Origin of the sequence: Streptomyces sp. NEAU-YJ-81 (genome assembly GCF_017592595.1) — a bacterium.
Taxonomy (GTDB): Bacteria; Actinomycetota; Actinomycetes; order Streptomycetales; family Streptomycetaceae; genus Streptomyces; species Streptomyces hygroscopicus_B.
This window is the reverse complement of record NZ_JAGFNO010000034.1, coordinates 1-55,948: the sequence shown is the minus strand read 5'-3', so window position 1 is coordinate 55,948 and position 55,948 is coordinate 1. Positions and strand designations below refer to the sequence as shown.

Annotated in this window: 55 protein-coding genes and 2 riboswitches (1 of these 57 cut by a window edge); of the genes, 21 read left to right on the top strand and 34 right to left on the bottom strand. The window is 71.1% G+C overall.

The window, feature by feature from the left end:
- The 3 genes from thiE to J5X86_RS42405 form a co-directional block, all read right to left on the bottom strand.
- Positions 1–317, bottom strand: the start of a protein-coding gene (gene thiE, locus J5X86_RS42415; protein ID WP_208521956.1) for a thiamine phosphate synthase. 337 nt of this gene lie to the left of the window's left edge; 317 of the gene's 654 nt are visible here — the first part of the coding sequence; the start codon lies at positions 315–317; its stop codon lies off the left edge, out of view.
- A 202-nt stretch (positions 318–519) separates the two neighbouring features.
- On the bottom strand, positions 520–885 hold the full coding sequence (locus J5X86_RS42410; RefSeq protein ID WP_014060030.1) for an Rv2175c family DNA-binding protein: 366 nt from the start codon (positions 883–885) through the stop codon (positions 520–522).
- Between the two features lie 102 nt (positions 886–987).
- The gene (locus tag J5X86_RS42405; RefSeq protein ID WP_243982908.1) at positions 988–2,169 is read right to left on the bottom strand and encodes an NAD(P)/FAD-dependent oxidoreductase; all 1,182 of its coding nucleotides are present in this window, start codon (positions 2,167–2,169) and stop codon (positions 988–990) included.
- A gap of 205 nt (positions 2,170–2,374) precedes the next feature.
- Positions 2,375–2,488, top strand: a riboswitch (TPP riboswitch).
- Positions 2,489–2,545: 57 nt separating this feature from the next.
- Here J5X86_RS42405 and thiO point away from each other — a divergent pair.
- The 7 genes from thiO (at position 2,546) to J5X86_RS42370 (ending at position 9,121) form a co-directional block, all read left to right on the top strand.
- Positions 2,546–3,721: a glycine oxidase ThiO gene (thiO, locus tag J5X86_RS42400; protein WP_208521992.1), complete on the top strand. Its 1,176-nt coding sequence runs from the start codon at positions 2,546–2,548 to the stop codon at positions 3,719–3,721.
- Positions 3,718–3,918 (top strand): sulfur carrier protein ThiS, encoded by a 201-nt coding sequence (thiS, locus tag J5X86_RS42395; protein WP_014060033.1) that lies wholly within the window; start codon positions 3,718–3,720, stop codon positions 3,916–3,918. The genes thiO and thiS overlap by 4 nt, the downstream gene beginning before the upstream one ends.
- A 7-nt stretch (positions 3,919–3,925) precedes the next feature.
- A complete protein-coding gene (locus tag J5X86_RS42390; RefSeq protein WP_208521954.1) occupies positions 3,926–4,816 on the top strand; it encodes a thiazole synthase in 891 nt (296 codons plus the stop codon).
- 216 nt (positions 4,817–5,032) lie between these two features.
- On the top strand, positions 5,033–5,491 hold the full coding sequence (locus J5X86_RS52190; RefSeq protein ID WP_208521953.1) for an SRPBCC domain-containing protein: 459 nt from the start codon (positions 5,033–5,035) through the stop codon (positions 5,489–5,491).
- An 87-nt stretch (positions 5,492–5,578) separates the two neighbouring features.
- Positions 5,579–7,519: a Stk1 family PASTA domain-containing Ser/Thr kinase gene (gene pknB, locus J5X86_RS42380; protein WP_208521952.1), complete on the top strand. Its 1,941-nt coding sequence runs from the start codon at positions 5,579–5,581 to the stop codon at positions 7,517–7,519.
- Between the two features lie 132 nt (positions 7,520–7,651).
- Positions 7,652–8,530 carry a deoxyribonuclease IV gene (locus J5X86_RS42375; protein WP_208521951.1) on the top strand — a complete coding sequence of 293 codons (879 nt, stop codon included), beginning with the start codon at positions 7,652–7,654 and terminating at the stop codon, positions 8,528–8,530.
- A gap of 81 nt (positions 8,531–8,611) precedes the next feature.
- Positions 8,612–9,121, top strand: a complete 510-nt coding sequence (locus tag J5X86_RS42370; protein ID WP_208521950.1) for a DUF4396 domain-containing protein — start codon at positions 8,612–8,614, stop codon at positions 9,119–9,121.
- Between the two features lie 25 nt (positions 9,122–9,146).
- Here J5X86_RS42370 and J5X86_RS42365 read toward each other — a convergent pair whose 3' ends face one another.
- On the bottom strand, positions 9,147–9,770 hold the full coding sequence (locus tag J5X86_RS42365) for a sulfite oxidase-like oxidoreductase (protein ID WP_208521949.1): 624 nt from the start codon (positions 9,768–9,770) through the stop codon (positions 9,147–9,149).
- Positions 9,771–9,928: 158 nt separating this feature from the next.
- Here J5X86_RS42365 and bfr point away from each other — a divergent pair, with 158 nt between their 5' ends.
- On the top strand, positions 9,929–10,444 hold the full coding sequence (bfr, locus tag J5X86_RS42360) for a bacterioferritin (protein WP_208521948.1): 516 nt from the start codon (positions 9,929–9,931) through the stop codon (positions 10,442–10,444).
- Between the two features lie 43 nt (positions 10,445–10,487).
- On the opposite strand, the gene J5X86_RS42355 is transcribed toward bfr, so the two are convergent.
- Both J5X86_RS42355 and J5X86_RS42350 read right to left on the bottom strand, forming a co-directional pair.
- Positions 10,488–10,775 (bottom strand): bacterioferritin-associated ferredoxin, encoded by a 288-nt coding sequence (locus J5X86_RS42355; protein ID WP_208521947.1) that lies wholly within the window; start codon positions 10,773–10,775, stop codon positions 10,488–10,490.
- Between the two features lie 140 nt (positions 10,776–10,915).
- On the bottom strand, positions 10,916–12,265 hold the full coding sequence (locus J5X86_RS42350) for a class II 3-deoxy-7-phosphoheptulonate synthase (RefSeq protein ID WP_208521946.1): 1,350 nt from the start codon (positions 12,263–12,265) through the stop codon (positions 10,916–10,918).
- Positions 12,266–12,434: 169 nt separating this feature from the next.
- Between J5X86_RS42350 and J5X86_RS42345 the strand changes: the two genes are divergently transcribed.
- The 3 genes from J5X86_RS42345 (at position 12,435) to J5X86_RS42335 (ending at position 15,162) form a co-directional block, all read left to right on the top strand.
- Positions 12,435–13,022 (top strand): Uma2 family endonuclease, encoded by a 588-nt coding sequence (locus J5X86_RS42345; protein ID WP_208521945.1) that lies wholly within the window; start codon positions 12,435–12,437, stop codon positions 13,020–13,022.
- A 34-nt stretch (positions 13,023–13,056) separates the two neighbouring features.
- The gene (locus tag J5X86_RS53075; RefSeq protein ID WP_107119202.1) at positions 13,057–13,113 is read left to right on the top strand and encodes a trp operon leader peptide; all 57 of its coding nucleotides are present in this window, start codon (positions 13,057–13,059) and stop codon (positions 13,111–13,113) included.
- A gap of 93 nt (positions 13,114–13,206) precedes the next feature.
- Entirely contained in the window at positions 13,207–15,162 is a 1,956-nt protein-coding gene (locus J5X86_RS42335) for an anthranilate synthase family protein (RefSeq protein ID WP_208521944.1), read from the top strand.
- A 99-nt stretch (positions 15,163–15,261) separates the two neighbouring features.
- Here the strand turns inward: J5X86_RS42335 and J5X86_RS42330 are convergent, their stop codons facing one another.
- The 4 genes from J5X86_RS42330 to J5X86_RS42315 form a co-directional block, all read right to left on the bottom strand.
- A complete protein-coding gene (locus tag J5X86_RS42330) occupies positions 15,262–16,290 on the bottom strand; it encodes a 6-phosphofructokinase (protein WP_208521943.1) in 1,029 nt (342 codons plus the stop codon).
- Positions 16,291–16,469: 179 nt separating this feature from the next.
- Positions 16,470–17,150: a response regulator transcription factor gene (locus tag J5X86_RS42325; protein ID WP_208521942.1), complete on the bottom strand. Its 681-nt coding sequence runs from the start codon at positions 17,148–17,150 to the stop codon at positions 16,470–16,472.
- Complete coding sequence (gene macS, locus J5X86_RS42320; RefSeq protein ID WP_208521991.1) at positions 17,147–18,382, bottom strand: MacS family sensor histidine kinase; 1,236 nt, start codon at positions 18,380–18,382, stop codon at positions 17,147–17,149. The genes J5X86_RS42325 and macS overlap by 4 nt, the downstream gene beginning before the upstream one ends.
- A gap of 78 nt (positions 18,383–18,460) precedes the next feature.
- On the bottom strand, positions 18,461–19,186 hold the full coding sequence (locus J5X86_RS42315) for a 1-acyl-sn-glycerol-3-phosphate acyltransferase (RefSeq protein WP_208521990.1): 726 nt from the start codon (positions 19,184–19,186) through the stop codon (positions 18,461–18,463).
- Positions 19,187–19,312: 126 nt separating this feature from the next.
- Here J5X86_RS42315 and J5X86_RS42310 point away from each other — a divergent pair, with 126 nt between their 5' ends.
- Both J5X86_RS42310 and J5X86_RS42305 read left to right on the top strand, forming a co-directional pair.
- Complete coding sequence (locus J5X86_RS42310) at positions 19,313–20,134, top strand: carboxylesterase (RefSeq protein ID WP_208521941.1); 822 nt, start codon at positions 19,313–19,315, stop codon at positions 20,132–20,134.
- Complete coding sequence (locus J5X86_RS42305) at positions 20,127–20,765, top strand: hypothetical protein (protein ID WP_208521940.1); 639 nt, start codon at positions 20,127–20,129, stop codon at positions 20,763–20,765. The genes J5X86_RS42310 and J5X86_RS42305 overlap by 8 nt, the downstream gene beginning before the upstream one ends.
- Before the next feature lie 79 nt (positions 20,766–20,844).
- On the opposite strand, the gene J5X86_RS42300 is transcribed toward J5X86_RS42305, so the two are convergent.
- The 6 genes from J5X86_RS42300 to J5X86_RS42275 all read right to left on the bottom strand — a co-directional run bounded on the left by J5X86_RS42300 (position 20,845) and on the right by J5X86_RS42275 (position 26,015).
- The gene (locus J5X86_RS42300; protein WP_208521939.1) at positions 20,845–21,663 is read right to left on the bottom strand and encodes an endonuclease/exonuclease/phosphatase family protein; all 819 of its coding nucleotides are present in this window, start codon (positions 21,661–21,663) and stop codon (positions 20,845–20,847) included.
- 23 nt (positions 21,664–21,686) lie between these two features.
- Complete coding sequence (locus J5X86_RS42295) at positions 21,687–22,628, bottom strand: ROK family glucokinase (RefSeq protein WP_078640961.1); 942 nt, start codon at positions 22,626–22,628, stop codon at positions 21,687–21,689.
- A gap of 57 nt (positions 22,629–22,685) precedes the next feature.
- A complete protein-coding gene (locus J5X86_RS42290; protein WP_208521938.1) occupies positions 22,686–23,159 on the bottom strand; it encodes a DUF5304 domain-containing protein in 474 nt (157 codons plus the stop codon).
- 143 nt (positions 23,160–23,302) lie between these two features.
- Positions 23,303–24,619: an ArsA family ATPase gene (locus J5X86_RS42285; protein ID WP_208521937.1), complete on the bottom strand. Its 1,317-nt coding sequence runs from the start codon at positions 24,617–24,619 to the stop codon at positions 23,303–23,305.
- A gap of 127 nt (positions 24,620–24,746) precedes the next feature.
- On the bottom strand, positions 24,747–25,187 hold the full coding sequence (locus J5X86_RS42280) for an SRPBCC family protein (protein WP_014060055.1): 441 nt from the start codon (positions 25,185–25,187) through the stop codon (positions 24,747–24,749).
- A gap of 66 nt (positions 25,188–25,253) precedes the next feature.
- Positions 25,254–26,015, bottom strand: a complete 762-nt coding sequence (locus J5X86_RS42275; protein ID WP_208521936.1) for a metallophosphoesterase — start codon at positions 26,013–26,015, stop codon at positions 25,254–25,256.
- Positions 26,016–26,267: 252 nt separating this feature from the next.
- Here J5X86_RS42275 and J5X86_RS42270 point away from each other — a divergent pair, with 252 nt between their 5' ends.
- Complete coding sequence (locus J5X86_RS42270; protein ID WP_208521935.1) at positions 26,268–28,064, top strand: long-chain fatty acid--CoA ligase; 1,797 nt, start codon at positions 26,268–26,270, stop codon at positions 28,062–28,064.
- Between the two features lie 109 nt (positions 28,065–28,173).
- Here the strand turns inward: J5X86_RS42270 and J5X86_RS42265 are convergent, their stop codons facing one another.
- The 6 genes from J5X86_RS42265 to J5X86_RS42240 all read right to left on the bottom strand — a co-directional run bounded on the left by J5X86_RS42265 (position 28,174) and on the right by J5X86_RS42240 (position 35,028).
- Positions 28,174–29,316, bottom strand: coding sequence for a glycosyltransferase family 4 protein (locus J5X86_RS42265; RefSeq protein WP_208521934.1), 1,143 nt, complete (start codon positions 29,314–29,316; stop codon positions 28,174–28,176).
- A gap of 70 nt (positions 29,317–29,386) precedes the next feature.
- Positions 29,387–30,622 carry a hypothetical protein gene (locus J5X86_RS42260; protein ID WP_374229390.1) on the bottom strand — a complete coding sequence of 412 codons (1,236 nt, stop codon included), beginning with the start codon at positions 30,620–30,622 and terminating at the stop codon, positions 29,387–29,389.
- Between the two features lie 70 nt (positions 30,623–30,692).
- Positions 30,693–31,823 carry an NlpC/P60 family protein gene (locus J5X86_RS42255; protein WP_208521933.1) on the bottom strand — a complete coding sequence of 377 codons (1,131 nt, stop codon included), beginning with the start codon at positions 31,821–31,823 and terminating at the stop codon, positions 30,693–30,695.
- A 231-nt stretch (positions 31,824–32,054) separates the two neighbouring features.
- Positions 32,055–33,080 carry an NlpC/P60 family protein gene (locus tag J5X86_RS42250; RefSeq protein ID WP_078640969.1) on the bottom strand — a complete coding sequence of 342 codons (1,026 nt, stop codon included), beginning with the start codon at positions 33,078–33,080 and terminating at the stop codon, positions 32,055–32,057.
- Positions 33,081–33,403: 323 nt separating this feature from the next.
- A complete protein-coding gene (locus tag J5X86_RS42245) occupies positions 33,404–34,765 on the bottom strand; it encodes an NYN domain-containing protein (protein ID WP_208521932.1) in 1,362 nt (453 codons plus the stop codon).
- 17 nt (positions 34,766–34,782) lie between these two features.
- A complete protein-coding gene (locus J5X86_RS42240) occupies positions 34,783–35,028 on the bottom strand; it encodes a hypothetical protein (protein WP_208521931.1) in 246 nt (81 codons plus the stop codon).
- Positions 35,029–35,181: 153 nt separating this feature from the next.
- On the opposite strand from J5X86_RS42240, the gene J5X86_RS42235 reads away from it, so the two are divergent.
- Positions 35,182–35,916 (top strand): rhomboid family intramembrane serine protease, encoded by a 735-nt coding sequence (locus tag J5X86_RS42235; RefSeq protein WP_208521930.1) that lies wholly within the window; start codon positions 35,182–35,184, stop codon positions 35,914–35,916.
- Positions 35,913–36,194 carry an Lrp/AsnC family transcriptional regulator gene (locus J5X86_RS42230; protein WP_014060065.1) on the top strand — a complete coding sequence of 94 codons (282 nt, stop codon included), beginning with the start codon at positions 35,913–35,915 and terminating at the stop codon, positions 36,192–36,194. Before J5X86_RS42235 ends, J5X86_RS42230 begins: the two co-directional genes overlap by 4 nt.
- 117 nt (positions 36,195–36,311) lie before the next feature.
- Here the strand turns inward: J5X86_RS42230 and J5X86_RS42225 are convergent, their stop codons facing one another.
- The 6 genes from J5X86_RS42225 to J5X86_RS42200 form a co-directional block, all read right to left on the bottom strand.
- On the bottom strand, positions 36,312–37,718 hold the full coding sequence (locus J5X86_RS42225; RefSeq protein WP_208521929.1) for an aminotransferase class V-fold PLP-dependent enzyme: 1,407 nt from the start codon (positions 37,716–37,718) through the stop codon (positions 36,312–36,314).
- Between the two features lie 204 nt (positions 37,719–37,922).
- A riboswitch (SAM riboswitch) is annotated at positions 37,923–38,041 on the bottom strand.
- Between the two features lie 95 nt (positions 38,042–38,136).
- Entirely contained in the window at positions 38,137–39,210 is a 1,074-nt protein-coding gene (trpD, locus tag J5X86_RS42220; protein WP_208521928.1) for an anthranilate phosphoribosyltransferase, read from the bottom strand.
- A gap of 166 nt (positions 39,211–39,376) precedes the next feature.
- The gene (locus tag J5X86_RS42215) at positions 39,377–41,017 is read right to left on the bottom strand and encodes a cytochrome bc complex cytochrome b subunit (RefSeq protein WP_208521927.1); all 1,641 of its coding nucleotides are present in this window, start codon (positions 41,015–41,017) and stop codon (positions 39,377–39,379) included.
- Complete coding sequence (locus J5X86_RS42210; protein WP_078640976.1) at positions 41,014–42,069, bottom strand: ubiquinol-cytochrome c reductase iron-sulfur subunit; 1,056 nt, start codon at positions 42,067–42,069, stop codon at positions 41,014–41,016. Before J5X86_RS42210 ends, J5X86_RS42215 begins: the two co-directional genes overlap by 4 nt.
- The gene (locus J5X86_RS42205) at positions 42,066–42,875 is read right to left on the bottom strand and encodes a c-type cytochrome (protein ID WP_078640977.1); all 810 of its coding nucleotides are present in this window, start codon (positions 42,873–42,875) and stop codon (positions 42,066–42,068) included. The genes J5X86_RS42210 and J5X86_RS42205 overlap by 4 nt, the downstream gene beginning before the upstream one ends.
- Positions 42,876–42,944: 69 nt before the next feature.
- Entirely contained in the window at positions 42,945–43,565 is a 621-nt protein-coding gene (locus J5X86_RS42200; RefSeq protein WP_059143403.1) for a heme-copper oxidase subunit III, read from the bottom strand.
- A 211-nt stretch (positions 43,566–43,776) separates the two neighbouring features.
- Here J5X86_RS42200 and J5X86_RS42195 point away from each other — a divergent pair, with 211 nt between their 5' ends.
- Positions 43,777–44,178 carry a hypothetical protein gene (locus J5X86_RS42195; protein WP_208521926.1) on the top strand — a complete coding sequence of 134 codons (402 nt, stop codon included), beginning with the start codon at positions 43,777–43,779 and terminating at the stop codon, positions 44,176–44,178.
- A 21-nt stretch (positions 44,179–44,199) separates the two neighbouring features.
- On the opposite strand, the gene J5X86_RS42190 is transcribed toward J5X86_RS42195, so the two are convergent.
- The 4 genes from J5X86_RS42190 to coxB all read right to left on the bottom strand — a co-directional run bounded on the left by J5X86_RS42190 (position 44,200) and on the right by coxB (position 48,720).
- Positions 44,200–45,447 carry an Ig-like domain-containing protein gene (locus J5X86_RS42190; RefSeq protein WP_208521925.1) on the bottom strand — a complete coding sequence of 416 codons (1,248 nt, stop codon included), beginning with the start codon at positions 45,445–45,447 and terminating at the stop codon, positions 44,200–44,202.
- 179 nt (positions 45,448–45,626) lie between these two features.
- On the bottom strand, positions 45,627–46,025 hold the full coding sequence (locus tag J5X86_RS42185) for a cytochrome c oxidase subunit 4 (RefSeq protein WP_208521924.1): 399 nt from the start codon (positions 46,023–46,025) through the stop codon (positions 45,627–45,629).
- Positions 46,022–47,761, bottom strand: a complete 1,740-nt coding sequence (gene ctaD, locus J5X86_RS42180) for a cytochrome c oxidase subunit I (RefSeq protein ID WP_208521923.1) — start codon at positions 47,759–47,761, stop codon at positions 46,022–46,024. Before ctaD ends, J5X86_RS42185 begins: the two co-directional genes overlap by 4 nt.
- Positions 47,758–48,720 carry a cytochrome c oxidase subunit II gene (gene coxB, locus J5X86_RS42175; protein WP_078640981.1) on the bottom strand — a complete coding sequence of 321 codons (963 nt, stop codon included), beginning with the start codon at positions 48,718–48,720 and terminating at the stop codon, positions 47,758–47,760. The genes ctaD and coxB overlap by 4 nt, the downstream gene beginning before the upstream one ends.
- A gap of 703 nt (positions 48,721–49,423) precedes the next feature.
- Here coxB and J5X86_RS42170 point away from each other — a divergent pair.
- Complete coding sequence (locus J5X86_RS42170; protein ID WP_208521922.1) at positions 49,424–50,839, top strand: cysteine desulfurase/sulfurtransferase TusA family protein; 1,416 nt, start codon at positions 49,424–49,426, stop codon at positions 50,837–50,839.
- A 208-nt stretch (positions 50,840–51,047) separates the two neighbouring features.
- Here the strand turns inward: J5X86_RS42170 and J5X86_RS42165 are convergent, their stop codons facing one another.
- Entirely contained in the window at positions 51,048–52,022 is a 975-nt protein-coding gene (locus tag J5X86_RS42165; protein ID WP_208521921.1) for a carbohydrate kinase family protein, read from the bottom strand.
- 171 nt (positions 52,023–52,193) lie between these two features.
- Here J5X86_RS42165 and J5X86_RS42160 point away from each other — a divergent pair, with 171 nt between their 5' ends.
- Together J5X86_RS42160 and J5X86_RS42155 are read left to right on the top strand one after the other, a co-directional pair.
- Complete coding sequence (locus J5X86_RS42160; protein WP_208521920.1) at positions 52,194–52,418, top strand: hypothetical protein; 225 nt, start codon at positions 52,194–52,196, stop codon at positions 52,416–52,418.
- 91 nt (positions 52,419–52,509) lie between these two features.
- Positions 52,510–54,000 carry a hypothetical protein gene (locus J5X86_RS42155; protein ID WP_208521919.1) on the top strand — a complete coding sequence of 497 codons (1,491 nt, stop codon included), beginning with the start codon at positions 52,510–52,512 and terminating at the stop codon, positions 53,998–54,000.
- Positions 54,001–54,094: 94 nt separating this feature from the next.
- On the opposite strand, the gene J5X86_RS42150 is transcribed toward J5X86_RS42155, so the two are convergent.
- Positions 54,095–54,448, bottom strand: coding sequence for an iron-sulfur cluster assembly accessory protein (locus J5X86_RS42150; RefSeq protein ID WP_044576747.1), 354 nt, complete (start codon positions 54,446–54,448; stop codon positions 54,095–54,097).
- Positions 54,449–54,684: 236 nt separating this feature from the next.
- Here J5X86_RS42150 and nadA point away from each other — a divergent pair, with 236 nt between their 5' ends.
- On the top strand, positions 54,685–55,863 hold the full coding sequence (gene nadA, locus J5X86_RS42145) for a quinolinate synthase NadA (RefSeq protein WP_208521918.1): 1,179 nt from the start codon (positions 54,685–54,687) through the stop codon (positions 55,861–55,863).
- Positions 55,864–55,948: the final 85 nt, after the last annotated feature.

Sequence of the window (55,948 nt, the reverse complement as noted above, 5' to 3'; positions counted from 1 at the left end):
ATCGCGCGCGCCGCGGGCACCGGCAGATCGCCCTGGCCCAGATGGAGCACATCCGAGCCGATGGCATGCGCGACATCGGCGCGGTCGTTGACGGCGAGCAGCTTTCCATGGCGACGGCAGGCATCCGCGAGGACCTGGAGGTGCTCCAGCTCCTCGGCCGCCTCCATCTCCTTCTCCCGCAGCTGGACGATGTCCACGCCCGCCGCCAGGACGGCGTCCAGGAACTCCGGCAGGTCGCCCTGGCGCTTCCGTGCGTCGGTGCACAGATAGAGGCGGGCGTCGGCCAGCTGCTCATGCGCGGTGGCGGTGGTGGACATGGTTCGGTACCCCCGGAGGGTCGGCGGCGTACGGGCCGGGCGCGGAGCCCGGCCCGTACGCCGTGTGCGACAACACGCGACTACGTGCGATTACATGCGACAACGGCGACGAAAACGCGAGAGCGACCAGCCCTGTACACGCCCCGTACGGGCTCTGTACGAGCCCGTACGGAAGGCCGCCGAAAGCTGGACGGGAGCAACATCAGACGGCGAGCGCCTGCGCGCGCCGCTTCACTTCCGTACCGCGATTCTCGCCCAGGGCCCGTGCCGGGGTGCCAGGCAGGCTCGGGTCGGGGGTGAAGAGCCACTCCAGCATCTCTTCGTCGCTGAAGCCGTCGTCCTTCAACAGCGTCAAGGTCCCTACGAGGCCCTTGACGACCTTTCCGTCGGCGATGAACTCCTCGGGCACCTGAAGCACCCTGTTCTCGCCACGGCGCACCGCGATCAGCTGGCCCTCCTTGACCAGCTGCCGGACGCGCGTCACCTCGACACCGAGTCGCTCGGCGACGTCGGGGAGGGTGAGCCAGGCGGGGACGAGAGCATCGATCTTTGCGTCAATCTCGGTCACGGAACAAGCCTGCCATCTGGGACTGACAGTGGGTAGCCGGGCGCCCGCCGCGCGGGCCGCCCGGCCCGCCCCACACGCCCCGCCCGGCGGCCAACCGGCCGGTCAGCAGACGGCCGACTTCAGCGGCACCGACGGGTCCTCGGCCCGCGTCCGGTCCAGCCGGGCGCCGCGCTCGATCAGCTTGCGCCCCTGGGCCAGATCGCGCGGACGGCCGACGGCCAGCAGGGCGACCAGGGCGCCCTCGCGCAGCCAGCACACCGACCAGGCGGCACCGGCCGGATCGCCGCGCCAGACCAAGTCATCGGCCTCCGAATGGTGCCCGGCGTACTGCACGAAGCGCCCGAACTGCTCGGACCAGAAATACGGCACCGGGTCGTAGACCGCGCCGGGGAAGTGGGCGACCATCCGGCTCCCCACCACATTGGCGGCGACGGTGCGCGGCCCCTGCAGCGCGTTGTCCCAGTGGTGCACCAGCAGCCGCGTGCCGTAGCGGGCGGACGGGAAGGAGGCACAGTCGCCGACCGCGTAGACGTCCGGCGCCGAGGTGCGCAGCCGGTCGTCGGCGGCGACGGAGCGGTCCTCGGCCAGCTCCACGCCCGAGCCCGCCAGCCAGTCCGTGGCCGGCCGGGCCCCGATCCCGACGACCACCGCGCCCGCCCGCAGCCGGGTGCCGTCGCCGAGCACCAGCCCGCTCTCGTCCACGGAGGCCACCCGGGCGCCGGTCACCAGCCGGGCCCCGTAGTCCTCGTACCAGGCCGCCATGGGGGCCGCGACCTCGGCCGGGAGGGCGCCCGCCAGCGGCCGGTCCGCGGCCTCGACGACGGTCACGGCGCAGCCCGCCTCGCGCGCCGCCGTGGCGAACTCCGCGCCGATCCAGCCCGCCCCCACGACCGCGATCTCGCGCTGCCGGGCGAGCACCGGGCGCAGCCGCACCGCGTCGTCCAGGGTGCGCAGCAGATGGACGCCGGGCACGCCCTCGCTGCCCGGCAGCGGGACCGGCTCAGCGCCGGTGGCGATCACCAGGACGTCGTACGGGAGCTGTCCGGTCGCGGTCTCGACGAGCCGCTTGTCCGTACGGAGCCCGGTGACCTGGACGCCGAGCCGCAGCGTGATGCCGAGCCCGGCGAAGTCCACGTCGAGCGTCGACCCCTCGGCCTTGCCGAGCAGCACGGCCTTGGACAGCGGCGGCCGGTCGTAGGGCTGGTGGGTCTCCGCGCCCAGCAGGACGATCTCCCCCGTCCAGCCCTGTTCGCGTAGCGCGACGGCGGTCTGCACCCCCGCCATGCCCGCTCCGACGATCACCACCCGCTGTTCGCCGCCGCTCGAGGACGGCTTCGTCGTCGTCTCATCGCTCACACGATCACTGTATTGCGGCTGGTGGGGCGGACCGCAGAGGGCGAGGGGAGATCTCGGGCACAGAGGGGAGGGGGCGGGGGCTGGTGGGTGGTCGGGCTTTCGGGCGATTCGGGGCCGTACTAGGGTGGCGGGGCAGAGCACTCGCGGGAGCCCGGACGTACCGGGCTGAGAGGGAGGCTGGAACGGCCTCCGACCGTACGAACCTGATCCGGGTCATGCCGGCGAAGGGAGGGGCACCGTGTCCACGCACGCACCAGGTCACGACGACGGACCACACACCTCTGGGCTTGGCCGCCGACCATCCGTGGGCGGACCGTACGACGCCCTCGTCATCGGGGGCGGCATCATCGGCCTGGTCACGGCCTGGCGGGCGGCCCAGCGGGGGCTGCGCACCGCCCTCGCCGACCCGGCGCCCGGGGGCGGAGCCGCCTGGGTGGCGGCGGGGATGCTGGCCGCCGTCACCGAGCTTCATTACGGTGAGCAGACCCTGCTCGGGCTCAACTTGGCCTCGGCGCGCCGCTATCCGGACTTCGTGGCCGAGCTGGAGGAGGCGAGCGGCCAGGACGTGGGCCACCGCTCTTGCGGCACGCTCGCCGTGGCGTTCGACGCCGACGACCGCGCCCAGCTGCGCGATCTCCACACGTTCCAGCAGGGGCTCGGGCTGGAGACCGAATGGCTGACGGGGCGTGAATGCCGCCGTCTGGAACCGATGCTCGCGCCGGGCGTACACGGCGGGCTGCGCGTCTCCGGCGACAACCAGGTGGACCCGCGGCGGCTGACGGCGGCGCTGCTCACCGCGTGCGAGCGGGCCGGGGTCACCTTCCACCGCGCCCGCGCGGAGCGGCTGTTGCTGGACGGCGACCGCGCCACCGGGATCGAGCTGACCGGGGGTACGCGCCTGGCTGCCGAGCGGACCGTCCTGGCCGCCGGCAGCCTCAGCGGACGGCTCGCGGGCGTCCCCGACGACGTCCTGCCGCCCGTACGACCCGTCAAGGGGCAGGTGCTGCGGCTGTCGGTGCCCGAGCGGTACGCGCCGTTCCTCTCCCGGACCGTACGGGCCGTGGTGCGCGGCGGGCCGGTCTACCTGGTGCCGCGCGAGAACGGCGAGCTGGTCATCGGCGCGACCAGCGAGGAGCTGGGCTGGGACACCACGGTCACCGCGGGCGGGGTCTACGAACTCCTGCGGGACGCCCATGAGGTGGTGCCCGGCATCACCGAACTGCCGCTGGTGGAGACGTGTGCCGGGCTGCGCCCCGGCTCACCCGACAACGCCCCGATGCTCGGCCCGACCGCGCTGCCGGGGCTGCTGCTGGCCACCGGCCACCACCGCAACGGCGTCCTGCTCACCCCGATCACCGGCGATGTCATGGCCGAGGCGCTGACGAGCGGAGAACTCCCGCCGGAGGCCCGGCCGTTCACCCCGCGGCGCTTCGCGGCCCCCGCAGCCACACCCTCCCCAGCACAGGAGCAGCACCCATGACCGTCTCCGTCAACGGCGAGCCCCGCGAGGTCCCGGACGGGACCACCCTCGACCGGCTTGTCGCGACCCTCACCCAGGCGCCCTCGGGCGTCGCCGCCGCCGTCAACGAGACGGTCGTCCCACGCACCCAATGGCCCGCGACCCCGCTCGGCGACGGTGATCGCGTCGAGGTCCTCACCGCGGTCCAAGGAGGCTGATCCACCCATGGCTCCCACCACGGCCGCTACTGCAACCACGGCCGCTACTGCCGCCACACCCGTCACCACCCCCCCGAACGCCCCGGGCCGCGCGCCCCTCACCACCCCCGACCCGCTCACCATCGCCGGGACCGACTTCGGGTCCCGCCTGATCATGGGCACCGGCGGCGCTCCCAGCCTGGAGATCCTGGAACGCTCGCTGCTGGCCTCCGGCACCGAGCTGACGACCGTCGCGATGCGGCGGCTCGACCCCACGGTGCAAGGGTCGGTGCTCTCCGTTCTGAACCGGCACGGCATCCGCCCGCTCCCCAACACCGCCGGGTGTTTCACCGCCGGTGAGGCCGTGCTCACCGCCCGCCTCGCCCGGGAGGCCCTGGGCACGGACTGGGTCAAGCTGGAGGTGGTCGCCGACGAGCGCACCCTGCTCCCCGATCCGATCGAGCTGCTGGACGCCGCCGAGACGCTGGTCAACGACGGGTTCACGGTCCTCCCGTACACCAATGACGACCCGATCCTGGCCCGGAAGCTGGAGGACGTCGGCTGCGCCGCGATCATGCCGCTCGGCTCCCCGATCGGCTCCGGTCTCGGCATCCGCAATCCGCACAACTTCCAGCTGATCACCGAGCGCGCCACCGTGCCGGTGATCCTGGACGCGGGCGCGGGGACCGCATCGGACGCCGCGCTGGCCATGGAGCTCGGGTGCGCGGCGGTGATGCTCGCCTCGGCCGTCACCCGGGCCCAGGAGCCGGAGCTGATGGCGGGGGCGATGCGGCACGCGGTGGAGGCGGGCCGGCTGGCCCACCGGGCGGGCCGGATCCCGCGCCGCCACTTCGCCGAGGCGTCGAGCCCGACGGAGGGCCTGGCGGCCCTGGACCCCGAGCGCCCGGCGTTCGGCTAGCCCCTGTCCGGGCAGGGCGCTCGGCCAGCCGCCGTCCGGGCAGGGCGTTCGGCCGGTCCCCCGCCCGAACCCGGCGCTCGACCAGACCCCCGCCCAAGCCCGGCGTCCGGCCATGCCCCCGCCCAGCGACCCAGCGTCCGGCCCGCCGCTGTCCGGGCCCGGCGCGGCCCTCTACCGTGGATTGAGGGAGCAGCGCACAGCGCGGAGGTGGTCGCCGTGACCGTGACCGTGGACGACCGGATCGAGCGCGAGGTGTACGTACCGGCGCCGATCGACCGGGTGTGGCGGGTGCTGACGACGCCCGAGCACATCCGCGTCTGGTACGCCCCCGGCGGCTGCGAGATCGATCCGCACCCCGGCGGGAGGCTCCGGTTCCGGTGGGACGAACACGGAGAGTTCCACGGTCAGGTCGAGCAGGCGGTCCCCGACACGCTCTTCCGCTTCCGGCTGGCCCTGGAACCCGATCACGCGCCCTCGGACCCCGGGGAGGCGACCCTGGTGGAGTTCGCGCTCTCCCCCGAGGGGCGGGGCACCCGGCTGCGGCTGGCGGAGAGCGGTATCCGTGCCCTGGCCGTCCCCGACGACGCCAAGGCCAAGCACGCCGAGTACGCCACGCTGTCCTGGACCTCCGCGCTCGAGGAGCTGGCCGCGATCGCCGCCGCGTCGCACAACTGACCCGCCGGTGTCACCGTTCCGCTGCAGTACCCGCCCCACCTGGGGCGGGCGGTCATGGCTCATATCGATGCCTCGTAGACTTCCCCCGTGGATACGACCCTCCAGGACCCCCTCGTCGGGCAGGAGCTCGACGGCCGCTACCGCGTTGAGGCGCGGATCGCCGTTGGCGGGATGGCGACGGTCTACCGGGCCGTCGACACCCGGCTGGACCGTGTGCTCGCCCTGAAGGTGATGCACCAGAGCCTCGCCTCCGACGCCGCCTTCGTCGACCGCTTCATCCGTGAGGCGAAGTCCGTCGCGAGACTCGCGCACGCCAATGTGGTCGCCGTCTACGACCAGGGAGCGGACGGCGGCCATGTCTATCTGGCCATGGAATACGTCGCGGGCTGCACCCTGCGCGATGTGCTCCGCGGGCGCGGGGCGCTGCATCCGCGCGCCGCGCTGGACATCCTGGAGCCGGTGCTGGCCGCGCTCGGGGCGGCCCACCGCGCCGGTTTCGTCCACCGCGACATGAAGCCCGAGAACGTGCTGATCGGGGACGACGGCCGGGTCAAAGTCGCCGACTTCGGCCTGGTCCGGGCGGTGGACACCAACACCAGCGCCTCCACCGGCACCGTCCTCGGCACCGTGTCCTATCTCGCGCCCGAGCAGATCGAGCACGGCACGGCCGACCCCCGCGCGGATGTCTACGCCTGCGGTGTGGTGCTGTACGAGATGCTGACCGGCTCCAAGCCGCACGGCGGCAGTACCCCGGCGCAGGTCCTCTACCAGCATCTGAACGAGGACGTCCCGCCGCCGTCCGCCCTCGCGCCCGGGGTCGCCCCGGAGCTGGACGCGCTGGTCGCCTCGGCCACCGCGCGCGCGACCGAGGGGCGTCCCGTCGACGCCGTCGCGCTGCTGAGCGCGACCCGCGCGGTGCGGGCCGCGCTGACCGACGACCAGCTGGACGCGGTACCGCCGCAGGCCAGGGAGGACACCTCGGCCGGCGCCGAGAACCGTACGACGGTGATTCCGCGACCGGCGGCCGCCGTCGACGACGAGCAGGAGCTGCTCAACCACACCAGCCGTCTGGAGCTGCCGCCGGAACCGCCTCGGCAGCAGGGGCATGGCCGACGCGGCCGGGGCGGGATGTCGCGCCGCGGGATCATGACGATCGTCGCCGCGGTGGTGCTGGCGATCGCCCTCGCCGCCGGTGTCTGGTACATCAGCGCCGGCCAGTTCACCGAGGTCCCGCCGGTGCTGCGGAAGACCCAGGCGCAGGCGGAGAAGAAGCTGCACGGCGCCGGGCTCGATGTGAAGGTCGTCAACGAGTTCAGCGATGTCATCCCCAAGGGCAAGGTCATCGGCTCCAAGCCCGGCCCGGGCGAGCGCGTCCGCGACACCGGCACCGTGACCATCCGGGTCTCCCAGGGGCCGCCGCGGGCCGAGGTGCCCAATGTGGTGGGCATGCCGCTGGCCGAGGCCAAGCGGAAGATCGCGGACCAGGGGCTGACGATCGGCAAGGTCATCCGCCGCTTCAGCAGTGAGACGGCCCAGGACTCGGTCCTCTCCACCAGCCCGGTCTCCGGCTCCGTGCGCCGCCCCGAGACGCCGGTGTCGATCGTGGTCAGCAAGGGCCAGCCGGTCGACATCCCGGACGTGGTGGGCGATTCGGTCGACGAGGCCCGGTCCGAGCTGGAGGACGAGGGCTTCAAGGTGAAGATCGCCGAGCGGCAGGTGTTCTCGGAGGAGGACAAGGGCTCGGTCGCCGAGCAGTCCCCCTCGGGAGAGGGAGACGAAGAGGGCGCCAAGGGCGATACGGTCACGCTGACCGTCTCCAAGGGCGTGCAGATGATCGAGGTGCCGGACGTCACGGGCATGACGGCCGACGACGCCAAGGCGCAGCTCGAGGACGCCGGCTTCAAGGTGGACGTCGAGAAGGCGCTGCTGTTCCCCGGGGACAAGGTGCAGGACCAGTCGGTCGACGGCGGGGACGAGGCGCCCAAGGGGAGCACGATCACCATCAAGATCAAGGGCGGCGTGTTCTAGGGCAACCGAAGCTGACCCGCTCCAGCCAGAAGTCGAGCAGCTTCTCATCGCCCAGGATCTCGTAGAGGCGCCCTCCGACAGTGGGGACAGGCCCGATCACACGGGCCCTCCTCACCTGGGAACCTTGGGTATGTGAGTACGCATCGCAATCCCATCGGTGGCCATATTCGTGTGGCCGGTGGTCTCGCCACCGTCGGTCTGGCGCACGCCGCCGGCATCGGCGCCGAGACCGTCCAGGTCTTCGTCGCCAATCCGCGCGGCTGGGCCACCCCGGCCGGTACGCCCGCCCAGGACGAGGCGTTCCGCGCCGCCTGCGCCGAGCGGTCGATACCGGCGTATGTCCACGCCCCCTACTTGATCAACTTCGGTTCGCACACCGAGGCCACGGCCGACCGCTCCGTGGAGTCCCTGCGCCATTCGCTCCGGCGCGGCCGGGAGATCGGTGCGCTCGGCGTCGTCGTCCACACCGGCTCGGCGACCGGGGGACGCGCGCGGGCCACCGCGATCGCGCAGGTGCGGGAGCGGGTGCTGCCGCTGCTGGACGAGCTGACCCGGGACGACGACCCCTGGCTGCTGCTGGAGCCGACCGCCGGGCAGGGCACCTCGCTGTGCGCGCTGGTGGAGGACCTGGGCCCGTACGTCGAGGCGCTCGACCGGCATCCCCGGCTCGGTGTCTGCCTGGACACCTGCCATGTGTTCGCGGCGGGCCATGACCTCGCCGCCCCGGGCGGTATGAAGCAGACCCTGGACGAGCTGGTGGCCGTCGTCGGCGAGGGGCGGCTCAAGCTGATCCACGCCAATGACTCCAAGGACGTGGTCGGCGCCCACAAGGACCGGCACGCGAACATCGGCGCCGGGCATATCGGGGCGGAGCCGTTCCGCGAGCTGTTCAGCCACCCCGCGACGGACGGGGTGCCGCTGGTGGTCGAGACGCCGGGCGGACCGGACGGTACGGAGGGGCATGCGGCGGATGTGGCCCGGCTGAAGGAGCTGCGCGCCGGGGTGGCCTGAGAAAAGCCCGACGCATGGAGGAATACCCCTAGGGGGTATAGCGTTGAACGGGTCGACCGATCACCGATCACCGCTGGGGGTATGGACATGCGGCAGCATGAGCACACGCGGAGCGGACCTTACGAGCGCCATGGACACCATGAGCACCGTAAGGGCGCGACGAGCTGGCCGATGGCCGCCCAGGCCACCCTGCACTGCCTCACCGGCTGTGCCATCGGCGAGATCGCGGGCATGGCCATCGGCACGGCCCTGGCCTGGCACAACGTCCCGACCATGATCCTGGCGATCGCGCTCGCCTTTGTTTTCGGCTACTCCCTGACCATGCGGGGCGTGCTGCGGGCGGGGCTCGATGTGCGCAGCGCGCTGCGGGTGGCTCTGGCGGCCGACACCGTATCGATCACGATCATGGAACTGGCCGACAACGGAACGATCGCCCTCTTCCCCGGCGCGATGGACGCGACGCTGTCGGACGCGCTCTTCTGGCTCAGCCTGGCCCTGTCGTTCGTGGTGGCGTTCCTGCTCACCACGCCGGTCAACAAGTGGATGATCGCGCGGGGCAAGGGGCATGCGGTGGTCCACCAGTTCCACTGACCGCGAAACACGGCGACGCCGTCAACTAGAACTCCGGGCCGTCGCCCGGCGCCTCCTGGTAGGAGTAGCGCTGCTCCGCCCACGGGTCGCCGACGTTGTGGTAGCCGCGCTCCTCCCAGAAGCCGCGGCGGTCGGCGGTCATGTACTCCACGCCGCGCACCCATTTCGGGCCCTTCCAGGCATAGAGATGGGGCACCACCAGCCGCGCCGGAAAACCGTGCTCGGCGGTGAGCGGCTCCCCGTCCTTGTGCGTCGCGAAAATCGTGGTCTCCGCCATGAAGTCCGTCAGGCGCAGATTCGAGCTGAAGCCGTATTCCGCCCACACCATCACGTGGGTGACATCGGGCGCCGGCGGCGCGAGCCCCACGATCTCCAGCGCGGAAACCCCGCCCCATTCGGCGCCGAGCATGCTGAATTTGGTGACGCAGTGCAGATCGGCCACGACCGTCGAGTACGGCAGCGCCGAAAACTCTTCATGCGTCCAGCAGTGTTTATCGCCGTCCGCCGTGGCGCCGAAGACCCGGAACTCCCATCGCTCCGGCCTGAACTTCGGGACCGGCCCATAGTGCGTAACCGGCCAACCGCGCTGCAGTCGCTGCCCAGGGGGCAGCTTCGCGAGCTCCCCCTCGCGGCTTTCCGACTGACCCATGGGCTCCATGGTCTCAGACCGCCGGGGGTGGTCGTGACCAGGGCATCAGGGACGGGCACAACTCGTACTAAGCGTGCACTTACTGGACGCCCCAACAGGCGCGGTGACACGATGCGCGGAACCTGCCGTTCCCGATCGGATTGGAAGGAGCCCCTCCGATGCAGGGTGACCCCGAGGTCCTCGAGTTCCTCAACGAGCAGCTGACCGGCGAGCTGACCGCGATCAATCAGTACTTTCTGCACTCAAAGATGCAGGACCACTTTGGCTGGACTCGGCTTGCCAAATACACCCGGTCGGAGTCTTTCGATGAGATGAAGCATGCGGAGCTTCTCACCGACCGGATCCTTCTCCTGGACGGCCTGCCCAATTACCAGCGGCTCTTCCATGTCCGGGTGGGCCAGACGGCGACCGAGATGTTCCAGGCCGACCGGCAGGTGGAGGTCGAGGCGATCGATCGCCTCAAGCGGGGCATCGAGCTGATGCGGTCCAAGGGCGACATCACCTCGGCCAATCTCTTCGAGTACATCCTCGCCGACGAGGAACTCCACATCGACTATCTCGACACGCAGCTCGAGCTGATCGAAAAGCTCGGTGAGGCCCTCTACATCGCCCAGCAGATCGAGCAGCCCAGCGACGATCACGGCGGGGGCAACTACTGCGGGAAGGGCCACTGAGCCCGGAGCCACTGAGCCCGGAGCGACCGGGCCGGGCCGCCGGTCAGGCCGCCTCGGCCGCCGTCGGCGCCGGGACGGAAGCGGCAGCCGTCGCCGCGGCAGCCGTCGCCGCGGTCGTCGTCACCGTGGCCGTCGTCAGCACGACCGGGTCCAGCGCCTCGCGCCGGGGGCACGCGCCGCGGCCCAGCAACGCCTGGATCTTCCGCACGCACGATCCGCAGTCCGTGCCCGCCTTGCAGGCACCGGCGATCTGGCGCGGGGTGCACGCGCCTGTTTCCGCGTGCTGACGCACCTGCTGCTCGGTGATGCCGAAGCATGAGCAGACGTACACGGGCTCTCTCCAGCGATGGCGTTGATCAGTGAGGTAACCCTTACCTTACCTGCCGCACCGGAGCCCCACAACGGACAAGGGGCGCGGATCGTTGTGATCCGCGCCCCACCTGCGTCTTTATGATCTCTACCGGATGGCCCTCACTGGTCCCGGTACATCTCCGCCACCAGGAACGCCAGGTCCAGCGACTGGCTGCGGTTGAGCCGCGGGTCGCACGCCGTCTCGTAGCGCTGGTGCAGATCGTCGACGAAGATCTCGTCGCCGCCGCCCACGCACTCGGTGACATCGTCGCCGGTCAGCTCCACATGGATGCCGCCCGGATGGGTGCCGAGCTCCTTGTGGACCTCGAAGAAGCCCTTGACCTCGTCCAGCACATCGTCGAAGCGGCGGGTCTTGTGCCCGGAGGCCGCCTCGAAGGTGTTGCCGTGCATCGGGTCGCAGACCCAGACGACCTGCGCGCCGGAGGCGGTCACCTTCTCCACCAGATTGGGCAGCTTGTCGCGGACCTTGTCCGCGCCCATCCGGGTGATGAAGGTCAGCCGGCCCGGCTCGCGGTCCGGGTCGATCCGCTCGATCAGCGACAGCGCCTCTTCCGGCGTGGTCGTCGGACCCAGCTTCACGCCCACCGGGTTGCGGACCTTCGAGGCGAACTCGATATGCGCCCCGTCCAGCTGCCGGGTGCGCTCACCGATCCAGACCATGTGCCCGGACACGTCGTACAGCTCACCGGTGCGCGAGTCGGTGCGGGTCAGCGCCGTCTCGTAGTCCAGGATCAGTGCCTCGTGCGAGGAGAAGAACTCGACGGTCTTGAACTCCTCCGGGTCCACCCCGCAGGCGTTCATGAAGGCCAGGGCCCGGTCGATCTCGCGCGCCAGCGCCTCGTAGCGCTGGCCCGACGGCGACGACTTCACGAAGTCCTGATTCCAGGCGTGCACCTGGCGCAGGTCGGCGTAGCCGCCGGTGGTGAAGGCACGCACCAGGTTGAGCGTCGAGGCCGACGCCTGGTACATCCGCTTCAGCCGCTGCGGATCGGGGATCCGCGCCTCGGGGGTGAACTCGAATCCATTGACGGAGTCGCCACGGTATGTGGGCAGGGTCACCCCGTCGCGGGTCTCGGTCGGCTTCGAGCGCGGCTTGCTGTACTGCCCGGCGATCCGGCCCACCTTCACCACCGGGACGGACCCGGCGTAGGTCAGCACGGCGCCCATCTGCAGGAGCGTCTTCAGCTTGTTACGGATCTGGTCGGCGCCCACGCCGTCGAATGCCTCGGCGCAGTCCCCGCCCTGCAGCAGAAACGCCTCGCCCCGCGCCACGGCCCCCAGGCGGTGCCGCAGCGCGTCGCACTCGCCCGCGAAGACGAGCGGCGGATAGGACTCAAGCTCAGCGATCACATCGCGCAGAGCCGCTCGGTCCGGCCAGTCGGGCTGCTGCGCCGCGGGAAGAGACTGCCAGGTGTGGCCACCGGCGTGGGTTTCAGCGTTCACGGTCACCCGCACAAGGTTACGGGGTCTCCACGGCCGTCCAGCCCGTTGCCCACAGGGTGAGACACCTTCCACCACGCCATGGACGCGCCCCGCCACATCCGAAAACGTCGGCTCGGCCGCCGGGACCGGCCAACTCCGGCCCCGCGATAGCCCTCCCGCCGCGTACTCTTGGCCCATGAGTGGCGAGCCGCTGCCCGACTGGGTGATCCCGCCGCCTGGTGGCTTCACCGCCGAGGATCTTCTGCGGCTGCCCGGACTTCCTCCACACACCGAGCTCATCGACGGCAGCCTCGTCTTCGTGAGCCCGCAGCAAAAATGGCACAGCCGGGTGATCAATCTGCTGGTCAGGGAGCTGGACCAGCAGGCCCCGGACGGTTTGCGGGCCGATCGCGAGATGACCGTGCGCCTCGCCAAGCGCCAGGCTCCCGAGCCGGACGTCATCGTGGTGACCCGTGAGGCGTACGAGCGCGACGAGCCATCCACGTTCTACCTGCCGGAAGACGTCGTGCTGGCTGTCGAAGCCGTGTCGCCGGACTCGGAGGATCGGGACCGCGACACCAAGCCACGGAAGTACGCGAAGGCCGGCATCCGCCACTACTGGCGGGTAGAGAACGACGCGGGCCGCACCGTCGTCTACACCTACGAGCGCGACCCGGCCACGGAGTGCTTCTCGCTGACCGGAATCCACCACGACAAGCTCGCGATCACAGCGCCCTTCACGGTGGACATCGACCTCACCACCATCGGCAGGCGCGCCGGCTGACCCCATGTCCCGCCGCTGAGGTAAAGTCCACCGCATGTTCGCGCGACTGACCATGACCTGGTGGTGGACCGCTCATCCGGCGGCCCGCTGAATCGCGCACTCCCAAGATCTCGCGAAGGCCGCCCGAGGGGCGGCCTTCGGCGTTTCCGCGGGCCGTTCCTCATTCCGGAAGGAACCATCCGCCATGCACCACACCGCTGAGGCCGTCGTCGCCCGGCTGCTCGCCGACGACGCGCCGCCCTTCGCCCTGCTGCACCGACGCACCCCGGGCCGGGCACCCGACACCGTCGAGGTGCTGCTCGGCCCGGTCGGCGAGGTGGAGCGGCTGACCGACATCCCGCTGCCGACCGGAGCGCCGACGGATGGCGCGCCGGTGGCGGACGCCCTCGCGCTGGTGCCGTTCCGGCAGATCCGCGAGCGGGGGTTCGAGGTGCGCGACGACGGGACGCCGCTGGCCGTGCTGCGCCCGCGGGAGACTTACGAGCTGCCGCTCGCCGAGGCGCTGGAGGCGCTGCCCGCGCACCGGGTGCGGGTCGAGGGCGGGGCGTTCGACGTGGACGACGACGCGTACGCGTCCATCGTGAGCCGGGTCCTCGAGGACGAGATCGGCACCGGCGAGGGCGCCAACTTCGTCATCCGGCGGACGTTCCGGGGCGAGATCCCGGGCTTCGGCAGCAGCGACGCGCTCGCGCTCTTCCGGCGGCTGCTGGCCGGTGAGCGGGGCGCCTACTGGACGTATGTGGTGCGGCTGGCGGACGGGCGGACGCTGGTGGGCGCCAGCCCCGAGGTGCATGTGCGGATGTCCGGGGGAACCGTCGTGATGAACCCGATCAGTGGGACGTACCGCTATCCCGAGAGCGGGGCGAGCGCGGAGGGGCTGCTGGACTTCCTGCACGACCGTAAGGAGGTGGAGGAGCTGTCCATGGTCGTGGACGAGGAGCTGAAGATGATGTGCACCGTCGGCGACATGGGCGGGACGGTGATCGGGCCCCGGCTCAGGGAGATGGCGCATCTCGCGCACACCGAGTACGAGCTGCGCGGCCGCTCCTCGCTCGACGTCCGGGAGGTGCTCCGCGAGACGATGTTCGCCGCGACGGTCACCGGTTCGCCGGTGCAGAACGCCTGCCGGGTGATCGAGCGCTATGAGCCCCTCGGGCCGGACGGGGCCGGGCGCGGCTACTACGCCGGGGCGCTCGCGCTGATCGGACGGGACGGCGGCGGCGCCCAGACCCTGGACTCGCCGATCCTGATCCGCACCGCCGACATCGACCCCGGGGGATCGCTGAAGGTGGCGGTCGGCGCGACGCTCGTCCGCCACTCGGACCCGCGCGGCGAAGTGGCCGAGACGCACGCCAAGGCGGCGGGGGTGCTGACCGCGCTGGGCGTGCGGCCGGCGCCCGTACGGCCGGAGGGGCAGGGCCCGCGGCCGCGGCTCGCGGACGATCCGCGGGTGCGGGCGGCGCTGGACGCGCGGCGGGCGGACCTGGCGCCGTTCTGGCTGCGGATGCAGCAGACCCCGCCGCCGGCGGACGGGCCCCTGGCCGGGGGGCTGTCCGGGCATGCCCTGGTGATCGACGCCGAGGACACGTTCACCGCGATGCTCGCGCATCTGCTGCGCACCTCGGGGCTGACCGTGACCGTGCGGCGATACGACGAGCCGGGGGTGCGGGAGGCGGCGCTGGCGCATCAGGGGCCCGTGGTGCTCGGGCCGGGGCCGGGCGACCCCGGCGACGCGGCCGACCCCAAGATGCGGTTCCTGCGGGCGCTGACCGCCGAGCTGGTGGCCGGGCACCGGCACGGGCTGCTGGGGGTGTGCCTGGGGAACGAGCTGATCGCGGCCGAGCTGGGGCTGGAGATCGTGCGCAAGGACGTGCCGTTCCAGGGCGCGCAGGAGCGGATCGACTTCTTCGGGCGCGAGGAGACCGTCGGCTTCTACAACACCTTCACGGCGCGCTGCGACGAGGCGGCGGAGACGGAGCTGGCGCTGCACCGCGTGGAGCTGAGCCGGGATCCGGTGACCGGCGAGGTGCACGCGCTGCGCGGACCAGGCTTCGCCGGTGTGCAGTTCCACCCGGAGTCGGTGCTGTCGCGGGACGGGGCGGCGCTGGTGACGGAGCTGCTGGCGGCCGTGCTGGTCTGAAGGGCCCACCGGCCCAGCGGGCGGCATGACGATGGACGTGACGATGGGCCGGGCGCGAAAGACGCGCCCGGCCCATCGCCGTACTGCACCCAGACGGCCTCAGCCGAAGAAGACCTCGGCCTCGGCGTAGAGCGAGGGATCGACGGTCTTGAGCCGTGCGGTCGCCTCGGCAAGCGGAACCCGGACGATGTCGGTGCCGCGCAGCGCCACCATCTTCCCGAAGTCCTCGTCCCGTACCGCGTCGATGGCGTGCAGCCCGAAGCGGGTGGCCAGCCAGCGGTCGAAGGCGCTGGGCGTGCCTCCGCGCTGGACATGGCCGAGGACGGTGGTGCGGGCCTCCTTACCGGTGCGCTTCTCGATCTCCTTGGCCAGCCATTCGCCGACCCCGGAGAGCCGGACATGGCCGAAGGAGTCCGTCGAGTCGTCCTTGAGGACCGCGTCGCCGTCCTTGGGCATCGCGCCCTCGGCGATGACCACGATCGGGGCGTAGCGGATCTTGAAGCGGGATTCGACCCAGGCACAGACCTGGTCGACGTCGAAGCGCTGTTCGGGGAGGAGGATGACATTGGCGCCACCGGCGAGCCCCGAGTGCAGGGCGATCCATCCGGCGTGACGGCCCATCACCTCGACGACGAGCACGCGCATATGCGATTCGGCGGTGGTGTGGAGCCGGTCGATGGCCTCGGTGGCGATGTTGACGGCGGTGTCGAAGCCGAAGGTGTAGTCGGTGGCGGACAGGTCGTTGTCGATGGTCTTGGGGACGCCGACGCAGCGGATCCCGTAGTCGCCGGAGAGCCGGGCGGCGACGCCGAGGGTGTCCTCGCCACCGATCGCGATCAGCGCGTCGACCTCCTCCTTGACCAGGGTCTCCTTGACCCGGCGGATGCCGTCCTCGCTCTTGAGGGGGTTGGTGCGGGAGGAGCCGAGGATGGTGCCGCCGCGCGGCAGGATGCCGCGCACCGCGCGGATGTCGAGGGGAACGGTGTCGTTCTCGAGAGGGCCGCGCCAGCCGTCCCGGAAGCCGATGAAGTCATAGCCGTATTCCTGTACGCCCTTGCGCACGACAGCGCGGATGACCGCGTTGAGCCCGGGGCAGTCACCGCCGCCGGTCAGCACTCCGACCCGCATCGTTTCTTCCCTTCTCCCATGGAATCCCGTGATTGGGCCCGGTACGGAGAGCCACGCTAACGGTGATCCAGGTCACATGGGATGGGGCGTCAGTCGATTCCCGTGCGGATCAAGGGAGTTGGTTTTGAACTTCACCCGTACGAGGGGTGAGGCGGTGTCACGGCCTCAGCCGGACGGCCTCAGGCGTCGTCCAGACCGCGCTCGATGGCGTAGCGGACCAGCTCCACGCGGTTGTGCAACTGGAGTTTGCCGAGGGTGTTCTGGACGTGGTTCTGCACCGTGCGATGCGAGATGACCAGCCGCTCGGCGATCTGCTTGTACGACAGCCCCTTGGCCACCAGCCGCAGCACCTCCGTCTCACGCTCGGTGAGCTGCGGGACGGCCGGCCGGTCGGCGGCGGTGGAGGCGGGCTCGCCCGCGAGCCGCCGGTACTCGCCGAGCACCAGGCCCGCGAGGCCGGGGGTGAACACCGGGTCGCCGGCCGCCGTACGGCGCACCGCGTCCAGCAGCTCCTCGGTGCTGGCCGACTTCAGCAGATAGCCGGTGGCCCCGGACTTGACCGCCTCCAGGACGTCCCCGTGCTCACCGCTCGCGGAGAGCACCAGCACCCGCAGCTCGGGGCGGTCGGCGAGGACCTCCTTGCACACCTCGACCCCCGGCAGCCCGGGCAGGTTGAGGTCGAGCACCAGGACATCGGGCCCGGCGGCCTTGGCCCGGCGGACCGCCTGCGGTCCGTCCCCGGCCGTGGCCACCACGTCGAACCCGGCCTCGGCCAGGTCCCGGGCCACCGCGTCGCGCCACATCGGATGATCGTCGACCACCATCACCGTCATCGGGCGGCCGTCGTGCTGAGCGGTCATCGTGCCGCTTCCCCCTTTGCCTTCGCCTTCTTCACCGGCGTCTTCGGAACCGTCAACTCCACCTCGGTGCCCTGCCCCGGCGCCGAGATCCACGCGGCGGTGCCGCCGAGGTCGCGCAGCCGTCCCCGGATCGACAGCGCCACCCCCAGGCGGCCCTCCGCCTCCGCGTCCGCCAGCCGCCCCTCGGGGATGCCGGGGCCGTCGTCCCGTACGGTCACCATCACCGCCTCCGGCTCGTCCTCCAGCAGGATCCAGGCGTGGGCGTCCTCCCCGGCGTGGACCCGTACGTTGTCCAGGGCGGCGCCCACGGCGGCGGCCAACTCCCCGGCGACGCCCGCCGGGAGGAGCACCGGGGCGCCCGGTTCGGAGAAGGTGACCCGGGAGCCCGCGTGCGGCGCCAGCAGGGCGCGCAGATCGCAGGGTCCGCCGTCGGAGCGCTCGGGGTCGGGCGGACAGGGCTCGGCCGTCGATCCCACCACGTCCGTCAGGCCGCCCGGGTCAGGTGCGGCGTCCGCCCCGCGCGGCGGGGTCACCAGACCGGTGGAGACCAGGGTGCGCAGCGCGATCTCCTGCTCCCCCGCCATCCGGCCCAGTTCGGCCGCCTCGCCGCCGATCGCGGCGCCGCGCCGCTGCACCATGGCGAGCACCTGGAGGACGCTGTCGTGGATGTCGCGGGCCAGCCGCTCCCGCTCCCGGGTCGCCGCCTCGATGCGCAGCGCCCGCGCGAGGGTGCGCTCACTGGCGCGGGCCACCTCGACGACGTAGCCGATGGCCACGCTCGCCACCCACACCAGCATCAGCATATGGACGGTGTCCTGGGCGAATCCGCCGCGCTCGATCACATTGGCGGCGCAGACCACGGTGGAGGCCGAGGCGCCCCAGCGCCAGCCACCCTTGATCGCGAAGCCGAGGACCGCGCCCATCGTCCATATGGAGGGCAGGGTGGGCGTGCCCTCGACGATCCGGTCGTGGCTGTCCACGAGCGGAGTGAGCAGGATGCCGGTCACCGCGATACCGAGGTCGCCGACGAGGAACTGCCGGGTGCAGCGCTCGGCCGAGGAGACCATCCGGAAGGTGAGCGCCGTCCACAGCGTGAGCACCGCCAGATAGACGACGGCGCCGAGCGGGTGGTCGTAGTCGTCGAAGGAGTAGACGCACAGGCCGAGCGCGTAGAGCAGGGTGAGCACCCGGTAGGCGGTCAGCGCCTGCCACAGCGGCTGCTCGACGGACATCCGCACCACGCGCTCGCCCCCGGCGCGCTCACCTCTGGACCGCTCCGTCAACGTCCCCCACCCCCCGGTGCGGCGCGGCTAGGCGCCGGACTTGTGTTTGTCCTTCTCCTTCTCGGCCGCCTTACGGGTCGCCTCGGCATCCGCGATCTGCCGCTTGGCGGCGGTCGCGTAGACGTCCACGTACTCCTGGCCGGAGAGCTTCATGATCTCGTACATGACCTCGTCGGTCACCGAGCGCAGGATGAAGCGGTCGCCGTCCATGCCGTGGTAGCGGCTGAAGTCCAGCGGCTTGCCGATCCGGATACCGGGCCGCATCAGCTTGGGCATGACCTTGCCGGGGGGCTGGATCTTCTCGGTGTCGATCATCGCCACGGGGAGCACCGGCGCACCGGTCGCGAGCGCGACCCGGGCCAGGCCGCCCGGCTTGCCCCGGTAGAGCCGTCCGTCGGGCGAGCGGGTGCCCTCGGGGTAGATGCCGAAGAGCTCACCCCGCTTGATCACATCAATGCCCGCCTTGATGGCGGCCTCACCGGCGCCGCGCGACCCCGAGCGGTCCACCGGGAGTTGGCCGACGCCCTTGAAGAAGGCCGCCGTGAGCCGCCCCTTGACCCCGGGGGTGGTGAAGTACTCCTGCTTGGCGATGAAGGTGACCTTCCGGTCGAGCATCGCGGGCAGGAAGAAGGAATCGGAGAAGGAGAGGTGGTTGCTCGCGAGGATGGCCGGCCCCTCGGCGGGGACGTTCTCCAACCCCTCGACCCAGGGCCGGAAGGTGAGCTTCAACGCGCCACCCACCGACAGCTTCATAGCGCCGTAGAACAACCGGGACCTCCTGTATCCGACGAGGAGACTTTAACCTGCCTACCCCGTACGCGGCGCGCCGCGTACGCTGAGGACCTCGATACCCGCTTCCCCAGTGAACGGAGATCCGTGGTGCCGCTCCTGCCCGGAGCCGAGCCGTTCCGCCATGACGGCGGAGAGATCGGCGTCCTCGTCTGTCACGGCTTCACCGGTTCCCCGCAGTCCGTGCGGCCCTGGGCCGACCATCTCGCGGCCCGTGGTCTGACCGTCTCACTGCCGCTGCTTCCCGGCCATGGCACCCGCTGGCAGGACCTCGCGGTCACCGGCTGGCAGGACTGGTACGCGGAGGTGGACCGCGAGCTGCGGTCGCTGATCCGGCGCTGCGAGCGGGTGTTCGTCTGCGGTCTGTCGATGGGCGGGGCGCTCGCACTGCGGCTGGCCGCCCAGCACGGCGCGGCCATCAGCGGCCTCGCCCTGGTGAATCCGGCCAACCGCATCCACGATCCGCTGGCCGTGGCCCTTCCGGTGCTGCGTCATCTGGTGCCTTCGGTGAAGGGCATCGCGAGCGATATCGCCAAGCCGGGGGCGCAGGAGTCGGGGTACGACCGGATGCCGCTGCACGCCGTGCACTCGATGCGCCGCCTCTACCGGGTGGTCGACGCCGAACTGCCCCAGGTGACCCAGCCGCTGCTGGTGATGCACAGCCCCCAGGACCATGTGGTGCCGTCGGCCGACTCCGAGCGCATCCTGAGTCAGGTGTCCTCGCGGGACGTCACCGAGCGGCTGCTGGAGCGCAGCTTCCACGTGGCGACCCTGGACCATGACGCCGAGTTCATCTTCGAGGAGACGGACACGTTCATCACCCGGCTGACGGCGGGTATGGGTGAAGACACCGACACCCGGACCGACCTCGGGAAGGGAAGCGGGAAGGAGGGGGCGGCGGCCAGTGGCTGAGCGCGACTCGAACGAGAACGAGGCGGACGCGCGGCGCGATGACGACGCCGCCTTCGCCGCCATCGTCGCCGCGTACGGGGAGGAGCCGCACGACCCTCCGGGCGCCGAGCGATGGCCCGCCGCCGAGAACCTCGACGAGGAGCGGGAGCGGGACCAGGACCGCCCGTCCGCGGCGGACGGCGACACCGTTACCGACACCGACACCGACCCCGACGGACCGGGTGACGGCGAGGCCGTCGGCGGGGCGGCGACGGCCGGGCTGACCAAGACCGACAAGACCGGCAAGCCGGTGGGCGGCTTCATCGTCTACGCCCCGGGCGTGGGCCCCCGCGACTGGGAGCCCGAGGAGTCGTCCGAGGACGACTTCGACGAGACCGACGAGGGCCATTTCGTCCCGCCCGAGCCGCCCCCGCTCCCCGAGTCGGACACCACCTCCCGCTTCGCCTGGCTGGGCGTGCTGGGCGGGCCGCTGCTGCTGCTCGGTGTGGTGCTGTTCCAGGTCGAGATGGTCTGGTGGATCGCGACGCTGGGCGTCGGGGGTTTCCTGGGCGGCTTCGTCACGCTGGTGATGCGGATGAAGGACGACGACGAGGAAGAGGACGAGGACCCGGGGCGCGGCGCCGTCGTCTGACCCCGGGGCTGCCGTCGTCTGACCCCGGCGCTCCGGAGCCGGGCGTCCCGGCTCCGGCTCCGGCCGGGGGCGATCGGCCTCAGACCGGGGCGACGCGGGGCAGCCGGAGCGCGGCCAGGACCGGAAGGTGGTCCGTGGCCGCCAGAAGGTCCGTGTCGGTGATGCCGGGCAGCCCGGTCGGGACCCCACAGCCGATGATCTCGACGCCCTCGGAGGCGAAGACGGCGTCGATGCGCTGATGCGGGTCCTTGGGGTTCGAGGTGGCCTCGCTCCCCCAGGGCTCGGTGGCCCAGCCGTCCCGCAGCTTCCCCGCGATCCGGCGGAAGGCGAGGCCGTCCGGCCGGTCGTTGATGTCTCCGGCCGCGATGGCGTACGGGACGTCCAGCGCGGCCAGATGGTCCAGCAGCAGCCCGGCCTGCTCGTAGCGCTCGGCCTCCGCGAGGCTCAGATGGCAGCTGACCACACCGAGCCGGACGCCGTCGGCGCTCTCCGGGGCGCCGTCGCCGCTCTCCCGGGCGCCGGGGTCGCGGTGGCCGCCGCCGAAGCGCAGCACGGCGGTCGCGAAACCGCGCTGGTGCAGCCCGGGCACGCGGGGCAGCAGGGTGTCCTCGGCGTGCTCCACATGGGCGCGCAGCGAGGTGAGGATCATCGGGCCGGCGGCGGTGGCCCCGCCCGTGGTGTAGACGAGGCCGGTCTCCCGGGCCAGCCAGGCGGCGGCCTTGCGCCAGCGGAAGAAGCGCGGCGCCTCCTGGACGCAGACGACATCGGGGGTGCAGGCCCGGATCACCCGGGCCAGCGCCTCGCGGTCGTCACGCATCGAGCGGATGTTGTAGCTGAGCACCCGCACCACGGCCGCGTCCGGGCCGGTGGTGGATCCGGGCAGGTCCGCGAGCGGCACGATGACGGTTCCCCCCTCGCCTCTCAGCCCTGGCGGGCCAGGTCGGCGGCGCCGACGAGCCCGGCCTTGCCGCCGAGCTGGGCGGCGAGCACCTGGGCGTGCGGACGCCACTGATTGCCGACCAGCCAGCGCCGGAAGGACTTGCGGATCGGCTCCAGGACCAGATCGCCCTCGTCGGAGACCCCGCCGCCGACGATGAACGCCGAGGGGTCGAAGAGCGAGGCGAGGTCGGCCAGCCCGGCTCCGGCCCAGCGGGCCAGCTCACGGAAGGAGTCGATGGCCACCGGGTCGCCCTGGCGGGCGGCGTCGCTGATGTGCTTGCCCTCGATGCCCTCGGAGGTGCCGTCGCCGAGGCCGAGGAGGACCGTGGCGTTCTCCGGGGTGGCGGCGGCGCGCTGCCTGGCGTAGCGGACCAGCGCACGGCCGGAGGCGTACTGCTCCCAGCAGCCCTGGCTGCCACAGCCGCACAGCAGACCGTCGGGGACGACCCTTATGTGGCCGAACTCGGCCGCGACGCCGAAGCGGCCGCGGTGCAGCTTGCCGCCGATGATGATGCCGCCGCCGAGGCCGGTGCCGAGCGTGATGCATACGACGTCGTCATGGCCGACCCCGGCGCCGAAGCGGTATTCGCCCCAGGCGGCGGCGTTGGCGTCGTTCTCCACCACGACGGGCAGGCCGACGCGCTGCTCGACCTTGTCCTTGAGCGCCTCGTGCCGCCAGTTGATGTTGGGCGCGAAGAGCACGGTGGCGCGCTTGTCGTCCACATATCCGGCCGCGCCGATGCCGACGGCCTCGATCTCGTGTCCCTCGCTGACGATGCGCACCGCGTCCGCGATGGCGTCGACGACTCCCTCGGGAGTCTGCGGGGTCGAAACCTGGCTCGTCTCGAGAATCGAGCCCTCTTCGTCGACCACGCCGGCCGCGATCTTCGTACCGCCGATGTCGACGCCGATGGTGAGTCCCATGAGTCCCTCAGTTATTTGGTCGAACCCCGCCGACGCTAACGGTACCGGAGGTGGCGCTCAGTCGAGGTCGATGTGTTCACTACTCGAACTCGTCGATTCCTCGCCGCGATCCTTGGAGCTGCCCTCGGCGCCCTGGGTCCAGCGCCGCTCCTGGCCGGTCACGGCGGCGCGATAGGCGGCGAGCAGCTCGGAACCGGCGCTGGCGAGGTGTTCGAAAACATCGGGATTGCGCTCTATGACCGGTTCCGCCGCGGCCTTCGCCTGTTCGATCAATTGTTGTACGGCCCCCTGAACCGCCGTCCCGGCGATCGGCGCCTGGAGCCCGGCGACCTTGTCGGCGAGCGCGTCGGCCAGCTTGAGGAACTCCTCGGCGACACTCCCCGGCTCCTCGGCGGTCTGCCGGGTCCGCCGCCTGGCCCGCTCGGCGGCGAGGTCCTCGGCACACGCCTGCTCCCAGGCGTCGGGGTCCATCTCGGTGACCGGTACATCGGTGAGCGGGGGCTCTGCGGGGCGCTCGGTGGCATCGCTCATGGCGAACTCCTGCGGCGGGGATGCTGGCTGCCCGGCCTGTTCATCCGGGCTTGTGACCGACGTTACCCGAAGGAGGGGGACGGGGTCAGAGCCCGGGACCGGCCAGGACCGGAGCCGGGGACCGGCCGAGGCCGGAGCCGGATTCAGAGCCGCTTCGGCCACAGGTCGGGGTCGGGGGTGAAGCGGACCTGGAGCCATCCGTCGCGCAGCCCGGCGCCGGAGACGGTGCAGCGGCGCAGGGCGGACGGCAGCGGCAGCATCCGGTGGAACGGGCCGACGCTGACGATCAGTTCGTCGCCCCGGCGCACCAGTCCGAGCCCGTCGCGGTCGGCGCCGGGCAGCGGCAGCCGCCACAGCAGCACCCCGTCGTCGGCCAGCCGGTCCTCGACGGTCCAGGGGTCGGGGGCGGGCCGGTCGGGCCGCGCCCCGGGGGCCCCGACGGCCCCGGCGAGCGCGGCGAGCCCGGCCGGGGCGCGCTGGGCATCCACACCGTCCGCACCGTTCTCGCCGGGCCTCGGCTCCGCGCCCCGCGCGTCACCGACGCCGTGCGGATCGCGGCCCAGATGCGGCAGCTCGCGGACCGGGACGGCGGGCGCCCACTGCTCGTACAGCTCCTTGAGCGCGTCCTGCTGCTGGCCGGAGAGCGCGGCGAGCCAGGGGTCGGAGGTCCCGGTGGGCAGCAGCCGGTTCGCGATCACCGCCTCCACCCGGCAGCCGTGCAGCGCCAGACCGGCGCGGGCGGTGCGCAGCGCCCGGTCGGCGAGCGGCCCGGGCTCCACGACCAGCCGTACCGTCGTGGCCTCGGACTCGATCACCCCCTGGACGGCGGCCAGTTCCCGCTCCCAGCGCTCGGCCGTCTCGTACAGCTTCTGCGCGGGCATCGGCACCCCCGCGAGCTGGGCGAGCATCGGCCGCAGCGCACGAGCCGCCTGCCGCTCGGCGGGCAGCAGCCGCCGCAGATAGCGCCGTAGCTGCTCGGGCAGCGCGAGCAGCGCGACGGTGTCCGGCGCGGGCGGCATGTCGACGACGAGGACGTCCCAGCCGGTGCCGGGCGGGGCGGTCTGGGCGGCACGCAGGGCGCGCAGCAGCGCGAGGGACTCCACCCCGGGGAGGGGGGTCAGCTCCTCGCCGTCCAGCGGGGTCGCGCCGAGCAGGTCGAGCAGGCCGTGGCCGCGGTCCTGCAGGGCGGTGAGCTCACTACGGAACCACTCGTCCGTGATGATCCGCGCGGCCCACACCCCGGGGGCGAGCTCGACGGGTACGGACCACGGCAGCCGGTCCGCCGACCGCCCGGGGGCGGACCGCAGCGCGCGGATGCCGAGCAGCGCCTCGGGGGTGCCGTCCGGGTCGGCGGTGAGCAGCAGCGTCCGCTGCCCCTCACGGGCGGCGGCGAGGGCGGTCGCGGCGGCCACGGTGGTGCGGCCCGCGCCGCCGGTACCGGTGACGAGGACCGTACGCATGAAGGGAGCCTCCGGCAGGGTGGTGCGTCAGATGCGCGGCGCGGGTTGGATGATCCGCCCGGCCGGAGCGTACCCCGCGCCGCGGACCACCCCGGACACCGTCGGGGCCCGGGGTGGTCCGCCCGGGTCAGGCGCTCTCGACGCGCTTCTTCAGGCCCGCGAGCGCACGGTCGATGATGACCTTCTCGGCCTTGCGCTTGATCATGCCCAGCATGGGGATCTTGACGTCGACCGTGAGCTGGTAGGTCACCTCGGTGCTCTTGCCGCCGTCGCGCGCCGACAGCCGGTAGGAGCCGTCAAGGGTGCGCAGCATCTGGGACTTGACCAGGGACCAGTTGACCTGGTCGTCTCCGGTCCAGCTGTACTGGAGGGTGTAGTCGTCCTTGATCGCCCCGGCGTCGAGCAGCATCCGCACCTGCTCGGCGCGCCCCCGGTCGTCCTTGGTGAGGATGTCGGCCTCCTTCACCTCACCGGACCACTCCGGGTAACGGTCGAAGTCGGCGATCACCTCCATCACGTCGGCCGGGGCCGCCTCGATCGTGATGCTCGAGCTGGTGTGTTCCGCCATCGCCGTGGCTCCTCCGTACCGGTCCGCCGCATGAGCTCTCTGCCGCTGAAGGCTACCGCGCGCGCGTCACCACTCCAGGGCCCAGGGGGTGCCGGAAGAGGCGAAGTGTCCGACATTGACGCACTCGGTGGCGCCGATCCGCATACGGCGGACGAGCGGCTGATGGACATGGCCGAAGAGGGCGTACTTGGGACGGACGGTGTGGATCGCCTCTAGAAGGGCGGTGCTGCCGCGCTCGAAGCGGCGGGCGACGGTGTCGTAGCAGAGGTCGGGCACCTCCGGCGGGATGTGGGTACAGAGCACATCCACCTCGCCGAGCGCCGCGATCTTCGCCGCGTAGGTCTCGTCGTCAACCTCGTAGGGGGTGCGCATCGGGGTGCGCAGCCCGCCGCCCACGAAACCGAAGACCAGCCCGCCGATCTCGGCGCGCTCGCCGTCGAGGACGGTGGTACCGGACTGGGCGTACTCCGGCCACAGTGACGGCATGTCGACATTTCCGTAGGTGGCGTACGTCGGAGTGGGGAACGCGGCGAAGAGCGCGGCGTACTGGCGGCGGATCGCGGACTCTATCGCCGTGTGGCGGTCGATCCCCGCCCACAGCCGGTCGCCGAACACCCGGGCCTCCTCGAACCGGCGGGCGGTGCGCAGCTCGACGAGGCGGTCGGCGTTCTCGACCCCGAAGAGATCGGGGAAGATGCCACGGGTGTGATCGGCGTAGTCGAGGAAGAGCACGAGGTCGCCGAGGCAGATCAGGGCGTCCGCCCCGGCACCGGCCTTCTCGAGGTCCTCACTGTTGCCGTGCACGTCACTCACCACGTGGACTCGCATGCATGTCACCCTAAGACGAAAGGGCCCGTGCCCGTAAGGTGTTCTGCCTGCAGCGACCCGCGTCCACCTGCGGTTCCTTAGCGGCCGCGGCGTCCGTCGACTAGTCTGCGGGCAGCATGAAGGCGGTGTGTGACGCATCAAACATCTGGGCAGGAACCCCTATCCCGGAAGCGTACCGATGGGTAACGTCCGGGCCGTCCACCACCCCCCATGCCCTGTAGCGGCGCCGGCGCCCCACGAGGAGCAGCAGTCTTGCGCGAGTTCAGCCTTCCGGCCCTGTACGAGGTTCCGGCCGACGGCAATCTGACGGATCTCATCCGCCGCAATGCCGCACAGCATCCCGATGTCGCCGTGGTCGGCCGCAAGGTCGACGGCCAATGGGAGGACGTGACCGCGACCGCGTTCCTGGCCGAAGTGCGGGCCGCCGCCAAGGGCCTGATCGCGGCCGGGGTCGAGCCGGGCGACCGGGTCGGCCTGATGTCGCGGACCCGCTACGAATGGACACTGCTGGACTTCGCCATCTGGAGCGCCGGCGGGGTCACCGTGCCGGTGTACGAGACGAGTTCACCGGAGCAGATCCAGTGGATCCTCAGCGATTCGGGCGCGGTGGCCGCGCTGGTCGAGACCGGGGTCCACGAGGCCGCCGTCGAGGCCATCCGGGACAGCCTGCCCACCCTGAAGCATGTCTGGCGGATCGAAGGCGATGCCATCGAGACGCTGCGGAAGCTGGGCGCGGACGTGCCCGAGGAGAAGGTGGACGAGCGCTCCTCGATCGCCAACGCCGACTCCCCCGCCACCATCGTCTACACCTCCGGCACCACGGGCCGCCCCAAGGGCTGTGTGCTCTCGCACCGCAGCTTCTTCGCCGAATGCGGCAACGCGGTGGCACGGCTCAAGCCGATCTTCAACACCGGTGAGTCGTCGGTGCTGCTGTTCCTCCCCGAGGCCCATGTCTTCGGGCGGCTGGTGGAGATCGCGGCGGTGCTGGCGCCGATCAAGCTCGGCCATGTGCCGGATGTGAAGTCCCTGACCGACGAACTCGCCGCGTTCCGGCCCACCTTGGTGCTGGGCGTGCCGCGCGTCTTCGAGAAGGTCTACAACTCGGCGCGGGCGAAGGCCCAGTCCGAGGGCAAGGGCAAGATCTTCGACAAGGCGGCCGACACCGCCATCGAGTACAGCCAGGCGCTGGACGCCCCGGGCGGACCGTCCTTCGGGCTCCGGTTCAAGCACAAGGTCTTCGACCGGCTGGTCTACAGCAAGCTGCGCGCCGTGCTGGGCGGCCGGGCCACCCACGCCATCTCCGGCGGGGCGCCGCTGGGCGCGCGGCTGGGCCACTTCTACCGGGGCATCGGCTTCACGGTACTGGAGGGGTACGGCCTGACGGAGTCCTGCGCGGCGACCACCTTCAACCCCTGGGACCGGCAGAAGATCGGCTCGGTCGGGCAGCCGATGCCGGGCACGGTGGTGCGCATCGCCGACGACGGCGAGGTGCTGCTGCACGGCGAGCACCTCTTCACCGAGTACTGGAACAACGAGACGGCCACGGCCGACGCGTTGTCGGACGGCTGGTTCCACACCGGGGACGTGGGCACGCTCGACGAGGACGGCTACCTCACCATCACCGGCCGCAAGAAGGAGATCATCGTCACCGCGGGCGGCAAGAACGTCGCCCCGGCGGTGATCGAGGACCGGATCCGCGCCCATGCCCTGGTCGCCGAGTGCATGGTCGTCGGCGACGGCCGTCCCTTCGTGGGCGCGCTGATCACGGTGGACGAGGAGTTCCTGCCGCGCTGGGCGGCCGAGCACGGCAAGCCCGAGGGTGTGACGGTGGCCGAGCTGCGCGAGGACCCCGAGCTGCTGGCCGAGATCCAGCAGGCGGTGGAGGACGGCAACGCGGCGGTGTCCAAGGCGGAGTCGGTGCGCAAGTTCCGCGTCCTGGCGACGCAGTTCACCGAGGACTCCGGGCATGTGACGCCCTCGCTGAAGCTGAAGCGGAACGTGGTGGCGAAGGACTTCGCGTCCGAGATCGAGGCCATCTACCGCGGCTGACGACGGCGGGGCCCGGGCCGATGCCCCGGGCCCGGACCGTCACAACAGCGACCTCAGGGACCGCCACGGCCCGACGTCGGGGACCGTCACGGCCCGGCGTCGGGGACCGTCACAGCAGCGACTTCAGGCGGTCGGCCAGCAGATCCCAGCGCCAGCGCTCCTCCACCCAGGCGCGGCCCCGCTCGCCCATGCGGCGGCGCAGCTCGGCGTCCTCCAGCAGGGTCACGACGCGCTCAGCGCTCTGCTCGGCGGAGCCGCCCCGGACGACCCACCCGGTCTCCCCGTCCAGCACCGCGTCCGGCGCCCCGCCCGAGTCCCCGGCGACGACCGGCAGACCGGTCGCGGACGCCTCCAGATAGACGATGCCGAGGCCCTCGACGTCCAGCCCGCCGCGGCGGGTGCGGCAGGGCATGGCGAAGACGTCGCCCGCGCCGTAGTGGGCGGGCAGCTCCTCCCAGGGCACGGGGCCGGTGAACCGTACGGAGTCGGCCACGCCCTCGGTCTCCGCGAGCCGGCGCAGGTCCTTCGCGTACGGCCCGCCGCCGACGATCAGCAGCACCGCGTCCGGCACCCGCTTCAGGATCCGCGGCATGGCCCGGATCAGCGTGTCCTGCCCCTTGCGCGGCACCAGCCGGGAGACGCACACCACGACGGGCCGCTCGGCGAGGCCGAGGCGGGCCCGGATCTCGTCGCCGCCCGAGCCGGGGTGGAAGGTCTTCTCGTCCACACCGGGCGGCAGTTGCACCATCCGGGCGGCGTCCCGGGGGTCGAGCGCGGCGGCGATACGGGAGCGGGTGTACTCACCGAGATAGGTGATGGTGTCCGTGGACCCGCCGATCCGCCGCAGCAGCCGCCGTGCGGCGGGCAACTGCGCCCAGGCCGCCTCGTGGCCGTGGGTCGTGGCCACCAGCCGCCGCGCCCCCGCCGCGCGCAGCGCGGGGGCCATCAGCCCGAGCGGCGCGGCGGCGCCGAACCACACCGCGGTGCAGCCGTGCTCCCGCAGCAGCGCGGTCGCGCGGCGGGTGACCCTCGGGGTGGGCAGCAGCATGGTCGTCCGGTCCCGGACGACCTGGTACGGCTGCTCGGCGTCGAAGCGGGCGGTGGCCTCGGCGCCCTCCTGGCCGCGCTTCCACGTGGAGGCGTAGACGACGATCCGGTCCGGGTCGAGGCGCAGCGCGATGTTGTGCAGAAACGCCTGGATGCCGCCGGGGCGGGGCGGAAAGTCGTTGGTCACGAGCAGGGTCTTGTCCATCGTGGCCGACAGTACCGGGTGCCGCGGCGCGCCCGCTCCGGCCCACCGGCGCCGGGGGCCAGGGCGGCGCTCAGCCCAGCTCGGTCGCCACGTACTTCTGCCACAGCGCCGTGAACTCCGTCAGGCTCACCCCCAGCACCTTCCGCAGCGCCGACTCCACCGCGCCCGCGCGCTCGGGCGCCCGGCCCACCGCGCGGTAGAAGTCGACCAGCTTCCGCTCGCCCCACCGGTCCGCGATCAGGCGGCAGGCGAGCCAGCCCTGTTCATAGGCGCGGGAGAGGCGGTCGGGGTCGCTGCCGAAGCGGAAGTCGTCGTCGCGCGGCAGCGAGGTGGGCAGCCGCCCGGCGACGACGGCGTCGGTGAGTTCGGGGGCGACCTGGCGGGGGGTGCGGCCGGGAGTGCGGTAGCCCACCCAGTCGGCGAAGCCCTCGGAGAGCCACAGCGGGGTGGAGACGCTGGTGGCGGTGCGGGTGGCGACATGGGCCGTCTCATGGGTGATCACGACGCGCCGGCCGAAGTCGCCGAGGACCTGGTACGCCTCGGGGTTGACGATCACCCGGTCGGCGGGCGCCTCGTCACCGGCCCCGCCGACCTCGCCCGTGGTGACGGCGGCGATCCCGCGGTAGCCGTCCGCGGAGGCGCCGAGCAGGGCGGCCATCCGGTCCAGGGAGTCGGGGACCTCGACCACGACGCGTCCGGCCCACTCATGGGGCCAGACCCGGCCGAGGACGGGCACCGCCCGGTCCGCGATACCGGCGACCGCGCGCAGCACCCGCCGGTCCTGGCCGACGCCCAGGACGAGGCTGTGGGCGCCGCGGACGACGTCGACCGTGCCCTGGTCCCAGAGCTGTTCCGTACCGCGCTTGCCGTCCACCACGCCGTCGTCGGAGGCGACGTACCACCGCCCGTCGCGCCGGGCGAGGGTCAGGTACTGGGCGGAGACGACCGGCGCGGTGTCGTATCCCGCCAGCCGGTACCGGAGTTCGACCTGTGCGGCGAGGCTGTGCCCGCCGACCGGCGCGGGGGTGAAACCGCCGGTGCGCACCAGCCGGTAGGTCCAGGAGCGCAGCGGTACGGCGGACATCTGCCGGAACACCCGCCGCTGCTCGGCCACATAGCGGGCGGAGCCGCGGTCCACGGTGGCGAGGAAGGCGTCCGCGTCCCGCTCCCGGACCGCCGCGGCCCGCTGGTCCAGCAGGCGCTGCACGGCCCGGCCGTCGCGCCCCTCGGGGTCGTCGGGCGCGGGGGCGGGGGCGCAGCCGCCCAGCGCGGTCAGGGTGAACGTGCCCACCAGCGGCAGGCACAACAGCGCCCGCCATCCGCCCGATCTCCACCGACCCGCCACGTCTTAGATCGTACGAGCCCGAGCGCCGGCTTCAGACGCGAGTGATGGAAGAGATCGGCAACATGCCCACGGGGTCGTAGCGGACCCGCGCCCCGGGGTAGGGGGCGTGGATCACCTGTCCGTTGCCCGCGTACATGGCGACATGGCTGGCGTCGGAGCGGTAGACCACCAGATCGCCGGGGCGGGCCTGGGACAGCGGCACCGGCTGCCCGGCGTGCGCCTGGGCCTGTGAGGTGCGCGGAATGGCCACTCCGGCGTGGGCGTAGGCCCATTGGGTCAGCCCGGAGCAGTCGAAGGCGGTGGGACCGGCGTGGCCCCATGCGTACGGCAGCCCGAGGGCCGCCCGTGCCGCGCCGAACGCCGCGGCGGCCCGCCCCGAGAACGGCGCGGCATGCCGCCCGCCGATGCGGCCACCGGGGAGCTCACCGGGGCCGGTTCCGATACCGGAACCCGAGAGGGTGCCCGGCGGCAGCCCTGCGAGGGCGCCGGGCTCCCGTCCGCCCGCCCGCGAGGCGCGGTGCTGCCCATAGGTCTCCCGCTCCCTGGGCGGCAGCGCGTTCACCAGCCGCCGCGCGGTGGCCAACCGGTGCTGGACCGCCCGCTTGTGGCGGGCCACGGCCCGGCGGCTGTGCTCCAGCTTCACCAGCTTGGCCGCGGCCTCCGCGCGCTCCTGCCGCAGTGTGCGCTGGGCGCTCTGCACCACCCGTAGCTGTGCGGCCTGGCGGCTGGTGATCCGCTCCAGGGTGGCGGCTCTGTCGAGGTACTGGACCGGGTCGCCGGAGAGGAGCAGGGCGAGGCCCGGATCGATCCCGCCGGTGCGGTACTGCCCGCCCGCGAGGGCGCCGAGCGCCACCCGCATGCGGTTGACCCGCCCTTGGCCCCGGGCGACCCGGTCCTGGATCCGTTCGACCTCGCGGCGCAGGGCCTGGGTGCGCGTCGCCGCCGCGTTGTAGCGCTCGGTGGCCCGCTCCGCCTGGGCGTAGAGCGTGGCGATGCGGTCGCCGGCGGACCGGGCGGCCGGACGGCCCGCCGGGTCATGCGGTTCGGCACCGGCCGCCACGGCGGACAGCGCGGCGGCGGAGGCCACCGCGGCCGCCGAGGCGGCGGTCCAGACGGCGGCCCGGCCGGACCCGGGTTTCGCGACGCGACGACAGGACGCCATGGGTAGCCGCACTCCCTTCCGCAGTGTCGGGCTGAGAACTGCGGGCAGACAGTAGCCGTGGGGCTACCCACGGTCCAACGGCCGTGGTGTGCGGAGACACTGACGCCCCGCCGAGTGACGCAGGTCACCGGCGGGGCGGGGGATCAGCGAGCGCGCTGGAGATTCGCCCGAAAGGATGGCTCTTGGGGCGGTTTGAGACCCGTTTTCCAGTTCCTGATCAGGTCTTCCGGATCAGACCCGGACACCGAACTGGAACGGCATGTTGTCCATCGACTCGTAGCGCACACCGGCACCGGGCTTGGGCGCGTGCAGCACCTGGCCGTTGCCCGCGTAGAGACCTATGTGGTGCAGGTCGCCGTAGAAGAGCACCAGGTCGCCCGGCTTGAGCTCACCGCGGCCGATGCGGCTGCCGGCGTTCGCCTGGTCCTGGGAGATGCGCGGGAGCTGCACCCCGGCCTGCTGGTAGGCCCAGCCGGTGAGTCCGGAGCAGTCGAAGGAGGACGGACCGGTCGCGCCCCAGACGTACGGGAGGCCGATCTTCGTCTTGGCGGCGGCGAGCGCGGCAGCGGCACGCCCCGACTCGGGCACCTCGTTGCCCAGGTCGACCCGGCTGCTGGAGCGGTTGGCGCGCTCCGCGTCCTGGGCCGCGATCTTGGCGCGCTCCTTGGCGGTCAGAGTGTTGAGAAGGTTCCGGGCCTTGGACAGCTTGCCCTGGATCTCGTCCTTCTTCTTGCCGAGCGCCTTACGGGTGTCCGCCAGGTCCTGCAGCTTGGTGGACGCCTCCTCGCGCTGCTGCTTGAGGGTGCGCTGCTTGTCGGCGATCTTCCGCAGGGACTCGGCCTGCTTGCCGCTCAACTGGCTGAGGGTGGACGCCTTCTCGAGGTAGGTGTCCGGGTCGGAGGAGAGGAGGAGCTGCACCGAGGGATCGATGCCGCCGGAGCGGTACTGGGCGGTGGCCATCGAACCCAGGCCGTTGCGCAGCTTGTTCAGGTCCTCCTGGCCGCGCGCCACCTTGTCCTGCAGATCGCCGACCTGCTTCTCCAGCTTCTGCTGCTTCTCCTTGGCGCCGTTGTACTTCTCGGTCGCCTGCTCCGCCTCTTCGTAGAGCTTGTCGACCTGCTCCTTGACGTCCTTCTTGTCCTGCTTCGGAGCGGCCTGGGCGGCCTGGGAAGTGAGAGCGACGGCGGCTGCCGCGGTCGCGGTAAGGACGGTTACCCGAGTGCGGCTCGGCTGCTTGGGTCGACGGTGGGACGCCACGAAGGCGAGCTCCTTCTTCCTCCAGCCGCCTACCGGGAGTTGGTGGGGTTGTGAAGCCCCGGCTCCGCGACAGGGCGCGGACTCGGCGGTACCTCCGCTGTCACCCCGGATGGGTGATCAACCGCGCGAAGGTTCGAGCCGACCTTAGTGACCCCTCCGTGATCCGTTCAAATCCCAACGGCAAAAAAGTCGCTCCGGAAGCGCATCTTTTACGAATGTCACACGGGCAGTGATGGTCGATTGACGCTCCGCTGACACCACACGGGTCCCAGAAACACGGAATCCGGGGATACGGGAATAACGGAGATATGGGCTACGACGCCTCAGGTACGGGCAAGTCGCTTCAGCAGCAACGCGGATGCCACGGGGCGCGCTCCGGCGCGCGCCACCCCGTCGGCCACCTCGCGGTCGGTGGACACCACCACCACCGGCCGGCCCGGCGGCTCCGCCCGTACGATCTGGCGGATCAATTCGTCCGCCGTCACCCCCGGCTTGCTGAACAGCACCCGCACCCCGCGCGGCGGCGCGAGCAGCACCGGCGCGGCCAGCTCGGCCCCGTCGAAGACACAGGTCATCTCCGCGCCCGTCTGGGCCGCGAGCACCGCGAGACCGCCCAGCAGCCGCAGCCGCTGCTTCTCCAACGGCATCGTGGGATAGCCGGTCTTGGTGACGTTGTAGCCGTCCACCACCAGATGCGCCTGCGGCAGCGCGAGCAGCTGGTCCAGCAGGGCCGGGTCCATCTCCGACAGCGCCCTGGTCGCTATGTCCTTCGGTGTCATCTTCCCCGGCTCCACGGCGTCCACCGTGTCCGCCGGGCGCATCGACGCGGGCGGCAGGGCCAGTTCGCGCCGCAGCCCCTGGGCCGCGTCCAGCACCGTGTCCAGCAGCAGCCGCAGCCGCATGTCCTCCACGCTGCGCCCCTCGCGCACCGCCCGCCGGCTGGCCTCCAGCGCCGACTCCGCCTCCGCTAGCCGGGCCCGCAGCCGCCGTGCCTCGCTGTCCGCGGTGGCCTGACGGGCCGCCGCCTCCGCCCGTACGGACTCCAGCTCTGCCTCGGCCTTGCGCACCGCGGCCGCACCCCGCCGCACATCGCTCTGCGCGCTGCGCAGCTTGCGCTGCAGCCCGTCGTTCTCCTTGCGGGCGGCCTCCAACTCGGTGCGCGTCCGCTCCGTCTCATGCTTGGTGGCCGCCTTGGCCTCGGCGAGTTCGTCGCGCAGCCGCTGCAGCTCGCGCGCCGCCTCCTCACCGGCCCGCTCGGCGGAGGCCCGCTGGGCCTCCTCGCCCGCCGCCTCGACCAGCTTGACCCAGCCCACCGGCCGCAGCACATACGCCACCGCCGCCACATCCACCGGATCGGCCGCGGCGGGCGGCGATCCGCCCTCGATGGCGTCGGCCAGCTCCCGCTGCGTCTCCCGCAGCCGTCCCGCGATCCGCTGCCGGAAGACGGGGTCGCTCTCCACCGCGGCGGCCATCGCGTTGCCCGCGAACTTGGCGCGGCGGGTCGGGGTGAAACGGGCGTACTGCCGCAGCTGGGCGGGCAGCTCGGTGACCGTCAGGCCGCCGAAGGCGTCCGCGACCAGCGCCACCACCCGCCGCCGCACTCCTTCCGGCAGCGGGCGGTCCAGCGCCTCGGTGACGCCCTCGGCGTCACCGGCCGCCCCGGGGTCACCGGTCCGCTCCACCACCTGTCATCGCTCCGTTCTCAGGCGCTCAGGCCGGTGCTCGGACGGTCCACGAGTTCAACCTGGTCGACCGCGTTGCACCAGCGACAGCGCACTGACTCAATGGTCTCACTGAGCACCTCGCGTTCCTCGACACTGGGTTCCCCGGCCAAGTCGAGATGCACATACTCCACGGCTCTGGTCGAGCGGGTCACATCGAACCGGGTGAGGTTGCCGCACAGTGTGCAACGCCAGCGGGTCTGGGCGGTCGGCAGGGGCACGGCCATGATTGCGGGTCCTCGCTTCTCGGCTCGTCGGCGGCGTCCTGTAACCCTACGGCCTGAGCCTTGCCCCGCGCCGGGCCCGTCCCGCCCGCGTCCCGGGCAGGAGCGCGGCGAGGCGCTCTGTGGAGGTTGCACCCGGTACGGAATGATCTGACCATGATCGAGACGTCGTCGGGGCGCGACCGCCCCTGGATGGCGGGGCCCGGCCGCCCGTGGGTGACATACGGCCTGATCGTCAGCTGCTGCCTGCTCTTCGTCATCGGACCGGCCTCGGGGCTCAACCCCGGCTATGGCACGGGCGGGCGGCTGGTGGAGGCCCAGTCCACATACTTCGAGCGCTGGGGAGTGGTGCCCAGCGCCCTGTGGAGCGGCGCCCCCGATCAGCCGCTCGCCCCGCTGACCGCGCTGTTCGTGCACGGAAACTGGCTGCATTTGCTCGGCAACATGCTGTTTCTCTACGTCTTCGGGGCGATGACCGAGGAGCGGATGGGACGGGTCCAGTTCGCCGTCTTCTACCTGGTCACGGGCTATCTGGCGCTGCTCGGCTACGCCGCCGCGCACGCCGACTCCGCCCAGACCCTGGTGGGCGCCTCCGGGTCTATTTCCGGGGTGCTCGGCGCCTTCTTGTGGCTGTTTCCCCGGGCCAGGGTGACCAGTCTCTTTCCGTTTCTGTTCTTTCTGCCGCTGCGCTTCCCGGCCTGGGCGGTGCTGATCTTCTGGGTGGCCCTCCAGTGGCTGGCCGCCCGGCAGGCCGACGACCGCCCCGGCGTCGCCTATCTCGCCCATCTCGTGGGCTTCACCCTCGGCTTTCTCTACGCGTGGGGCCGGTTCGGGCGGACGACTAGAGTGGGCGGCGCAGCCAGGGCCAGTGAGGGAGAAAGCCAGCCGTGATCACTTCGATCGTGCTCATCAAGACCAGCGTGGACCGGATTCCGGAGACCGCCGAGAAGATCGCCGCGCTGGAGAACGTGAGCGAGGTCTACTCGGTCACCGGCGCACACGATCTGATCGCGATGGTCCGGGTGGCCCGGCACGACGACCTCGCGGACATCATCACCGGCCAGATCAGCAAGCTGCCGGGGGTGGCCTCGACCGAGACGCACATCGCCTTCCGGACGTACTCGCAGCACGACCTCGAGGCGGCGTTCGCGATCGGCCTGGACGGCTAGGGTCCTTCCCACGGAGATCCGCCAGAAGGGCCCTAGCGCCACGCCCTCGGCGCTTCGGCCCCGGCACCCCCGGGGCCCAGCGGCTCCCTCAGCCCCGCCGCCTCCGGGCCCAGGGGCTCAGCCGCGGTCCGGGACGCAGCGGCCGTCCTCGGTGCGGTAGCTCCACCGGGCACCCTCGCGCACCAGCTCCTTCACGGCGCCCACGAACCGCTCGACATGCTCGTCCGGGGTGCCCGCCCCGAAGCTGACCCGGATCGCGTTCAGCGAACGCTCCCCCGGCGCGGCCTCCGGCGCGCCGCATTCGCCCGGCTCGTCGGGCTCGCTGTCCAGCAGGGTGCGGACCAGCGGATGCGCGCAGAAGAGCCCGTCGCGTACGCCGATGCCGTACTCCGCGGAGAGCGCCGCCGCGAAGTGGGAGCTGTTCCAGCCCTCCACCACGAACGACAGCACGCCGACCCGGGGGGCGTCGTCGCCGAACAGCGAGAGCACCCGCACCTCGGGCACCTCGGCCAGCCCCGCCCGCACCTTCTCGATCAGCTCCCGCTCACGGGCGACCAGGCCCTCGAAACCGGCCTCGGCCAGCGCCCTGCACGCCGACGCGATCGCGTAGACGCCGATGACGTTCGGCGAGCCCGCCTCGTGCCGGGCGGCGGTGGTGTGCCACTCGACGTCGACGCCCCCGTCGTCCCTGCGCGTCACCTTACGGCTGGCACCACCGCCCGCCAGATACGGCTGGGCCGCCCGCAGCCAGTCCGCGCGCCCGGCCAGCACACCGGCGCCGAAGGGGGCGTACAGCTTGTGCCCGGAGAAGGCCACCCAGTCGACGTCCGCCTCCGCGATGTCCACGGGGTGGTGGGGGGCGAGCTGCGCGGCGTCCAGGACGATACGGGCGCCGTGTGCGTGCGCGGCCGCGGCCAGCTCCCGCACCGGCCACAGCTCACCGGTCACATTGGACGCGCCGGTCACACAGACCAACGCCGGGCCCTCGGCGCGCCCCGCGAGCGCCTTCTCCAGCGTCTCCACCGCCTGCCGCGGGGAGCGCGGGGCGCTGAGGTAGCGGACGGTGACGTCCTCCCGCTGCTCCCACGGCAGCAGCGAGGCGTGGTGCTCGGTCTCGAAGACGAAGACCTCGGTGCCCCGCGGCGCCACGGCGGCCAGAAGGTTGAGCGAATCGGTGGTGGAGCGGGTGAAGACGACCTGGTCGTCCTCGCGGCAGCCGAGGAAGGCGGCGACGTCCTTACGGCTGTTCTCGAAGAGGTCGGTGGAGAGCTGCGAGAGGTAGCCCGCCCCGCGGTGCACGCTGCCGTAGTAGGGCGCGTAGGCGGCGATGTCGTCCCAGACCCGCCGCAGCGCGGGGGCGCTGGCGGCGTAGTCGAGCGCCGCGTAGGTCACCTCGCCCCCGGTGACCAGGGGCACCAGGACATCGCTGCCCAGCACGGGCAGCGGCTCACAGGCGGCGACGGAGGAATCGGCGGAAGCGGCAGCGGAGGCGGCGGAAGCGGTGGCAGCAGGGCGCGCGGACATGGCGAAGTCTCCCGGGAGGGTCGAAGGCGTGAGAATGCGTAACGCGCACAAAGACGGCGGTAAGCCGGCCGTCAGGGCGCGGAAAGTCGCTCGACGCACGGCCACACCGCACGGAGCACAGGAGGGGAAACGGGCCGCTCGGCCCTAGCGCATTCGCTGCATCACGGAAGAACTCCCTCGACCACCAGGACCCCTAGTGCGAGGGGTCCGCGCTTGCCGCCGGCCTCGCTGCCTGGCGGCCTGGTCATCACCCGGGGCACCCCGCCACGGACGGAGGGTTGCCGGACAGCGGGCCGGGGCCGTAGTCGCTGTCACTCGTGACCTGGCCAGGAGTATGCCATGCCGTACGACGGCGCCCATACCCTGTCCGCATCCCGGACAAGGCACGGACAGAACATGGGCACCGTAAGGGTTCCGCCTAGGCGTGGGTGGCCCGTACCCACCGCTCCAGGACGTCGCGCGCCGCGCCCGAGTCGATGGACTCGGCGGCCCGCGCGACACCCGCCGCGATCCGCTCCGCCAGGGGCTTGTCCCCCGGCTCCGGCTCGAGCGCCACCAGCGCCGACGCCGAGTTCAGCAGCACCGCGTCCCGGACCGGGCCCCGCTCGCCCGCCAGCAGCCGGCGGGCCACATCGGCGTTGTACGAGGCGTCCGCGCCGCGCAGGGCCTCCATGGGGGCCCGCTCGATGCCCACGTCCCGCGGGTCGAGGGTCTCCTGGCGCACGGCGCCGCCCCGGACCTCCCACACCTGGGAGGTCGTGGTCACGGTGAGCTCGTCCAGCCCGTCGTCGCCGCGGACGACCAGCGCGGAGGAGCCCCGCTCGGCCAGCACCCCGGCGATGATGGGCGCCATCCGGGCGTCCGCGACCCCGGTCGCCTGGCACTTCACCCGCGCCGGGTTGGTCAGCGGGCCGAGCAGGTTGAACGGGGTGGCGACGCCCAGCTCGCGGCGGGCCGAGGCGACATGCCGCAGCGACGGGTGGAACTTCACCGCGAAGCAGAAGGTGATCCCCGCCTCCTCCGCGACCTCGACCACCCGCTCCGGGGTGATGTCCAGGTTGACGCCGAGCTTCTCCAGCACGTCGGAGGCGCCGCTGGCGGAGGAAGAGGCGCGGTTGCCGTGCTTGACGACCCGCGCGCCGGTACCGGCGACGACCAGCGCGGACATGGTGGAGATATTGACGGTCCTGGCGCGGTCGCCGCCGGTGCCGACGATGTCCACGGTCGCCCCGGGCACCTCGATCACCTTGGCGTGCTCGTACATGGCCCGCACCAGCCCGGCCACCTCGGAGACCGTCTCGCCCTTGGCGCGCAGCGCGATCGCGAAACCGGCGATCTGGGCGTCGGTGGCCTCGCCCCGCATGATCCGGTCCATGGCCCACGCGGTGTCGTCGGCGTCGAGGTCCCGGCCGGCGATCAGCGAGCTCAGTACGTCCGGCCAGGTGCGGGCCGTCGCGGTGCTGTCGCCTCCGGCGGGGGTCACAACGTCCATGGTCCGCTCCTGGATCCGTGGGGGTGGGCAGGGAAGGGGCCGCGCACGTCAGCGGCCCGCCGCCAGCCTATCGGCAGCACGACCAGGGCCCCGGCCGGACCGTGTGGTCCGGGCCGGGGCCCTGGTCTGTGGCGTCAGCTGACGTGCGAGAGCGGTACGGCGGAGATCAGTGGTGGCCGTGGCCGCTGGTGATCTCGTGGTACTCCTCGCGGGTCGGCTTCGGAATGACGTTGTCCTCGCCGTAGTAGCCCTTGGAGAGCTTCGAACGGACCCGCTGCGCGGGCGTTACCTTCCGCTTGACCCCGTTCTCGTCGGTCTCGGGGCCGATCTCGTAGGGCTCGGGCTGCTCGTGCTGGGTCAGCATGTGCAGCTGCTCCTGCGCGAGCGGCTCATGGACCTCGACGAACTCACCGTGCGGCAGCCGCTTGATGATGCCGGTCTCACGGCCGTGCAGCACCTTGTCGCGGTCGCGCCGCTGGAGGCCGAGACAGATCCGCTTGGTGGCGATGAACGCCAGGACCGGGCCGGCGAAGAAGCCGATCCGCACGAACCACGTGATCGAGTTGATCGAGAGGTGGAAGTGGGTGGCCCACAGGTCGTTACCGCCACCGATCAGCATCACGAAGTACGCGGTCAGCCAGGCGACACCGAAGGCCGTACGGGTCGGGGCGTTGCGCGGGCGGTCCAGGATGTGGTGCTCGCGCTTGTCGCCGGTGATCCAGGTCTCGATGAACGGGTAGAGCCCGATCGCGAAGAGGACCAGCGGGAAGAGCACGATCGGGATGAACACGCCCAGGACGAGCGTATGACCCCAGGCGGTGATCTCCCAGCCGGGCATCACGCGGACCAGACCCTCGGCGAAGCCCATATACCAGTCGGGCTGGGCACCGGTGGACACCTGGTCGGGCCGGTAGGGACCGATGGTCCACACCGGGTTGATGGTCGCGACCGCGGAGAGGACCGCGATCACACCGAAGACCAGGAAGAAGAAGCCGCCCGCCTTGGCCATGTAGACCGGCAGCAGGGGCATGCCGACGACGTTCTTCTCGGTCTTTCCGGCCCCGGGGTACTGCGTGTGCTTGTGGTAGAAGACCAGGATCAGGTGCGCCACCAGCAGGCCGAGCATGATGCCCGGCAGCAGCAGGACGTGGACCGGGTAGAGCCTCGGGATGAGGTCCATCCCGGGGAACTCGCCGCCGAAGACGAACATCGAGATGTAGGTGCCGACCACCGGGATCGACAGGAACACGCCCTCGATGAACCGCAGACCGGTGCCGGAGAGCAGGTCGTCGGGGAGCGAGTAGCCGGTGAAGCCGGTCAGCATGCCGAGGAAGAACAGCAGGAAGCCGAACAGCCAGTTGATCTCACGCGGCTTGCGGAACGCACCGGTGAAGAACACGCGCATCATGTGCGTGAACATGCCGCACAGGAAGACCAGCGCGGCCCAGTGGTGGATCTGCCGGATCAGCAGACCGCCCCGCACCTCGAAGCTGATGTCGAGCGTCGAGGCGAACGCCTCGGACATCTTGACGCCCTGCATCGGGACGTACGGGCCGTGGTAGGTGACCTCTTCCATGCTGGGATGGAAGAACAGCGTCAGATACACACCCGTGAGGATGATGATGATGAAGCTGTAGAGGCAGACCTCGCCCAGCATGAAGGACCAGTGGTCCGGGAAGATCTTGCGCATATTGGCCTTGGCCAGGCCGTAGATGCCCAGCCGGCCATCGGCCCAGTCGGCGACGCGCTCGCCCGCGGGCGCTTTGCCGCGGCGCTGCTGCGCACCGCTGTCGCTTGTAGTACTCATCCGCGCTCCCAGTAAGCAGGACCGACGGGCTCCGGGAAGTCGCCCATGGCTTCGAGGTACCCCTGGTCGTTGGCCCTGATCCGCAGCTGCGGCAGCGCGTGACCGGCCGGACCGAAGATCACTCGGCCACCGTCGGAGAGGTCGAAGGTCGACTGGTGGCAGGGGCACAGGACGTGGTGCGTCTGCTGCTCATAGAGGTTGATCGGGCAGCCGACGTGGGTGCAGATCTTGGAGAACGCGACGATGCCCTCGTGCGACCAGTCCAGCTCGCGCTTGTCCTTGATGTTCTCCGGCTGCAGCCGGACCAGCATCAGGGCCGCCTTGGCGATCTCCGTCTGGAAGTCGTGCTGGTCCTCGCTCATGCCCTCGGGCATGGCGAAGGTGAGCGAACCGACGGAGATGTCCTCGGGGCGCAGCGGCTGCATGGTGTTGTAGTTCATCAGCCGCTTGCCCTTGGCCCACTTGGTGTGCCGCAGCTTGGTGCCCGGCAGCGGACCGAGATCGCGCAGCAGCACGACGCCGGAGAGCGGCACCAGCGCGAGCGCGCCGAAGAGGGTGTTGCGGGCCAGCTTGCGCCGGCCGAAGCCGGACTCCTTGGCGCCGGCGGCGAAATCCTCGAGGACCTTGGACTTCACCTCGGGGCTGGCCTCGATGGGGTGCCGCTCGTCGGCGATCTCCTCATCGGACATCAGGGTGCGGGCCCAGTGGACCGCGCCCGCGCCGATGGAGAACAGCGCGATGCCGAGCGTCACACCGAGCGCGAAGTTGAGCGCGCTGATGTGCCCGATCGGGAAGACGTAGATGTACTTGTCGACCGGCAGCGCCACATACGCGGCGATGAAGGCGATCGTGGCCACCATCGAGACCGTGAAGAGCAGGGCGACGGTGCGCTCGGAGCGCCGCGCGGCCCGCTCGTCGATGTCCTGCACACGGTGCTCGTGCGGGGGCAGCCCCGGGTCGGCGAACGGGTCCTCGACCGGCCTTACGGCGCTCTCGGCCCCTCGCTCTTCCGGCAGCTTGTCTTCTGCTTCTGAAATCTCGTGGCTACTCATGACTTCTTGGCCTTTGCGGTCCGGGCGGCGACCCAGATGGTGAGGACGATCATCGCGCCCATACCGAAGACCCAGCCGAACAGACCCTCACTCACCGGGCCGAGCCCGCCGAGCTCGAGGCCACCGGGGGTCTTGCTCTTGTCGCTGTTGACCGTGTCGAGGTAGGCGATGATGTCCTGCTTGTTCTTCGCCGGCATCACGGTGTCGGGGAAGTTGGGCATGTTCTGCGGGCCGGTCTGCATGGCCTCGTAGAGATGCTTGGCGCTGACCCCCTCGAGGCCCGGTGCGTACTTGCCGTTGGTCAGGGCACCACCCTTGCCGGCGAAGTTGTGGCACTGCGCGCAGTTCGTACGGAAGAGCTCCCCGCCCTTCGCCACGTCCGCGCCGTCCGGGCTGTACTCGCTCTTGGTGGGCGTCACCGGACCCGCACCGAGCGAGGCGATGTAGGCGGCGAGCTGCTCGGTATCGGCGTCCGAGTAGATCTTCTTCTTCTTCGGCACCTGGGCGCCCGGCTGCTGCGCGGGCATACGGCCGGTGCCGACCTGGAAGTCCACGGCGGCGGAGCCGACGCCGACCAGGCTCGGGCCGTCAGAGGTCCCCTGACCGCCCGTGCCATGGCAGCTGGCGCAGCCGACGGCATAGAGCTTCTTGCCCTCCTCGATGGCGAGGGACTGGGCGGAGCTGTCGTCGGCCTTCGCCTCGCTCGGCGAAAACGCGGCGTACAGCCCCCCAGTGACCGCCAGCGCGAAGAGTAGGACGACGAGCGCAGCCAGCGGATGGCGCCGTCGTGCGGAGAGCTTTTTCACGGATTACCCCGGTGTCAGGATCTTCTGCGTCGATGCTGTTAAGGACGTGGTTCCGGTGCGGTGACCGGCTTACTTGATCATGTAGATCGTGGCGAAGAGGCCGATCCAGACGACATCGACGAAGTGCCAGTAGTAGGACACGACGATGGCCGCCGTCGCCTGCTGGTGGGTGAACCTCTTGGCCGCGTACGTCCTGCCCAGGACAAACAGGAAGGCGATCAGGCCGCCCGTCACATGCATGCCGTGGAAGCCGGTGGTCAGGTAGAACACCGAGCCGTACGGGTCGGAGGAGAGCGAGAGCCCGTCCTTCTTGACCAGCTCGGTGTATTCGAAGATCTGACCGCCGATGAAGATCGCGCCCATGATGAAGGTGATCACGAACCAGGTGCGCAGCTTCTTCACGTCGCCGCGCTCGGCGGCGAAGACGCCGAGCTGGCAGGTGAGGGAGGAGAGCACCAGGATCGTGGTGTTCGTCGCGGAGAACGGGAAGTTCAGCGCGGACGCCATTTCCTTCCAGTGCTCGGCTCCGGTCACCGATCGCAGGGTGAAGTACATCGCGAAGAGGGCCGCGAAGAACATCAGCTCGGAACTCAGCCAGATGATGGTTCCGACGCTGGTGAGGTTCGGCCGGTTGACCGACGGGTGCGCGTGCCCGGTTTCTACTGCTGTTGCTGTCGCCACGACCGACATTATGTCGGTCGCTTATCCAGCGCTCACTCCCGGGGGTCCCGTTCGGAGTGTCAAGGACCGTGGCGAGGGCATCGACCCTGCTCGTCGGGGTCCTTCGGGACAGTCCCCCGAAGGAGGGAGAGATCCGTACGCCCCCTCCTCCGGACGGCTGTACGGGAGTAGCATCCGCCACAGGAGCCCGGCAGATCACTTACTTCGCCCGGAGGTCATGATGCGGCCGATCGCAACGGTGCTGGTCTACAGCGATGACGCGAGCACCCGCGAACAGGTGCGCCTCGCGGCCGGCCGGCGGCCCGCCGCCGATGTGCCACCGGTGGAATTTCTGGAGTGCGCCACCTTCCCGGCCGTTCTCTCGGCGCTGGAGGAGGGCGGCATCGACGCCTGTGTGCTGGACGGTGAGACGGCGCCCGCGGGCGGGATGGGCGTCTGCCGGCAGATCAAGGACGAGATCTTCCAGTGCCCGCCGGTGCTGCTGCTCATCGGCCGCCCGCAGGACGCCTGGCTGGCCACCTGGAGCCGCGCGGAGGCCGCGGTCACGCATCCGGTGGACCCGGTGGCCCTGGCGGACGCGCTGGCCGGGCTGCTCCGCCGGCGGCTCTCCGTGGGCGCCTGACCTCACCGTCCGCACCCCTGCTCAGACCTGGGGACGGAGCCGGGCGGAGTCGGCGGGCGTGGCGTCGGACTGACCGCCGGAGACGGCGCTGCCCTTGCGCCAGTCCGCCCAGGCCATGTTCCAGTCGCCGTAGCCGTTGTCGAACGTCGCCATGTCGTCTCCGTTGCTGTGTACGACCTGGACGATGTCACCCAGGCGCACGGTGTTGAAGAACCACTGGGCGTTCGCCGTGCTCATGCCCGTGCAGCCGTGGCTGACGTTGGCGTAGCCCTGCGAACCGGTGGACCAGGGCGCGGCGTGGACGTATTCGCCGCTCTTGGTCACCCGGGCGGCCCAGTAGACCATCAGGTCGTAGGAGCCGGCGCCGAGCCCGATGCTGGCGCCCGTCATCCGTACGGCGGATTCCTTGGCCAGCACCACCTTGATGCCGTTCCGGGTATCGAATCCGGGCATACCGGTGGTGATCGGGATGGTCCGGATCGGCACTCCGTTCCGCTTCACCGTCATCTGGTGGGTGCCGGAGTCGGTGAGGGCCTCCAGGCGGTCGCCGGTGGTCAGCCGCAGCGACTTGGCATCGCCGCCGTAGAGCCCGCCGCCGATCCTGATGCCCTTGAGGTTGGAGTGGGCCGTGATGGTGGCGTGGGCGGGCCAGAACTCCTGCGGGCGGTAGTGCAGGTTGCGGCTGTCCACCCAGTGCCAGACGCCCTCCACGGCGGGCCGTGAGTCCACCTTCAGGGCGCGCTCGATCACGGCGCGGGCCGAGGGGTCCTTGACGGGCCGGCTCAGCTTGGCCGTGATGGGCTGCCCCACCCCGTACTCCCCCGCCTTGGGGCCGAAGGTGACCTTCAGCAGCCGGCGGGCGGAGCTGGTGGTGAAGTCGACCGTACGGCGGCCAGGAGCGCCGTTGGAGTCCTCTGTGGACACCTTCAGCGTGTAGTGGGCGCCGGCGGCCAGCGGCACGGTACTGCGCCAGTGCCTACCGTCGTCGGCCAGCTCGCCGCGGACGTAGCGGCCCGCGGCGTCGGTGGCCGTGACATCCGTGATCCGGCTGTCGTCGCCCTTGGCGGTGACTTCGAGCGGCTTGTCCGGATCGGCCTTGCGGCCGTCGCCGTCACCGCTGAACGAGATCTGGTCGGCGGCGTCGTACGGCTTGGCGGACAGGGGGTCGGGAGATCCCGCGCATCCGCTCACACCCGCTATCAGCGGCGCCACCAGCAGGGCGCAGGTCAGCACCGCCCGGCTTCGGAGTGATCGAGGTGTGTGGCTCATGGACTCAACGTAAGAACGGCGTCCGTGAACGGCGCGCGGAGTGAGGCAGCGGGGTGAACCGACGGGCCCAGTCGGGGCCATGGCCCGGCGCCCGGCCGGCAACGCCGAGCGGGGCCCGGACACCTGGGGAGGTGTCCGGGCCCCGCTCGTTTCGCCGGTCGCGTCAGCCGACTGGCCGGTTACTGGTTGGCGTTCTCGCCGCGGTAGTACTCGAAGACCCAGCCGAAGAGACCGATCATGACGATCGGGGCCGAGAAGAAGAGCAGCCACCAGCCGAAGATCACGCCCAGGAAGGCCAGGGCGCCACCGACGGCCAGGGAGAGCGGCTGCCAGCTGTGCGGGGAGAAGAAACCCAGCTCGCCGGCGTCGTCCGCGACATCCGCGTCCTTGTTGTCCTGTGCTCCGACGTCCACCCGGCGCGCCGTGAAGGCCAGGTAGTAGCCGATCATGATGCTCAGCCCGAAGGCCAGGAAGAGCGCGGTGGTACCGGCCGGCTCCTTCGACCACACGCCATAGACGATCGCCATGACGAGGATGAAGACGGCCAGCCAGATGAACATCCGGCCTTGGACCTTCACTTGCCGGCCTCCTTACCACCCGCGAGGGCCTTGTCCTCGTCGGGCGCACCGTGGTTCTGGAGCTGGTCGAGCGCCGCGATCTCCGGGTGGTGCAGGTCGAACGCCGGGGATTCGGAGCGGATCCGCGGCAGGGTGAGGAAGTTGTGCCGCGGGGGCGGGCAGGAGGTCGCCCACTCCAGCGAACGTCCGTAGCCCCAGGGGTCGTCGACCTCGACCTTCTTGCCGTACTTGGCGGTCTTCCAGACGTTGTAGAGGAACGGCAGGATCGACAGGCCCAGCAGGAAGGAGCTGATGGTCGAGATGGTGTTCAGCGTGGTGATGCCGTCGGCCGCCAGGTAGTCGGCGTACCGGCGGGGCATGCCCTCGGCGCCCAGCCAGTGCTGCACCAGGAACGTGCCGTGGAAGCCCACGAACAGCGTCCAGAAGGTGATCTTTCCGAGCCGCTCGTCCAGCATCTTGCCGGTGAACTTGGGCCACCAGAAGTGGAATCCGGCGAACATCGCGAAGACCACGGTGCCGAAGACCACGTAGTGGAAGTGGGCCACCACGAAGTACGAGTCGGAGACGTGGAAGTCCATCGGCGGCGACGCCAGGATCACACCGGTCAGACCACCGAAGGTGAAGGTGATCAGGAAGCCGATCGCCCAGAGCATCGGGGTCTCGAAGCTCAGCGACCCCTTCCACATCGTGCCGATCCAGTTGAAGAACTTGATACCGGTCGGCACCGCGATGAGGAACGTCATGAACGAGAAGAACGGCAACAACACTCCGCCGGTGACATACATGTGGTGGGCCCACACCGTCACCGAGAGACCGGCGATCGAAATCGTCGCGGCGATCAGGGAGATGTAACCGAACATCGGCTTCCGGGAGAAGACCGGAATGACCTCGGAAATGATGCCGAAGAACGGCAACGCGATGATGTACACCTCTGGATGGCCGAAGAACCAGAAGAGGTGTTGCCAGAGCAACGCGCCGCCATTGGCCGCGTCGAAGACATGTGCCCCGAATTTACGGTCCGCCTCCAGGGCGAACAGCGCGGCGGCCAGCACCGGGAAGGCGAGCAGCACCAGCACCGCGGTCAGCAGCACGTTCCAGGTGAAGATCGGCATGCGGAACATCGTCATGCCCGGAGCGCGCATGCAGATGATCGTGGTGATGAAGTTGACCGCACCGAGAATCGTGCCGAAGCCGGAGAGGGCCAGACCCATGATCCACATGTCCGCGCCCACACCCGGCGAACGGACCGCGTCCGACAGCGGGGAGTAGGCGAACCAGCCGAAGTCGGCCGCGCCCTGCGGGGTCAGGAACCCGCCCACCGCGATCAGCGAGCCGAAGAGATACAGCCAGTACGCGAACATGTTCAGCCGCGGGAACGCCACATCGGGCGCACCGATCTGCAGCGGCATGATCCAGTTCGTGAAGCCCGCGAACAGCGGGGTGGCGAACATCAGCAGCATGATCGTGCCATGCATGGTGAACGCCTGGTTGAACTGCTCGTTCGACATGATCTGCGTGCCCGGACGGGCCAGCTCGGCGCGCATGAAGAGCGCCATCACCCCGCCGATGCAGAAGAACGCGAACGACGTGACGAGGTAGAGCGTGCCGATCGTCTTGTGGTCGGTGGTGGTCAGCCACTTGACGACGACATTGCCCGGCTGCTTCCGACGCACCGGAATCTCCCGCTCTTGCGAGGCGGTCGTACCGGCACCCTGGGGTTCGTTGAGGATGCTCACTGGATCTTGGTCTCCGCGTTCTTGGCGGCGTCCGTCTGCTCAATGCCCGCCGGGATGTAGCCGGTCTGGCCCTTCTTCGCCAGGTCCTTGAGGTGCTGCTGGTAGCGCTCCGGCGACACGACCTTGACGTTGAAGAGCATCCGGGAGTGGTCGACGCCGCACAGCTCGGCGCACTTGCCCATGAAGGTGCCCTCGCGGTTCGGGGTGACCTCGAAACGGTTGGTGTGACCCGGGATGACGTCCATCTTCATCAGGAAGGGGACCACCCAGAACGAGTGGATGACATCGCGGGACGTCAGGATGAACTGGACCGACTCGCCCTTCGGCAGCCACAGGGTCGGACCCGGGTTGCCGGTCTGCGGGTTCCGCTCAGCGGGGGTGCCGGCCTCGTAGACGCCCTCGGCGCCCTTGGGGACGGCGTTGAGCATGCGCTGGGGGATCGAGGAGATCTCCTTGGCTTCCTGCTTCGGACTGGCGGTGCTCCCGTCCACGTTCTCCATGTAGTTGAAGCCCCAGCTCCACTGATAGCCCACCACGTTGACCACGTGGTCGGGCTTCTTGGAGGTCTTGAGGAGCGCGTTCTCATCGCGTGCGGTGAAGTAGAACAGCACCGAGACGATGATGATCGGGACCACGGTGTACAGCGCCTCGATCGGCATGTTGTACCGGGTCTGCGCGGGAACCTCGATCTTGGTCCTGCTGCGACGGTGGAAGATAACCGCCCAGATGATCAGGCCCCAGACCAGGACGCCCGTGGCGAGCGCCGCCGCCCACGAGCCCTGCCACAGAGAGAGGATCCGCGGCGCCTCCTCCGTGACGGGGGTAGGCATTCCAAGGCGGGGGAAGTCCTTTGATGTGCAACCGGTGGCGGTCGCCAGGACCAAGCCCGCGGCCAGCGCCTGCAGCAGCTTCCGCCGCACCGGGCGCCGCGACGAGCGGTCGGAGCCGTTGGGACTCACGTAGCGCCTTCCCGAGAGTCTCGCCCGCGCGGTCGGCCGCGGCCGTCTTCTGGTCGGTCGCCGGCCCAGTGCGGGCAGGGGTTTGGATGTTTATGCGGACCAAACCCTACTGGACGCCATTTGGGGTCGCGCGGGGAGGGTGCCCAACGCGCCGGGGCGCTCCACGAAGGGGTGGAATCGCGGGCCCCGGCCGCCTTTTCCGGCCCGGCCCCACCCCGAACTCCGGCCCTGGCCGCGGGCCCGGCTGCCGCCGGGTGTGCCCCCTGCTCCGGCCCCGGCTTCGGCACCGGTGCGGGCCCGGCTCCGGCCGGGTGCGACCCCCTGCTCCGGCCCCGGCTTCGGGCGCCGGTGCGACCCTCGGCTCCGGCCGCGGCGCGACCCCGCTCCGGTCCCGGCGCAACCTCGGCTCCCGGTCCGGGTGCGGCCTCGCCTCCGGGCCCCGGTGCGGCCTCGCCTCCGGGCCCCGGTGCAGCCCCGGCTCCCGGCTCCGGTGCAACCCCGGCTCCCGGCCCCGGTGCTGCTCCCGGTCCCCTCGCGGTGCGGCCCCGGCTCCCGGTCGCGGCACGGCCTCGCTCCGGTCCCGGTGCAGCCCCGGCTCCCGGCCCCGGTGCTGCTCCCGGTCCCCTCGCGGTGCGGCCCCGGCTCCGGTCCCGCACGGGTCGCGCCCGTCCGTTTGCCGGTTGCGGCGACTAGCGTTCCGTATGTGCCCTACTTCGACACGGCCTCGTCCGCTCCCCTGCACCCCGTCGCCCGGCAGGCGCTCCTCGCCGCACTCGACGAGGGGTGGGCCGACCCCTCGCGCCTCTACCGGGAGGGGCGGCGGGCCCGGCTGCTGCTGGACGCCGCGCGGGAGGCGGCGGCCGAGGCCGTCGGGTGCCGCCCGGACGAGCTCGTCTTCACTCCTTCGGGGACACGCGCGGTGCACGACGGGATCGCGGGGGCGCTCGCGGGCCGGCGGCGCGCGGGCCGCCATCTGGTCGTCTCCGCCGTGGAGCACTCCTCGGTGCTGCACGCGGCGGCCGCGCACGAGGCGGACGGCGGCACGCTCACCGAGGTCCCGGTGGACCGTACGGGGCGGGTCGCGCTGGGTGCGTACGCGGCGGCCCTGCGGGAGGCCCCGGACGGGGTGGCCCTGGCCTGTCTGCAGTCCGCCAACCATGAGGTCGGCACCCTGCAGCCGGTGGCCGAGGCAGCCGAGGAGTGCGCGGCGGCGGGCGTACCGCTGCTGGTGGACGCGGCGCAGTCGCTCGGCTGGGGCCCCACGGAGGGCAATTGGTCGGCCTTGACGGCAAGTGCCCACAAATGGGGCGGCCCTGCGGGGGTGGGGCTGCTCGCGGTACGCAAGGGGGTGCGCTTCCGTACGGTCCCGCCCACCGACGAGCGCGAGTCGGGCCGCTCCCCCGGGTTCGAGAATCTCCCCGCCATCGTCGCCGCGGCCGCGTCGCTGCGGGCCGTACGGGCGGAGGCCGCCGCGGAGGCGGAGCGGCTGCGCGGGCTGGTGGACCGGATCCGGGCGCGGGTGCCGGAGCTGGTCCCAGACGTCGAGGTGGTCGGCGATCCGGAGCGGCGGCTGCCGCACCTGGTGACCTTCTCCTGTCTCTATGTCGACGGAGAGGCGCTTCTCCATGAGCTGGACCGCGCGGAGTTCTCGGTCTCGTCCGGCTCCTCCTGCACCTCGTCCACGCTGACCCCGAGCCATGTGCTGCGGGCCATGGGGGTGCTGTCCGAGGGCAATGTCCGGGTCTCGCTTCCGCGCGGTACGGCCGAGGCGGAGGTGGACCGGTTCCTGGAGGTACTGCCGGGGGTGGTGGCGCAGGTGCGGGAGCGCCTGGGTGCGCCGAAGCCTGCCCAGGCCGCCGTCGCGCCGGACCCGGACCCCGTGCCCGAGCCCGAGGTCGCGCTGGTGGTCGACTCGCTCGGCAAGCGGTGCCCGATCCCGGTGATCGAACTGGCCAAGGTGATCGGCGAGGTGCCGGTGGGCGGTGTGGTGGTGGTGCTGTCCGACGACGAGGCGGCCCGGCTGGACATCCCGGCCTGGTGCGAGATGCGGGGCCAGACCTATGAGGGCGAGCGGACGGCCGACCGGGGCGTGGCCTACCGGGTCCGCCGCCGCGCCTAGGCCCTGACGGGCCCAGGCCCTGACGGGCCCAGGCCCTGACGGGCCCAGGCCCATTGGGCACTGGCGGGCCCAGGGGACTACAGCGGAGCCGTGGGAAGCTACGGCGAAGCCGCGGGGAACTGGGCGGGACCCAGGGGGCTACGGCGGATCCGCAGAAGCCATAGCGGGGCCCAGGGAGCGCGAGAGCCCCCTGGGCGCCCAGCGGGGTTCAGGACAGGTGGGGCGCGATCTCGCCCGCCGCCTCATGGCCGTACGCCTTGGCGAAGCGCTCCATGAAGTGGCCCCGGCGCAGCTCGTACTCCTGGGTGCCGACCGTCTCGATGACGAGCGTCGCCAGCATGCAGCCCACCTGGGCGGCACGCTCGAGCGAGAGGTTCCAGGACAGACCGGAGAGGAAGCCCGCACGGAAGGCGTCGCCGACGCCGGTCGGGTCGGCCTTCTGGTCCTCCTCCGGGCAGCCGACGACGACGGGCTCCTCGCCCTCGCGGTCGATGCGCACGCCCTGCGCGCCCAGCGTGGTGACCCGGGTGCCGACCTTGGAGAGGATCTGCTCCGCGGTCCAGCCGGTCTTGGTCTCGATCAGCGCGGCCTCGTACTCATTGGTGAAGAGGTACTCCGCGCCGCCGATCAGCAGCCGGATGTCCTCCCCCTCCATGCGGGCGAGCTGCTGGGAGGGGTCGGCGGCGAAGGGGATGCCGCGCGAGCGGCACTCCTCGGTGTGGCGGACCATGGCCTCCGGGTCGTCCGCGCTGATCAGCACAAGGTCGAGGCCGCCGGCGCGCTCCGCGACCGGCTGCAGCTCGATCTGGCGGGCCTCGCTCATGGCACCGGTGTAGAAGGACGCGATCTGGTTGTGATCGGCGTCGGTGGTGCAGACGAAGCGCGCGGTGTGCTTGACCTCGGAGATCCGGACGGACGCGGTGTCCACGCCGTGCCGGTCCAGCCAGGCGCGGTAGTCGGCGAAGTCCTCGCCGGCCGCGCCGACCAGGATCGGGCTCAGGCCGAGCACGCCCATGCCGAAACAGATGTTGGGGCCGACTCCTCCACGGCGGACATCGAGGGTGTCCACCAGGAAGGAGAGGGAGACCGTATGCAGCTGATCGGCGACCAGCTGATCGGCGAAGCGGCCGGGGAAGGACATCAGATGGTCGGTGGCGATGGAGCCGGTTACGGCAATACGCACGGAGTCGCTCCTGCGGGGGCGGAGAGATCGGACGCTTCACGCTATCTGCTCAGCCCTGTCCATACGAACGGAAGAAACTACCCAATAGTAGGGCTTTCTTCACCGACACCCGCTGAATACGGTGCGTGGACGGGGGTACGCGTCGGCGACCCCCATGGACCAGGAGGCATCATGCCCCAGCACCTCGGCCCCGCCCTTCCCGCCACCGGAGCCATCGAGCCCGAGTATCTGGAGGAGCTGCGCGGCGACGGTGCCCGGATGGCGCCGCACTGGGCGGTCACCGTATCGCCTCCCGCCAGGCATGTTTCACCGGTCGCCCCCTCCCGCATCCGGGGGATCAGCGTGCCCGCGGCATCGGCCGATCTGCTGGCCGGCATGTCGGACTACGGCGACTGAAGGAACCGGGCGCGCCTCGGCTCCGTCTCATCGGCATCTCCTCGCGAGGGATGGGACCGTAGAACGTGAGCGGAGCCAAAGGAGCGAAACGGTGAGCACCGAGGACACCGACACCCCGCAGACCCCCGACGACACTCCCCGGCCGCGCCGGCGCTCGCCGCTGGCCGTCGTTTCGGTGGCGGCCGCGGTGCTGGTCGCCGGAGGTGGCGGCGCCTACTGGGCCTCCACCGCGGCGGACGGCGGCACCCGGGGTCCGGGCGCGGCGGGCGAGGACGGAGCACCCAAGCCCCTCGCGCTGGACGCCTACGCCACCCCGGGCGGTGAGCGAGGCGGAGACAAGGGCATCGCGCCCGGTGAGCCCGATCCACACGGCGGCCGCTACGTCGTCACGGGCAAGCTGCCGGACGGGCCGAAGGAGGCCCCGGTCTATCTGACCGACCCGAAGGTCACCAAGGCCGATGTGGCGCGGCTGGCGAAGGCGCTGGACGTCTCCGGCAGCCCCCGCGCCGACCACGGGTACTGGAAGGTCGGCGGCACCCCGGACGCGAGCGGCCCGACGCTGCGGGTGAGCCAGAACGGACCGGGTAACTGGTCGTACTCGCGCTATGGGTCGCCGGGCGGTACGTCCTGCGTCCACCCGGACGGGAAGCCGGACGCGAAGAAGGCCGAGCGGACCGACAAGGGCGATGGGACGGACAAGCCCGACAAGAGCTGCCCGTCCTACCGCGACGGCGACAAGCGTGGTGACAACGGCGCCGCCGAGGGCCGCGACAAGGCCGTGTCCGAGGAGAAGGCCGAGCGCGCCGCCGGGCCGGTACTCAAGGCGCTCGGGCTGTCGGACGCGAAGCTGGACGCGAGTGGTCTCTACGGCGCCGTGCGGATGGTGAACGCCGATCCGAAGGTGGGCGATCTGCCCACCTACGGCTGGGGGACCAGTCTGCAGGTCGGCGCCGACGGCCAGCTGGTCGGCGGCAGCGGCACGCTGGCCAAGCCCAAGGAGGACGACACCTATCCGCTGCTCAGCGCGGGACAGGCGCTGGAGCGGCTCAACTCGACGTCGGCCAAGGGCAATGGCCCGTCGGGCAAGGTGAGCGTGCGCAAGGTGACGTTCGGCCTCGCCTCGCACATGGTGGACGGCCGACGGGCCCTGGTGCCGTCGTGGATCTTCGAGACCAAGCCGACCGGGACCAACCGGGTGGCGGTCACCCTGCCCTACCCCGCGGTGAAGCCGGAGTTCATCAAGAAGTCCGACAAGAAGGCCGAGGAGCCGGGCCACTCCCCGTCGACCCGGCCGGGCAAGGGCGAGCGGACCTCCAAGCCGGATGACATCACCTCGTACAGCGTGGACGGCAAGACCCTCGCGCTGCGCTTCTGGGGCGGTGTCTGCAACACCTACTCGGTCTCCGCGAAGGAGACCTCGAAGCAGGTGACGCTGGAGCTCAAGAGCAAGCCGACCCATCCGGGGCGGGCCTGCATCCTCATCGCCAAGCAGCTGGACCGGAAGGTGACGCTGAAGGAGCCGCTGGACGGCCGGAAGGTCGTGGACGGGTCCACCGGTGAGACGGTGCCGCTGCGGAAGTGAGCGGACCGCGAGAGCTGCGGCAGGACATGCGGAAGGGGGCGGGCCCGGTGGGCCCGCCCCCTTCCGTTTCGCTGATTTCCGCCGTGCCGGGGGCTCAGCTGAAGGAGTCGCCGCAGGCGCAGGAGCCCGTGGCGTTCGGGTTGTCGATGGTGAAGCCCTGCTTCTCGATGGTGTCGACGAAGTCGATCGAGGCACCGCCCAGGTACGGGGCGCTCATGCGGTCGGTCACGACCTTGACGCCGCCGAAGTCCTTGACGACGTCGCCGTCGAGCGAGCGCTCGTCGAAGAAGAGCTGGTAGCGCAGGCCGGAGCAGCCGCCGGGCTGGACGGCGACGCGCAGCGCGAGGTCGTCGCGGCCCTCCTGCTCCAGCAGGCCCTTGACCTTCGACGCGGCGGCGTCGGACAGGATGATGCCCTCGCTCGCGGTGGTCTCGTCCTGAACGGTCATCTGCTTCTCTCCCGGGTCGTACGGACTACTTGCCGTCGGAACCAACCAACGGCGCCCCGGATTCATTCCGGGCTCAGCGCTTATCTCCTGTTGCCCTTCATGCTCGCATACGGGTGGACGCACCGGAATGCGTCACATCGACACAATGCCTCTCGTCAAAGTGACGTGAAGCGGCTATGATAGATAGCGTCATTCTGACGATTAGGGTTCCCAGCGAAGAAAGAAGGGTGCGTGACGTGACCACCGCCCAGCCCCTCGATGTGCAGCCGACCCCGCTCGCTCTGCTGCTTCTCGGCCGGGAGGCCGACCCCCGCAGCGAGCGCGGCGTGGAGTGCCCGGGAGACCTTCCGGCGCCCTCCGACCCGGACCTGGTGGCACGCGCCCGCGCGGCCAAGGACAAGCTCGGGGACAAGGTCTTCGTCCTCGGTCACCACTACCAGCGCGACGAGGTCATCGAGTTCGCCGATGTCACCGGTGACTCCTTCAAGCTGGCCCGGGACGCGGCCGCGCGGCCGGACGCCGAGTACATCGTCTTCTGCGGTGTGCACTTCATGGCCGAGTCCGCCGACATCCTCACCACCGAGGCCCAGCAGGTCGTCCTCCCCGATCTGGCGGCCGGCTGCTCGATGGCCGACATGGCCACGGCCGAGCAGGTCGCCGAGTGCTGGGAGGTGCTGACCGAGGCGGGCGTCGCGGAGGCGACGGTGCCCGTCTCGTACATGAACTCCTCGGCCGACATCAAGGCGTTCACCGGCAAGCACGGCGGCACGATCTGCACCTCGTCCAACGCCGAGCGGGCCCTGGAGTGGGCGTTCCAGCAGGGCCAGAAGGTGCTGTTCCTGCCCGATCAGCATCTCGGGCGCAATACGGCGGTCCGCGACATGGGCATGTCCCTGGAGGACTGCGTCGTCTACAACCCGCACAAGCCGAACGGCGGGCTCACCCCCGAGCAACTGCGGGCCGCGACGATGATCCTGTGGCGCGGCCACTGCTCGGTGCACGGCCGCTTCTCGCTGGACTCGGTCAACGATGTGCGCGAGCGGATACCGGGTGTGAACGTGCTGGTGCACCCCGAGTGCAAGCACGAGGTCGTGGCGGCGGCCGACTACGTGGGCTCGACCGAGTACATCATCAAGGCCCTGGAGGCCGCCCCCGCCGGTTCGAAGTGGGCGATCGGCACGGAGCTGAACCTCGTACGGCGCCTGGCCAATCGTTTCGCCGACCAGGGCAAGGAGATCGCCTTCCTCGACAAGACGGTCTGCTTCTGCTCGACCATGAACCGGATCGATCTGCCGCATCTGGTCTGGGCCCTGGAGTCGCTGGTGGCCGGCAAGGTGGTCAACCGCATCCAGGTCGACCAGGAGACGGAGCACTTCGCCAAGCTGGCCCTGGAGCGGATGCTCATGCTGCCGTAGGCAGCGTCCGGCGATGGGGGCGGTCATCGGGCCGTGGCGCGGTCACCACCACCGGGCCGCGCCATGCCACGCCCCGCCGTCGCGG

What these genes read in the sequence shown, in the direction of transcription:
- J5X86_RS42160 (WP_208521920.1), top strand. Translation starts at nt 52,194, where the DNA reads ATGCCCCAGCACCTCGGCCCCGCCCTTCCCGCCACCGGAGCCATCGAG.
- J5X86_RS42225 (WP_208521929.1), bottom strand. Translation starts at nt 37,718, where the DNA reads ATGTCCGCGCGCCCTGCTGCCACCGCTTCCGCCGCCTCCGCTGCCGCT.
- J5X86_RS42390 (WP_208521954.1), top strand. Translation starts at nt 3,926, where the DNA reads ATGGCTCCCACCACGGCCGCTACTGCAACCACGGCCGCTACTGCCGCC.
- J5X86_RS42240 (WP_208521931.1), bottom strand. Translation starts at nt 35,028, where the DNA reads ATGGCCGTGCCCCTGCCGACCGCCCAGACCCGCTGGCGTTGCACACTG.
- J5X86_RS42330 (WP_208521943.1), bottom strand. Translation starts at nt 16,290, where the DNA reads ATGCGGGTCGGAGTGCTGACCGGCGGCGGTGACTGCCCCGGGCTCAAC.
- J5X86_RS42335 (WP_208521944.1), top strand. Translation starts at nt 13,207, where the DNA reads ATGCACCACACCGCTGAGGCCGTCGTCGCCCGGCTGCTCGCCGACGAC.
- J5X86_RS42275 (WP_208521936.1), bottom strand. Translation starts at nt 26,015, where the DNA reads ATGCGAGTCCACGTGGTGAGTGACGTGCACGGCAACAGTGAGGACCTC.
- macS (WP_208521991.1), bottom strand. Translation starts at nt 18,382, where the DNA reads ATGTCCGTCGAGCAGCCGCTGTGGCAGGCGCTGACCGCCTACCGGGTG.
- J5X86_RS42365 (WP_208521949.1), bottom strand. Translation starts at nt 9,770, where the DNA reads ATGGGTCAGTCGGAAAGCCGCGAGGGGGAGCTCGCGAAGCTGCCCCCT.
- J5X86_RS42215 (WP_208521927.1), bottom strand. Translation starts at nt 41,017, where the DNA reads ATGAGTACTACAAGCGACAGCGGTGCGCAGCAGCGCCGCGGCAAAGCG.
- J5X86_RS42210 (WP_078640976.1), bottom strand. Translation starts at nt 42,069, where the DNA reads ATGAGTAGCCACGAGATTTCAGAAGCAGAAGACAAGCTGCCGGAAGAG.
- J5X86_RS42370 (WP_208521950.1), top strand. Translation starts at nt 8,612, where the DNA reads ATGGACATGCGGCAGCATGAGCACACGCGGAGCGGACCTTACGAGCGC.
- J5X86_RS42345 (WP_208521945.1), top strand. Translation starts at nt 12,435, where the DNA reads ATGAGTGGCGAGCCGCTGCCCGACTGGGTGATCCCGCCGCCTGGTGGC.
- J5X86_RS42255 (WP_208521933.1), bottom strand. Translation starts at nt 31,823, where the DNA reads ATGGCGTCCTGTCGTCGCGTCGCGAAACCCGGGTCCGGCCGGGCCGCC.
- J5X86_RS42200 (WP_059143403.1), bottom strand. Translation starts at nt 43,565, where the DNA reads ATGTCGGTCGTGGCGACAGCAACAGCAGTAGAAACCGGGCACGCGCAC.
- J5X86_RS42290 (WP_208521938.1), bottom strand. Translation starts at nt 23,159, where the DNA reads ATGAGCGATGCCACCGAGCGCCCCGCAGAGCCCCCGCTCACCGATGTA.
- J5X86_RS42195 (WP_208521926.1), top strand. Translation starts at nt 43,777, where the DNA reads ATGCGGCCGATCGCAACGGTGCTGGTCTACAGCGATGACGCGAGCACC.
- thiS (WP_014060033.1), top strand. Translation starts at nt 3,718, where the DNA reads ATGACCGTCTCCGTCAACGGCGAGCCCCGCGAGGTCCCGGACGGGACC.
- trpD (WP_208521928.1), bottom strand. Translation starts at nt 39,210, where the DNA reads ATGGACGTTGTGACCCCCGCCGGAGGCGACAGCACCGCGACGGCCCGC.
- J5X86_RS42265 (WP_208521934.1), bottom strand. Translation starts at nt 29,316, where the DNA reads ATGGACAAGACCCTGCTCGTGACCAACGACTTTCCGCCCCGCCCCGGC.
- J5X86_RS42280 (WP_014060055.1), bottom strand. Translation starts at nt 25,187, where the DNA reads ATGGCGGAACACACCAGCTCGAGCATCACGATCGAGGCGGCCCCGGCC.
- J5X86_RS42405 (WP_243982908.1), bottom strand. Translation starts at nt 2,169, where the DNA reads ATGGCGGGGGTGCAGACCGCCGTCGCGCTACGCGAACAGGGCTGGACG.
- J5X86_RS42285 (WP_208521937.1), bottom strand. Translation starts at nt 24,619, where the DNA reads ATGCGTACGGTCCTCGTCACCGGTACCGGCGGCGCGGGCCGCACCACC.
- J5X86_RS42295 (WP_078640961.1), bottom strand. Translation starts at nt 22,628, where the DNA reads ATGGGACTCACCATCGGCGTCGACATCGGCGGTACGAAGATCGCGGCC.
- bfr (WP_208521948.1), top strand. Translation starts at nt 9,929, where the DNA reads ATGCAGGGTGACCCCGAGGTCCTCGAGTTCCTCAACGAGCAGCTGACC.
- J5X86_RS42315 (WP_208521990.1), bottom strand. Translation starts at nt 19,186, where the DNA reads ATGAAGCTGTCGGTGGGTGGCGCGTTGAAGCTCACCTTCCGGCCCTGG.
- J5X86_RS42190 (WP_208521925.1), bottom strand. Translation starts at nt 45,447, where the DNA reads ATGAGCCACACACCTCGATCACTCCGAAGCCGGGCGGTGCTGACCTGC.
- J5X86_RS42235 (WP_208521930.1), top strand. Translation starts at nt 35,182, where the DNA reads ATGATCGAGACGTCGTCGGGGCGCGACCGCCCCTGGATGGCGGGGCCC.
- J5X86_RS42325 (WP_208521942.1), bottom strand. Translation starts at nt 17,150, where the DNA reads ATGACCGCTCAGCACGACGGCCGCCCGATGACGGTGATGGTGGTCGAC.
- J5X86_RS42150 (WP_044576747.1), bottom strand. Translation starts at nt 54,448, where the DNA reads ATGACCGTTCAGGACGAGACCACCGCGAGCGAGGGCATCATCCTGTCC.